Raw genomic sequence first — 56322 nt, 5'->3', positions numbered from 1 at the left:
GCGCGAGCGTCCCCCAGCCCCCACACCCCCCCCCGTCCGCCCCCCCCCACGCCCACCCGGGCCGCGCCCCCCCCCGCGACGCGCCCCCGGCGACCGGTGTCCGGGACCTGGGTGGGGTCACCCGGGGACGGTGCAGTCGAACGCGTGCAGATAGGGATTGACCGGGCTGATGTCGTCGATGACCAGGCCCGCGGCGGTCAGCCGGCTGACCATGCTGGCGGTGGTGTGCTTGGCCCCGCCGACGTTCATGAGCAGCAGCAGGTCCATGGCGGTGCTGAACCGCATCGACGGGGTGTCGTCGACGAGGTTCTCGATGACCACGACCCGTGCCTTCGGCCCGCCCGCCTCGATGACGTTACGCAGACAGCGGGCGGTGCTCTCGTCGTCCCACTCGAGGATGTTCTTGATGATGTAGACGTCCGCCCGCACCGGGATGGCCTCGCGGCAGTCGCCGGGCACGACGCTCACCCGGTCGGCGAGCGAGCCGCCCTCGCGCAGCCGGGGATCGGCGTTCTCCACCACGCGCGGCAGGTCGAGCAGGGTTCCCCGCATCGACGGGTACTTCTCCAGCAGCCGGGCCACCACATGGCCCTGGCCGCCGCCGATGTCGGCGACCGACTTCGCCCCGGACAGGTCCAGCAGTTCGGCGACCTCCCGCGCGGACTGCTTGCTGGAGGTCGTCATGGCCCGGTTGAAGACGTCCGCGGACTCGGGGGCGTCCTCGTTGAGGTAGGTGAAGAACTCCTTGCCGTACAGGTCCTCCACGACGTTCCGGCCGGTGCGCACCGCCTCGTCGAGGCGCGGCCAGGCGTCCCAGGTCCACGGCTCGGTGCACCACAGCGAGATGTAGCGCAGGCTGTTCGGGTCGTCCTCGCGCAGCAGCCGGGACATGTCGGTGTGCGCGAACGTCCCGTCCTCGCGCTCGGCGAAGACGCCGTAGCAGGACAGGGCCCGCAGCAGCCGTCCGAGCGGCTTGGGTTCGGTCTTCACCGCGGCCGCGAGGTCCGCCACGGCCATGGGGCTGTCCCCCAGCGCGTCGGCCACGCCCAGCCGGGCGGCCGCGCGGAGGGCGGCGGCACACGCCGCCCCGAAAACGAGCTCCCTCAGCCGCATGGACGGCGGTGGGGCAGTGGGTTCGGTCTTCATGTGCCGCCTCTCCTCCTTTGGTTACGGACGGGTACGGCCGGTCAGCACAGGCCCGCGGGCCTGGACTTGACGCAGTGGTTGCGGGTGAAGATGTTCTTGCGCTTGGCGGGTTCCTGGTTGACGACGTCCGCCGGCGCGTTCGCCGACAGCCTGTTGTCGGTGACCCGGTTCCGTTCGCTGGTGGTGCCCACGAAGCTCTTGTAGAGGACGACGCCGCCGGAGAGCGGGGACTTGCCGGCGTTGCCGCTGATCTCGTTCCCGGTCACCAGGGTGTCCTCGGCGCCGGTGAGGACGACGCCGGAGCCCTGGAGGAAGGGCAGCCGGGCGGTCTTCTTGCAGTACTTGTTGTTCTTGACGATACGGTTCTCGGCCAGGGTCACCTTGCCGGCCCTGGGCTTGTTCTCGTCGCCGACGACGAACACCCCGGCGCAGTTGCCGGTCACGTCGTTGTGCGCGACGGTGAGGTTGCGCAGGCGCCGGACGGTGACGCCGATGCGGTTGCCCTGGAGCACGTTGCCGTCGACGATCGTGCCCTTGGTGTCCTTGGCGCCCGCCTCGGTCAGGATCGTGTTGGCGAGGAACACGCCCGCGTCGCCGTTGTTGCGGACCGTGTTGCCCCGGACCAGACTGCGCTCCGACCGCTCCTCGGCGATGCCCCACAGCTTGTTCTTCTCGGCGGTCACGTTGCGTACGGCCAGGCGGTCGGTGCCCACGGCGAACACGCCGGCCCGGGCGAAGCCGGTCACACGCAGGTTCTCGACGGTGACGCCGTCGAGGCGACGGCTCTTCGTCCCCACGGCGCAGATGCCGTTGCCGTTCTCGGCACAGGCGTTGGTGGACTTCTTGCCGGGCTTGATCACCGTGTTCCGGCCCTGGCCACGCAGGATCAGCCCGCGCGTGGTCACCTTCACGCTCTCGTGGTAAGTGCCGGCCATCACCAGCACGGTGTCCCCGGGCTTGGCCGCGTTCACCGCTTTCTGGATCGAGTGGCCCGGACGCACGACATGGAGCTTGGGGCAGCCGACGGCGGGCGAGGCCGCGCCGAGTCCGACCACGGTGAGCACTGCGGTGCAGGCCGCGAAGACCGTATGACATTTCTTCATATTCCGCACGTTACGACCCAAAAGGTGCAGAACGCCCCGGATGAGCCGTCCGGCGGCGTGTCACGTACGACGGGCCGGGCCCGTACTGCGGCGGACGATGAGTTCGACGGGTACGACGGGGTCGACGGGGGCGGAGCGGGGCCCGGCGGCGCCTTCGAGGCGGTCGAGGAGGAGGCGCAGGGAGCGGGTGCCGATCTCGGCGAAGTCGGTGCGCACGGTGGTCAGCGGGGGCAGCAGGTGGGCGGCCTCGGGGATGTCGTCGTAGCCGACCACGCTCACCTCGTCGGGGACCGGCCGCCCGGCCTCGTGGAAGGCGCGCAGCACGCCCAGGGCCATCTGGTCGTTGGCGGCGAAGACGGCTGTGACCTCGGCGTTCCGGGCCAGCCGGCGGCCCAGTTCGTACCCGGAGTCGGCGCTCCAGTCGCCGAAGAGCGGCTCGGGGACGTGCGCCCCGGCCGCCCGCAGGGTCGTACGCCAGCTGTCGGCGCGCGCGTCGGCGGACGTCCAGCCGGCCGGGCCCGCGATGTGCCGGACGGTGCGGTGGCCGAGACCCAGGAGGTGCTCGGTGGCCAGGCGGGCCCCGGTTTTGGAGTCCGCGGTGATCAGGGGCGTACCGTCGCCGAGGTCGTTCTCCAGCACCACGAGAGGGGTGTCGAGGTGTGCCTCCGCCAGGGCGCGGCCGATCCGGCGCTGCGGGGCGATGGCGATCACGCCGTCGGCGCCCTCGGCCGAGAGGCGGTCGGCGGCACGGACCACCGTGTCCCGGTCGGCCGTGTCGAGGGCGATGGAGCTGACGAGGTAACCGGCGTCCTGCGCCGCGGAGTTGATCGCGGTCAGGATGGAGGCGGGCCCGAACCGCGCCGCGTCGAAGGAGATCACGCCGAGCATCCGGGTCCTGCCGCTGGCCAGCGAGCGGGCGCTGCGGCTGGGACGGTAGCCCAGCGAGCGCATGACGGCCAGTACGGCCTCGCGGGTCTCGGGGCGGACGGCCGGGTTGTCGTTGATCACCCGGGACACGGTCTGTTTGGAGACGCCCGCCAGCCGCGCCACGTCGTCCATCACGGGCCGCGCGCCGGCGAAGTTGCGCCGGCTGCGCCGCGGGGGGACCGGGTTGTCGGCGGTGCTGCGGGGCATGACGGGTCGCTTCCTCAGGGCCGGTGCCGGCGGTCCTTCCGCCCGGCGGATCCACAGGATAGGCCGGGGAGCCGCTCAGGCACTCGGGCCGGCCGGGGCGCCTGGGCCGGGGGCCGGGACCGCGGGCCGGTTCCGCGTGCCGTGGATCAGCCAGAGCGTGGCGGCCAGGCACAGGGCGGAGACCGCGCACAGCAGCAGCGGCACCGCGCTGATCCCGGACCACTCGATGGCCTTGCCCAGCAGCGGGCCCGCCGCGACACCGCCCACCATGGAGGCCGCGATGACCAGCGCGCCCGCCCGGCGGGCCCGGGGGGCCGCCCGGTGCAGCCACGGCAGACCGGTGGGGAAGATCGGAGCGATGAACAGGCCGACGCCCGCGTAGGCGTAGGGCGCGAGCCCGGGCACGGCGGCCAGCAGCAGGCACACGGTCATGCCCGCGCAGGAGACGGTGATGAGGGACTGGGCCGTGAAGCGCAGCGCGAGCGGTGCGACGAGGAACCGGCCGACGGTCATCATCAGCCAGTACACCGAGGTGGCGGTCGCGGCGGCCCCGGCGCCGTAGCCGACGGTCTCCAGATGGGTGGGCTCCCAGCCGCCGACGCCCGCCTCGATGCCCACGTGCAGTACGTAGAGCGCGACGAACACGGCGAGCACCGACGCCAGGCTGCGGGCCAGGACCGTCCCGCCGCCGGACTCCCCCGCCGCGCCGCCCGGCTGGGGCGCCCGGTCGCGCACGCCCTTCAGGCAGAGCAGCAGCGGCAGGTTGGCGAGCGCGAAACCGAGGAAGACGGCCGGGTAGTGCGCGGCGCCGACCGCGCCGATCAGCGCGGGGCCGAGGATCGCGCCGATGCCGAAGTGCGCGTTGAGGACGTTCAGCATCGCGGTGGAACGGTGCCCGAAGCCGACCGCGAAGAGCTGGTTGAGGCCGTAGTCGATGCCGCCGAAGCCGAGTCCGGCCAGCAGCGCTGCGGCCAGTGCGGCGGGCCAGCTCGGCGCGAGCGCGAAACCGGCTGCGCCGAGTGCCATCAGCAGGTGGGAGGCGGCGAGGATCCGCCGGCCACCGATCCGGCCGTACAGCCGGTCGAAGAGCAGCACCCCGCTCACTCCGCCGACGAAGTGGGCGCTCAGTCCGAGACCGGCGGCCGAGGGGGTGAGCCCGAACTCCCGGCGGAAGGCCGGGATGGCGGGCCCGTAGAGGGCCTGGAGCGCGCCGATGAGGACGAAGCCCACGCAGGAGGCGACGACGGCGGCCGGGCTGAAGACGGGGGCGTCCGCGACCGCGCGGGCACGGGTGCGCGGCGGTCGGGTGGTCGGCTCGGTCACGCCGCCGAGTGTTACCGGTAACAAAGAAGGCGTCAAGATGCCCGCACGGCGCCGGATCGATCACTGCCGCGCCGACGCCGCCGGTCAGTTCGGCGACGGGATGCGGGCGGCGATCTCACGGGCCACGCGATGGGCCTCCGGTGACACGGGCGGGCCGCCCCGCGCCGTGCCCGCCTGTAGCAGGTCCAGCAGGTCGTGCGCCTCCTCCTGGTGCAGCTCCGCCAGTCGCTCGGCGGTGCCGCCCCCGGGCAGGAAACCGATCTCGTCCAGGTCTGGGGGGTCGTAGCCGTCCATGACGGGGCAACGTACCCGGTACGGGCCCGGTCACGCAGCCTTGACGAGCCCAGCAGTGCTCGGAGGGGAAGTCGCCGGGAGCGACGCCCCGCGCCCGCGTCAGCGCGGCCTGGGCGGTGTCGACGTCACGGCGACCTCACGTCCTCCTCGGACGGGCGGCTTCACGGCCGCGCTCGCGTCCGCCCGGCCCGGCGGCCGGATCCTCGAACCGGGCACCGGGGTGGGCGCGGGCACCGCCTGGCTGCGGACACCTGGCCGGGGAAGTCCACGTACCTCGACCGGGCTCCGGGACTGGTGACGGTGGGCGGCGCGTATGTCGTCGACGACCTGGTCGAGCAGCCCGGACGGCAGGAGCCGGCCCGCGTCAGCCGGACTGACGGGCCCCCGCTCGCAACGGGCATCCGGTGCCGACGCGCTCTGCCAACTCCGACCGGAGGGCGGCGAGTTCGGCCATGCGGGCGTCGACGATCCGGATCTTCTCCTCGAGCAGCGCGGACAGGGCCGCCGCGGAGTCCGGGGCGCGGAGCAGTTCCTCACCGTGCCGCGCGATCTCCGCCAGGGAGAAGCCCAGGGTCCGCGCGGTGCGGACGTAGTCCAGCCAGGGCACCGTCTCGGGCGGGAAGTCGCGGTAGCCGTTGGGCAGTCGCCGACCCCTGACCAGGCCGGCCTTCTCGTAGAAGCGGATGCCGTCCTTGGTCATACCGGTCCGCTCGGCCAGCTCTCCGATCAGCATGACCCTCCGTCAGTTCCCTGTGCGGGCTTGACCTTGGACCCTACTCCACTGTTTAGCGTGACGGGCGTCGCTGTCGTGCAACCACCAGGAGCAGCACCGTGATCCGCCTTCCCGGCCCGTCCCACCCCTCCTACGCGCGTGTCGTCCGCGCCAGTGCCTGGTACGACCTCGTCGTCACCGCCGGATTCGCGACACCCTGGACGTACGTCCTGGTGCACCGCGCGCTGTCGTCGCTGGGCGACACGCTGGGGCTCGGAGCCATGCCCGCCCTGAATCCCATGCAGACGCTGTACGCGAACCTGATGGGTTCGGTCGTGGTCGTCTGGGCCCTGCTGCGCCTCTTCAGGCCCCTGCCGGCGCACGGGCTGTACGACGGCTCGGCCCGCGCGCTGTTCGCGCTGTGGCAGGCGTACGCGCTCACTCAGGGTGCCACGCGCCTGTTGTGGCTGTTCCTCGTCGTCGAGGTCTCCTTCGGCATCGCCCAGCTCCTGCCGTGGGCGCGCCGGGGAGGACTCATGAGCAGTAGTGCGTGATTGGATAGCGCACAATCTACTGGCATGACCGCGGGGTGCCCGGACCTCCGTGTGACCCGTGCCGCCCCCGGGTACTCGCCGCCCGCGTGGCAGGGAGGTCGGGGCATGGGCGGACGAGCGAGGCGTGAGCGGGTGAGGGTGGCGTGACGGCACCGCGGAAGGCGCTGCTCACGGGGTGGTTCAGCTTTGCGGACGGCGAGGCGACCGCCGGGGACGTCCTCGCGCTGGACCGGGTCCAGGGCATCCTGGAGGGTGCGGGGTACGCGTACGACACGGTCTGGAGCCCGGCGTTCAAGCCCGACGCGCTGCACCTCGACGCCGTGCGCGCCGAGGAGTACGGCAGCCTGGTGTTCGTGTGCGGGCCGCTGCACGGGCCCCAAGTGGCGGATCTGCACCGGCGGTTCCCGTGCTGTCTGCGCGTCGCCGTGGGGACTTCCGTGATCGACCCCGGCAGTCCGGCCGTCACCGGGTTCCACCGGATACTGCCCCGCGACGGTCCGGCGGTCGAGCCGGTGCGGGACCTGTCGGCGCGCGCCCCCGCCGCCCCCGCGCCGCCGGCGGTGGGGGTGATCCTGACCCGAGGGCAACGGGAGTACGGGGCCCGGCGGCGGCACGAGGAGGCCGCGGACCGCATCACGCGCTGGCTGCTGGCCAAGGACTGCGCGCGGGTGGAACTGGAGACCAGGCTCGACACGAGGGACTGGCGCCTGTGCGCGACGCCCGCCCAATTGCATTCCCTGCTCGGCCGGCTGAACCTGGTGGTCACGGACCGGTTGCACGGACTGGTGCTCTCGCTGCGGGCCGGCGTACCCGCCCTGGCGGTCGACCCGGTCGAGTCGGGCGCCAAGGTCACCGCCCAGGCCCGATCCTGCGGCTGGCCCGCCCTGGTGGCCGCCGAGCACCTCGATGACGCACGGCTCGACCACTGGTGGGACTGGTGCCTCACCGAGGGGCGGGACAACGCGCGCGAGATCGCCGCCGACTTCCGTGCCGGGCGGACGCCGGACAGCGCCGACGCCCTCCTGCGGGCGCTGGCCCGCCTGCCGCCCGGGGACGAACAGCCCGCCTCCCGATGGGCATCGGACGGCACATCCGGGGAACCCGGTGCGCCATGAACGACCGGAGCCACTCGGATGACGTCGAACTCACCACCCACGAACGGCTCGCCCTGCTCCGCATGGAGGCGGAGCTGCGCCGCGACCGTCGCCTCGCCCGCCGGATGAGCGCCCCGCGCCCTCGGGTGTGGCTGCCCCTGACGGCCGCCGTCCTGATGTGCGCGTCGATAGCCCTGGGCGTCCTCGGCTTCCGAACCTCGGATCCGGCGCTGGTGTGGGGGTTCGCCGTGGTCTGGCCGCTCACCCTCCTTACGGGCTTCCGGCTGCTGTGCCGTGCGAGCGGGTGGTTCGTGTCACGTGAGACCAGGTAGTTCGTGTCACGTACTACGTCGGCCAGGTTGCCGTCATGCCCGCCGAGCCCGGTCCTGCGCACGGCGGCGACGACCACCCCCTCGACACGGTCGACGCCCCCGTCCAGCTGTCGTTCCAGATCCACCTCATGCTGCCCGCCACCGGCGCCGAGCACGATCTGTCGGTCATCCGGATCAGGCTCCTGGGCGTATTGCGCGACCGGCAGGCCGGGACGCTGGAACTGGCCGGGCATCTGGGCCTCGACAAGTCCTCCATGACCGGCCTGGTCACCCGGGCCGAGAAGCGCGGCCTGGTCAGCCGAGCCCCCTCCCCACCGAACTCACCGGGCACCTGTCCCCCGCCGAACGCGCCGAGCTGACGCGCCTGGCCGCCGGACTGCTCGGCGAGCGGCCCTCACGCTGTCCGCCTCGGTCCGGGGCAGTAGGACCATCGGCCGAGGCGGTGCGACGCCGCGCTCGGTACCGTCACCCGGTATGAAGATCACCGAGGAGCCGCGGGACGCCGGTCGGCGTCGGCGTGACGTGCTCGCGAAGCTGCGCACACGGACGGACACCTGGGTCGCCACGTCGGGCGCCGACGGTCTGCCGTGCCTGGTCCCGCTGTGGTTCCTGTGGGACGGAGCCGCCCTGTGGCTGTCGACCAGGATCACCAGCCCGACGGGACGCAACCTGCGCGACTCCGGCCGGGCTCGTCTCGCGCTCGGCGACACGCAGGACGTCGTCCTGATCGACGCCGCGGTGCGGACCTTCACCGCCCAGGAGGTGCCGGCCGCCGCCGCGGACGCCTTCGCACAGCGGTGGGGCTGGGACCCGCGCGGGGATCACCCCTCCTACGCGTACTTCAAGGCGCTGCCGCGGGCGATCCAGGCCTGGAACGGGGAGCACGAGCTCAAGGGGCGGCACGTGATGCGCGACGGGGACTGGACCGCCCCGGCGCCGTGACGTCAGCAGCGGCGGTCGCGTACCCGTCGTACGAGGTCGGCGGCGGCCCCCGGCCAGTGCGGGTGGTCGAACGCGAAGCCCGCCTCCTGAAGGCGGCCCGGGACGACGCGCCGGCTCTTGAGCAGCAGTTCGGTGTCCGAGCGCAGCACGAAGGCGCCGATCTCCGCCATCCACGCGGTGGCGGGCAGACCGACCGGCGTGCCCCACGCCTTCCGCAGGGCACGCATGAAGGTGCGCTGCGGCAAGGGGGCGGGGGCGGCGAGGTTCACCGGTCCGGCGAGGTCGTCCCGGACGGCCAGGAACTCGACGGCGCGCACGAAGTCGCGGTCGTGGATCCAGGACACGTACTGGGCACCCCCGGCGACCGGCCCGCCGAGGCCGAGACGTGCCAGCCACAGCAGGACGTCCAGTACGCCACCCGGGTCAGGGCTCATCACCATCGCGGAGCGCAGGGCGACCTTGCGGGTGTGCGGGGTGTCGGCCCGCTCCTGTTCGCGTTCCCAGGCCTTGGCGATGTCGACGCTGTACGACCAGTAGCGGGGCACGCCCGGTTCGGTGCCGCCGATCACACCGGTCGCCTCGTCGTTGGGCGCGTCGAAGCGATGGGCGTAGACGGTGGCCGTGCTCATCTGGAGCCAGACGCGGGGCGGCCGGGCGGCGGCGGCGATCGCCTCGCCGACGACCCGGGCGGATTCCACCCGTGAGTCCATCATGGCTTTCAGGTTGACCGGGGTGTAGCGGCAACTGACGCTGCGTCCGGCCAGGTTGACCACGACATCGCAGCCGTCGACCGCCTCGGCCCAGGGGCCGAGGGTCCGCCCGTCCCAGGCGAGTTCGCCGGTGCGGGCCGGCCGTCTGCTGAGCACCACCACCTCGTGACCGGCCGCGGTCAGCGCCCGTTTCAGGACCGTACCCACCTGTCCGGTGCCTCCGGACAGCACGAACCTCATATCGGGCCCTCCCCTCCCTCACTGGACACGACCCTAACCCAGAGTTGAACATGTTCAAAACGATGTCGCGGGAACGACACGGAAAGAGAGGCACCATGAGCCCGACCCTGGCCGGCATCCTGGACGCGGCCGCACAGGGGCGCTTTCCGCCGCCCGACGGCGGTACGACCGTGGTGCCGCAGGCCGGCCACCGCGACGCCGGAGTGCTCGCCTTCACCGCGCACTCGGTCGTGTTCACCGACGAGGATCCCCGGTGGGTGTACGACACCCTGGCCGCCCTCGACTGCGACGCGCTGGCGGCCACGATGAACCCCAGGTTCCTCGCGGCGTTCCTGGACCGCACCGGACGGTCGACGGACACCATCGACCTGCTGACCGTGGCGAGCGCCCTGCCCGGCGAACCGCCGCTGGAAATGGGCGAGTTGATGGACCCCGATCACCCCCGGGTGACCAGCGCACGCAAACGCCGGGACGACGTCCGGGTCTGGGCGGCCGACGGCGGGGTGGTCGTCCTCGGCCGGGGCGTGGCCGGCCGCTGGGAGACGGCGGTCGAGGTCGACGAGGACGTACGCCACCGTGGCCTGGGCCGGGCCCTGGCCACGGCCGCGCGGCATCTGGTGCCGGACGGGCGACCGGTGTGGTCGCAGCAGGCGGCGGGCAACGCCCGCAGCGTGCGCGCCTTTCAGGCGGCCGGATACCGGCCGGTGGGTGCCGAGGCGCTGCTGATCGCGCTGTAGACGGAAGTGCTGCGGGGCCGGGGCATCACCCCGGCCCCGCCGCGGTCACGGCTTGCGGGCGACGGCTCCGTACATCGCGATGTCCTCGTCGCGGATGTCCTGCTCGCCCGTACCGTCCGGGTGCCACTTGTGCACCTGGACGATGCCGGGTTCGACCAGTTCCAGACCCCCGAAGAACTCATGGGCCTCGTCGATGGTGCGCAGCCGCATCGGCATGTTGCGGGCCGCGTACTCGCGGGCGACGCGGCCCACCTCCTCGGGCGCGAACTCTGCGGTGCCGATGGACATCGCCAGGTAGCTGCCCGAGGGCAGCGGCTCCAGCAGGCGGCGCACGACGCCGACCGCGTCGTCCTCGTCCAGCATGAAGTGCACGATGGCGATCACCGTGAGCGCGACCGGCTTGCCGAGGTCGAGGGTCTCGCGCAGCTCGGGGGCGTCCAGGATGGCCGCCGGGTCACGGAAGTCGGCCTCGATGTACGACGTCCTGCCCTCGGGCGCGCTGGACAGCAGGCCCTGGGAGAGGGTGAGGACGATGGGGTCGTTGTCGACGTAGACCACCCGGGACTCGGGAGCCACCGACTGGGTGATCTCGTGCAGGTTCGGGGAGGTGGGTATACCGGTGCCGATGTCCAGGAACTGGCGCATGCCCGCCTCCTCGGCCAGCCAGCGCACCGCGCGGTTCATCCAGTCGCGGTTGGCCCGCATGTGGATGGGGAGCGCGGGCCACTCCCGGGACATGGCGTCGCCCGCCTCCTTGTCGGCGGGGTAGTAGTCCTTGCCGCCCAGGATGTAGTCGTAGATCCGGGCGGAGTGGGCGTTCTCGGTGTCGATGCGGTCGGCCGGCCATCCGTTGTCGGGCAACGCCGTGTCTCCCATTCGGGTCGGGGGGAGGTCATAAGGATCCGAAGCAGATCCATGATCCAGGAGAATCGGGGCAACGCTCAGCAGAACAAGAGGAGTTCACAGGAGAAAGTCCGCGTCACCCGCCTTCACGCCGGTCAGGAAGTCCGTCATCTCACGCGGGGTGAAGACCAGCGCCGGCCCGTCCGGGTCGGTCGACTGGCGGACGGCGACGCGTCCGTCGGCGAGCTTCTTGACTTCCACGCAGGCGCCTCCGGCGTCGTCGCTCCACGGCTTGGTCCAGCCGCGCGCGCCCAGGTTCCGGGACGGCATGCCGTTGTGTACGGGGTGGTGCACCTCAGATCTCCTTGCGAATCGAACCGAGGACGGCCTCGGTCTTCCTGGCGGGCGCCGCCTGGGCGCCCAGCCGGTCCAGGGCCTCGCGGTACACCACGACGTCGTCCGACTTGTCGAGGTAGACGGCGCCGACCAGCCCGTTGAGGTAGACGATGTCGGGCAGTTCGGGGGCCCGGAACCGGAAGAGGTGGTACGCGCCCGCCCGCATCGCCGGGTGCGGTCCGTTGGCGAACGGCATGATCTGGAGGGTCACATGGGGCAGCCGGTTGACCTCGATCAGATGGTCGATCTGCGCGCGCATCACACCGGCGCCGCCGACCGGCCAGCGCAGCACGGTCTCGTCCATCACCACCCACAGCCTCGGCGGCGCCTCACGCGACAGCAGTTCCTGGCGGCGCATGCGCAGCGCGACCCGGCGCTCCGTGGCCTGGCCGGAGGCGTGCGGGTTGCCGGCGCCCAGCAGGGCGTGCGCGTACTCCTTGGTCTGGAGCAGCCCGTGGACGAACTGGTTCTCGTAGGCGCGGATCTGCAACGCCGCCTGTTCCAGGCTGAGATACGCGGCGAACCAGTCCGGCATCACATCGCGGTAGGTGTGCCACCAGCCGCGTTTGTTGGCCTCGCGGACCGACTGGAGGAAGGTGTCGATCTCCTGCTCGTCCGTCACGCCGTAGGTCTGGAGCAGTTTCTCGGCGTCCGCCAGCCTGAGCCGGGCGACCTTGGCGGCCTCCATCCGGCGGATCGTGGAGTGGCTGAGCCCGATCGCCGCGCCCGCCTGCTCGTAGGTGAGGCCGGCCCGGGTCCGCAGCTCCTCCAACTGCCTGCCGAGGATCATGCGCAGGACGGAAGGCGCGCCACCCCAGTCGGTCTCCGCGGTCACGCCTTACCCCCTCACACCGTCGGTTGCAGGGTCACCGTCTCACGCGATCGCTCGGCAGGCTCATTCGATCACCAATTGCCGGAAGCAGCATGCACGTGACTACTTGCAAATTTCAACTTGCAGGTTGCGAGCCATTGTTGGCAGGTGTCACAGTGGACTCACTGCTCCGCCCCAGGAAGGAGCAGGCGGAACAGCCCAGTTGGGGGAGACCGGGTTGCGATCGGGCGCCGCCGTGCCCGGGTCGCCGTCTGCGTCCCCACGGGGCCGGCGGACGCGACAACAGCACACCCCCCACGACGCGAGCCGGACGAAAGGCGACGGCGATGCCCCCGCCCTCCCTCCCCCAGCCCCTGCCCCGACTGCCCGGCGCCGGACAACTCGAGCCCCTGCCGACGGACGGGCGTCCCCGCCGGCCGCCGGAGGCGGGACGCTACACCCGACCACCCGGAGGCGAGCACATCGGTCGACTCCCTGGGCCCGAGGGCCCCGACCGGCTCGCCTCCGGGGCCGAACCGCCCCGACGCACGCGTGCGTTCGTCTTTCCCGCGGCCCCCGCCTCGGTCGCCCCGGCCCGTGCGGGCGTACGCGAGACGCTCACCGCCTGGGGCATCGACGGGGACGCGGCCGACAGCGCCGTCCTCATCACCTCCGAGCTCGTCACCAACGCGCTCACGCACTCCGCGAGCGAGCGGATCGTGTGCCGGCTGCTCGCCACCCCCGGGCGGCTGCGCATCGAGGTCGAGGACCAGAACCGCGGACCCTCACGTCCCGTGCCCCGGCAGGCGGGGCCGGACGACCAGAGCGGCCGCGGGCTGCTGCTGGTCGAGGCGCTGAGCACCGACTGGGGCGTCGCGGGCCTCCCCCACAGGTACGGGCGCGCCGTCTGGGCCGAGCTGACGACCGGCCCGCCCGCCACCTGATCAACCGGCCCAGGGCTCCTCCCCCGCTCTGAAGCCGCCCCGGCCCATCCCCCACTCGGCCGAAGGACACCTGCCTGATGATCCGACCGCACATCCCCGTCCCCCGCCACCCCCGCTCCGGTCTCCTCCCCACTCCTCCGGCTCACCCCGGCGTCCGCATGGCCGACCCGTCCTGGACCCGTACCCGCCCCAGGCCCGGCGGCCCGGACCACCCGCAGCGGCGCACCGGGGCCGCGTCCTGGCCGTCCTGCGCAACGGGCTCCGCATCCGCTCCGTGACCCTGCGTCAGGGCGCTCCGGCGTCGACGTACGGTGGAGGGCATGGCCCCTCCGCTTCCGGGTCCGCTGGCCCATCTGGAACCGCTGCTCGGCCACTACGGGTACTGGGCCGTCGGTGCCGTGGTCTTCGTGGAGGACTTCGGGGTCCCCGCGCCGGGCGAGACGATGCTGATCGCCGCGGGGGTGTACGCCGGGGCGGGGCGGCTGAACATCGTGGCCGTGGCGGTCATCGCATTCGCCGCGGCCGTGCTCGGGGACAACGTGGGCTATCTGATCGGCCGGTCCGGCGGCCGTGCCGTCGTGCACCGGTGGGGCCGGTACGTGTTCCTCACGCCGAAGCGCTTCCGCACGGCCGAGGAGTTCTTCACCCGGCACGGCGGCAAGATCGTCACCATCGCCCGGTTCGTCGAGGGGCTGCGGCAGGCCAACGGCATCGTCGCGGGCACCACCGGCATGCCCTGGCGGCGCTTCCTGGCCTTCAACGCGCTCGGCGCGGCCCTGTGGGCCGGCCTGTGGGCGACCCTGGCGTGCCTGGCGGGCAGCCACATCGACAAGATCTACGACGAGATCACCCGCTACCAGCTCTACGCACTCCTCGCCCTTGGCATCCCGACCACCGCGTTCCTCGCGCGCCACCTGCTACGCCGCCGACGCCGACTCTGAAACCGGCCGCACCGGCACCATCCGCCGGGCAGCCACCGAAGCAGGGGCTGCCGACCCAAGCCGATCCTCGCCCTCGCCGCTCCCCGCCCCCGGCAGACTGACCACCACGTTCCCCGACCACCACCTGCTACGCCGCGGGCGCCGGGGTGAGAGCCCGTTCGGCGTGGAAGGGCGTGCCGGACCCCGCGCCTTCGCGCGGGATCCGCCGGGCAGGCCCCGGTGCTCGCGGCGCTATCGTCGTCCCGTGAGACTCCGTCCCCATCAGCGCGAGGCCGTGGACGCCGTGGTCCGCGCGCTCCAGCAGCCGGGCGGCGCGGCGCTGCCGCCGCGGGGGCTGCGAACCCAGGTCGTCATGGCCACGGGTGCCGGCAAGACCCTCGTGGCGGTCCGCGGCGCCGAGGAACTGCGCGCGGGCCGGGTGCTGGTCCTGGTGCCGTCGCTGGACCTGCTCGCGCAGACCGAGGGTGCCTGGCGCGCGGGCGGCCGGACGGGGCCGATGATCGGGGTGTCCTCGCTGCGCGGGGACCAGGCCGCGTTCCCCAACACCACCGACGCGGGCGAGCTGGTCGCCTGGGTGCGGCCCTTCGACCGGGTCACCGTCTTCGCCACGTACGCCTCGCTCGGCCTCGGCACCCTGGAGCGGGCGCACGCCGCCGGGCTGCCGGGCTGGGACCTGATCGTCGTGGACGAGGCGCACCGGACCTCGGGACGGATCGGCAAGCCGTGGGCGGTGGTGCACGACAACGCCCGGATCCCGGCGCTGCGACGGCTGTACATGACCGCCACCCCCCGCCTGTGGCAGCCCGACGAGGAGACGGGACAGGGCGCGCCCGGCGAACTCGTCGCGTCCATGGACGACGCCCCGGACGGCCCGTTCGGCGCCCGCTGTCACACCCTCACCCTGTCGGAGGCGATCGACCGCGGCATCTGCGCGCCCTACCAGGTGGTGTGCGTCGACGTCACCGACACCCAGCTCCAGGCCGCGCAGCTGCTCGGCGTCGAGGGCCGTACGGACGAAATGCGGGGCGCGCGGCTCGCCGCGTTGCAGGCCGCGCTGCTGAAGGCGGCGCGGGAGGAAGGGCTGAGGCGCACGCTGGTCTTCCACCACCTGGTGCGGGAGGCGGAGGCCTTCGCGGCCGGGCTCGGGGAGGTCGCGGCCCGGCTGCACGCGGCCGAACCCCGGCGGTATCCGCGGGCGGTCTGGGCCGACTGGCTGTGCGGCGACCATCCGCCCGTGCACCGGCGCCGGGTCCTGGACGCGTTCGCCCGGCTGAAGGCCGCCGACGGGACCCGGGTGCGCAGGGCGTTCCTCAGTTCGGTGCGGGTCCTCGGGGAGGGCGTCGACACCCGGCACTGCGACTCGGTGTACTTCGCCGACGTACGCGGCTCCATGCCGGACCTCGTCCAGGCGGTGGGCCGGGCCCTGCGCATCCGACCCGGTGAGGGCAAGACGGCGTCACTGGTGGTGCCGGTGCTGCTCGGGCCGGGCGAGACACCCGACAACATGCTCAGCAGCAGGGCGTACGGGGGGCTGGCCCGGCTGCTGGAGGCGCTGCGCGCCCACGACGCGCGCATCGTGGAGCGGCTCGCCGAACCGCAGGCGCCGAGCCGGGCCGCCAAGGGCCGTACCGTCGCCGAGGAGGAGCACGCCGAGCCGGGCCTCGCGGGCGTGAGCGCCCCGGCCCGGGCTCTGCTGAAGTTCTCCACCCCGCGCGACCCGGCACAGCTGGCCGCGTTCGTCGAGCTGCGGGTGATCAACCCCGAGCACGCGCACTGGCGGCGCGGTGTCGAGGCCGCAGCGCTGTACGCCCGCGTCCACGGCGGTCTGCGGGTGCCGTTCACCTTCCGGGTGCCGGAGGGGGAGGCGGCCGAGGCCGACGACTGGCCCGCCGCGCTCGCGGGGTTCCCGCTCGGGCAGTGGATCGCCGACGCGCGCCGCTTCCACTCGCGCGGCACCCTCGACGCCGACCGCGTCCGCCAGTTGGAGCGGCTCGGCATGGTCTGGTCGCACTTCGACGTCGCCTGGGAGGAGGGGCTCGCCGCGGCCCGCGGCTGGGCCGGCGAGCACGGCCACCTCCTCGCCCCGCACGACGCCGTCCACCAGGGCTTCAAGGTCGGCATCTGGCTGAAGAACCAGCGGGCCGCGGCCCGCAGGGCGGCGGAGGACCCGGCGGCCGAAACGGCACCCGGCACGCTGTCGGAGGAGCGCCGGGAGCAACTGGAGGAGATCGACCCCGCCTGGTGCCCGGCCTGGCCGGTGGAGTGGCAACGCCGCTTCCACCTCACCCGGCTGCACCTGGCGGAGGGCGGCCGGCTGCCCGTCGCGCCCGGCGAGGCCGTACGCCAGGGCGAGGACCTCGGCCGGTGGGTCCGCGCGCAGCGGCTGGGCTGGGCCGGTCTGACGGCCGGACAGCAGTGGCTGTGCGAGCAGGTGCTGGGGGTCGAGCCCGCCGCCGAGGAGGAACGGCCCCGGCCGCGTGTCTCCCACGCCGACAAGTGGGCGGTCAGCCTTGCCGCCGCCACCCAGTTCTACCGGCGCGAGGGCCATCTGATCGTGCCCCGCAAACACGTCGAGACCGTCGTCCTGCCCGACGGCGAACAAGAGCGCCCGGTCAAGCTGGGCGCCTGGATCAGCAACCAGCGTTCCCGCGCCGCCACGCTGCCCCCCGAACGGGTCGCGCAGCTGTCCGGCATCGGGATGCGCTGGGCGTGAGGGGGCGGTGCGCCGTACGCCCGACGGCCCGGCCGCGACCGCGGACGGTGAGCCCGCCGGGCCGACGGCACCGGCATCACCGGATGGTGGGGCCGCTCCTCGACGCCGGCGAAGCCGCTCCTGGACACCGTCGGTCGACTGCCCGGGACCGGCCGCACCCCGGTCGCCGCAGCCACCGCCGCCGGAGCGACACGTCCCCCGACGGATCCGGCCCGGGCGCCTCCCCGACTGCCCTGCCGCCCGCTGGACCAGCGCTCGAAGGCCCGCCCGACGGGGCGCCGGCCGTGGTGTCGCCGCGGTCGGCGCCCCTGCCCGGATCACGGGCCGCTCGCGTGGGGCCGGCTCGCTCCTACCGCCGGACCGTAGAACCCTCCGCGTCGGCACGCGGGCCGCTGCCCGCGTGCCGTTCAGGACAGGTCCATCAGCCCCGCGGCGACCGTCGCGCCGAGTTCCCAGCAGGCCTCGATGTCGGCCTTGGCGGGCTCGCCGGTCACGGTGACCGGGTCGGCCGCCCGCCGCCAGCCGAGGCCCGTCGTGATCGTGTCGATCGCGCGGAGCGCGCCGGTGACGTCGCTGCCGCCGTGTACGTAGGTGCCGAAGGAGCGGCCGCGCGTCTCGTCCAGGCATGGGTAGTAGACCTGGTCGAAGAAGTGCTTGAGCGCCCCGGAGATGTAGCCGAGGTTCGCGGGCGTGCCGAGGAGGTATCCGTCGGCGGCGAGCACGTCGGACGCGGTGGCGGCCAGCGCCGCGCGGCGGACCACTCGGACCCCCTCGATCTCCGGGGCCGTCGCCCCGGAGACGACGGCCTCGAAGAGGGCCTGGCAGTTGGGCGAGGGCGTGTGGTGGACGATCAGCAACGTGGGCACACCCGCACCCTGCCCCGGCCCGCCGTCCGGCCGCAAGGCCGCTCGCCCGTCAGGGCTGTACCGGCCTCGGGAAACATCGGTACAGCGATTGGCGCTTAGATTGATCATGGTCCGATCGGGGCGAGCGCGCTGACCCGGTTCTCGTACTCGCGACGGGCCTTGCGCTGGGCCGGGACCGCCGGGGAGCCCTGGGCGCTGTCGAGCGGCTGGCAGCGGGCGAGGAGCTGACGGTGCACGTCGGGGACGGCGCTGACGCGCAGGGTGTAGCCCTGGCCCCGCCGTACGCTCACGCCCTGGTCGAGCGCGGCCCGCTCGGCGGGCTCCAGCTCGGCGGCGCGGAGGAAGTCGGCGACCTTGCCCGGCATGTCGAGGGTGACCGGCAGCTCCGGAGCCGGGACCTCTTCCTTGGTGGCGGTGTGGTCGGGCAGGAGGTCGGCGATGGCCGTGCGGATCGCGCCGCGGCTGACGCCGTGGTCGCGGGCGAGGGCGGCAATCGAGCGCCCCTCCAGATAGGCGGTGCGGACGTCGTTGGTCTTCGTCGCCGCCACGGCGGGGCGTCGGCCACCCTTGCTGCCCTTGGCCTCGGCGGCGCGCAGTCCGTCGTAGGTCAGCCCGCGCTGGAGGTCGCGCTGGAGTTCGCCGGCGGCGGCGAGGGTCCGCACCATGAACTTCACGGTGGACAGCAGCTCTCCGGTGCGCGCGTGGCGGGCGGTGAGGTCCATCGCGGAGAACGCGCCGTCGTGGATGCGAAGCGCCACCTGGTCGCGATGGAGGACGTCGATCACGTCGAGGATGTGCCCGGTGCCGCGTACGAGGCGGAACATCTCGGAGATGTGCACGGTGTCGCCCGGCCGCGCGTAGGTCAGCAGTTCGCCGAACTTCGCTCGTTCCAGAGGGTGGAGGCGGCTGGAGGTGCTGCCTGCTCCTCGAAGACGACCGGGTCTTCGATCCCGGCCTCATCCAGGACAAGGTTCTGACGGTCGGTCGACTGCTGGTCGGTCGACACTCGCTTGTAGACCAGGTTGGCCATGTCGCTCCCCGTTGTGGTGGTCGCATTCGACCCTGGCTGTCAGCAAACCCTGTCATCAGCCGCCATCGGATCTGATGGGATCGGCGCCGCCGTCGGGCCCCGGAAAGTCCGGGTTCATTGGACGGCCACCGCGCCTGTCGTCATTCGAATCGTTTGACGACAGGCAGCCGACGCGTCCGGGTGATGTAGTCGGGACGGACTGCTGTCTGCCATCGGTGAACACCACCCCGAGCGGGCGCAACGGTCATTACCGTCCAGTCGCATGACGACGGTCACAACCCGTACGGTCGAATACCCGGCCGACAACCTGACGATGATCGGATACCTCGCGCTCCCGGCCGGTGCCGAGCGTCGGCCCGCAGTCCTGATCGGACCCGAGGGGATGGGGCTCAGCGATGTCGAGCGCCGACGGGCCGAGGCTCTGGCCGAGCTGGGGTACGTGGCGCTGGCCTTCGACCTCCACGGCGGACGCTATCTGGAAGACCCAGAGGAAATGTTGGCCCGTTGCATGCCCCTGCTCGCCGATCCCGACCGCATGCGAGGAATCGGTCACGCCGCGCTCAACGTGTTGCGTGCCGAACCACGGGCCGACCCCGACCGGACCGCCGCCGTCGGCTACGGCACCGGGGGCGCAGTCGCACTGGAACTCGGTCGCGATGGCGTCGACCTGCGCGCGATTGGGACAGTCAACGCACTGACCACGGGCCGACCGGGCGAGGCGGCACGCATTCGCTGCCCGGTATGGGCCGGGGTCGGGTCGGAAGACCCGATCATGCCGCCCGCGCAACGGGAGGCGTTCACCGCAGAGATGCAGGCCGCGGGCGTCGACTGGCGCCTCGTGGTCTACGGAGGAGCCCTTCACGCCTTCCACCACCCACCGGTCGACCACACCGTGCCTCCCGGCGTCGGCTACCACCCACGGCACGCACAGCGAGCCTGGCGTGACATCGTCGCCCTGCTCGTCGAGTGCCTGCCCGTCACGGATTGATCCGATCGGCTACTGGTACTCACTCCTGCCCGTCGTCGTCGTATTCGTCCAGCTCTGGGGGCATCCGGCTCGCGCAGCGGGCGCAGGCGCCGGCGGCCGGGGTGGAGGCGGTGAAGCTGTAGCGGCCGAGCAGGTTCAGGTTGCGGTGCTTGAGCGGGGAGAGCCGGGCGCTGTCCTCGTCTCGGATCTCGTGGCCTTCGGCGCGAAGCTGGGCGACGGCGGCGTCGATGTACTTCGTCGTCCAGAGCACGATGGCGTTGAGGACCAGGCCGAGCGCACCGAGCTGGTCCTCCATCCCGTCCCGGTACGCCTGGTGGATGGTGCCGCGCTTGCCGTGGCACACATCCCGGGCCAGCTTGTGGCGGGACTCCCGCACGGTGAGCTGCCGGTTCATCTGCCGCCGGTAGGTGTCGTCCACCGGGTCGACCACCCGCAGCAGGTGCTCGGTTTTCGCGATCCACCAGCGTCGCCACCAGGTCCCCGGGCAGTGCCGGGTCCGCCCGCCGCGCGGCGCCCGCGACCGTGGCGTGCAGCCGCTTCTCCGCGACCTTCCGCGCCTCCGACACCTGCCGGGCCGGCACCGACACCCCGGGCAGCAGCACCCGGTGCCGGCGCGGCCAGCCCACCGCCTGGTTGAACAGCGCCACCGGCCCCTCGGCGTGCGTCCACGCCCGGCCGTGCAGGAAGGTACGGAAACGCCGCGACCACTCCGCATCCTCGTACCGACAGGTTCAGCACGTACTGCAGCACGCAGACCGTGGCGAGCTGGGCGGGGGAGAGCCCGGGGCGGCCATCGCGCGGGTACCAGGCGGTGAAGTCCTCGTCGTTCCACAGGCCGTCGAGGCGGTCGCGGATCCACATCGCGGAAGTGCCGCGGGGGTTGCTGGCGCGGGCGACCCTCTTCAGTGAAGATCCGACTGGACCTCGGTCAGTCGATGCCTTCGACGATGCGGAAGTCGCGCTCGACGCCGTCGGAGAGGGCGACCAGCGCCTCCTGGTAGGCCGCACTCTCGTGCGCCGCGACGGCCTGCTCGAAGCTGTCGAACTCGACCAGGACGGTGCGCTCGGCGATTCCGGCGTCATGCGCCACGACCCGACCGCCACGGACGAAGGTCCGACCGCCCCCGGCCTCGACGGCCGGAGCGGCCAGCTTGTTGTAAGCAGCCAGCTTCTCAGGGTCTGAAATGGTGCGGTAGACGCTGACCCAGTAGCCCTTAGGCACGGAACCTCCAGTGTTGGGATGAGTGCATCTGACTCACGGGTTGGTCTCGGACGAGCGTCGGCGGGCGAGAGCGAGGCTTGTCAGCGTCGTGATCGCCATGGCGCCGACGCCGACCAGCGCCGCGGTGGTGTAGGCGCTGTCGTCGGGGAAGAGGTGGCCGGGGCCGGTGCCCGCGGCGAGGATCAGGCCGCCGATGGCGCTGCCCAGGGAGTACCCGACGCTGCGGACGACGTAGTTGAAGCTCATGGCGCTCGACGTCTCGCTCTTGGGGGTGACGGCCAGGATGACGCCGGGCATCGCGGCCGAGAAGCCGCCGACGCCGAAGCCGAGCACGCCCATCGCCGCGAACAGTTCGGCCAGGTCCGACCGGGCCGCCGCGAACAGGGCGAACCCGCCGCCGACCACGACGGCGCTGCCGGCCAGGAGCAGGGGGTCGGCGATCCGCGTCCGGACCCGCGGCGTGAGCTTGCCGGCGACGAACCCCAGCACCGAGAACGGGATGAGGACCAGCCCGGCGACGAAGGTCGTCAGCCCGAAGCCGTAGCCGGCGCCGTGCGGCGTCTGCGCGTACCGGGTGATGAGCGTGAGCAGGAGGTACATGCCGATCCCGCCGACGAACATGGCGAGGTTCGCCCCGGCGACCGCCGGGTGCCGCACCGCCCGCACACCGACCAGGGGCGTCGTGCTGCGCAGCTCGATGACGGCCCAGACGCAGAGCAGCACCACCGCGGCGACGGCGAGGCCCGCCGCCACGGCGAGGTGCCGGCTCCACAGATTCCGTTCGCCGGCGAGGAACAGCACCAGGAGCAGCGCAGCGGCCAGCACGACCGCGCCTGCCACGTCCACGTGGGCGGAGCGGCCTTCGGGGGCTTCGGGCATGGAGCGCCACGCGGTCAGGAGGGCGGCGGCGGTGACGACCAGGCCGAGGCCGTAGGCGGCCCGTACCCCGCCGAGCTCGGCGAGCAGTGCGGCCAGCGGGTAGCCGACGCCCGCCCCGATGATCGAGACCACCGAGATCAGGGCGATCACGGCCGCGCTGCGCTCCTCGGGGAGGTGGTCCCGGGCCACGCCCATCATCAGCGCCGTCAGCCCGAGCCCGACGCCCTGGGCCGCCCTGCCGGCCAGCAGCCACGCGAACGGCAGCGGCAGCACGGTGAGCGCGCTGCCGGCGACGACGACCGCCAGCGTGGCGAGGATCGTGGCCCGCCGGTGCGGGCCGGCTCCGAGCCGGCCCAGGACCGGCGTGGCGACGGCGCCGCTGAGCAGCGCGACGGTCAGCGTCCACTGCGCGCTGCCGAGCGAGACGTGGAACGAGGTCGCCACGCTGGTGATGAGCGGCGTCCCGAGGCTGGCGACCGCCGCCACGACCAGAGCGATGAACATCAGGGCGGGGACCAGCAGCCGCGCCTCGGAACGCGCCACCGGGAACGCCTTCACCGCCTCCCCGCCGACCGGCTGCCCGGTCACTGCTTCGGCCCTTCGCGGTCCTGGCTTTCGAGCTCTGCCAGATGCTTCAGCGCCGGAAGGGCCGCCACCAGCGCCTCGACCTCGTCGCCGGTGAGCTCGCCGATCAACCGCTCGAACGCGTGGACGCCCGCCTGGCGCCGCGTCCGGACATAGGAGGCGCCGGCCTCGGTCAGGCACACCAGCGTGACCCGCTTGTCGGACGCGTCGCCCCGCCGCTCGACCAGGCCGGACTCCTCCATCACCCGGACCAGGGCGGTCATCGCGGGCTGGGTGACGCCCTCGACCGCGGCCAGATCGGTGATGCGCCGCGGGCCGGTCCGGTCCAGGGTGGCCAGGGTGGCGGCGGACGTCAGGCTCATGTCCCGGGGCAGGCGTCTCGCGGCCCTGGTGGCCAGGTTGTAGAGGGCTGCCCCGATGGCGGCGGACGCGCCAGGAGCGGTGTCTTGACGACTCATGCTCGAAGCATAGCATTTTTATATTCATAGTTTATGGAAATGGCCGACTGGCGCGGGCGGCCTCGATCCGCACCCGCGACGGCGGCCGGCCATCGCGCTCGGTGCGCGGCCGGAAACTGCCGCGCCCGTCGACCAAGGGTGTTACCGGCGGTAGCACCGAGGATATTACGGTTCAGTAAGGTGACAGACCGTCAGCGAATACCCCGGCCCGGCGGTGGCTCCCCGTGATTGCGTACGCCGCTGTCAGTGCCCTCGGTTACAGTGACCGACCTCAACAGAAGGGGGTTACGGCGGTGCGCGTCGAGGTGGGGGCCGTGCGGGGCAGAGTGGCTCAGATGATGGTGCTGGCGGCGGTGTTGGGGGGCTGCGCGGGCTCGCCGGACGGGGACGACCCTAAGTCGCCCTCGAGCGCATCGGCGGCGAGCCGGGGAAGCGGAGCGGCGGGCGCGCCCGCCAAGGCCGGCGGCAGCATAGGCGCCGCGGGCTCCGCCTGCGAGCTGCCCGTCACCTTCGACATCGCCGAGGACTGGAAGGCCGAGGCGGTCGACGCGGGGACGTCCGCGAGCGCCGCCGGCGGCTCAGGCGGCTCCAGCGGGTCCGGCGGAGACGACGACCTGGCCGGCGACCTCGCCGACGCGCTGCTCCGCCAGGGCCCGGTCGCCCTCGCCTGCGAGGTCGACGCGAAGCCGGCCGGGAACATCGGCTTCCTGCGCGTGTGGAAGGGCGAGCCGGGCGACGCGGACGCACGTGCCGTGCTGCGGGCCTTCGTGGCGGCGGAGGACAACACGAGCAAGGAGAAGTACCGCTCCTTCAAGACCGGCGGTGTCTCCGGCGTCGAGGTCGAGTACGTCTACACGAGCAAGCTCCTCGACGAGTCCAAGAAGGAGAGCGCGCTGGCCGTCACCACCGACGACGGCCCGGTCGTACTGCACCTCGGCGGGATGGACAGCGAGGAACACGAGGAGATGCTCCCGGCGTACGAACTGGCGAAGCGGAGCCTGCGCATCGCCTGAGCCCGGCGCCCGTCCGTCACAGCGGGCGGGTGGACCGGCCCAGGTAGGTCAGGGGACCGGGGTCCGGCACCAGTATCACCTCGAAGCCGAGGCGGTCGTAGAACACGCGGGCGGCGGTGTTCGCGGTCACCATGCCCAGATGGACGGACGGAACTCCACGCTCGCGCAGTGCCGAGAACAGGGCGTCCATCAGCCGGCGCCCGTGACCGCGCCGCTGCCATCGCGGCAGCAGGTCGATGTGCAGGTGCGCGGGGTGGCCGGTCAGTTCCGGCAGCAGCATCCGCTCGGGCCGGTGCAGCAGCGACACCATCTCCTCGCTCGGCGTGCGCGGCGCCGCCGAGGATCTGGGGTAGCGGCCGGCCACTCGGGGGATCCAGATGTCACGGAAGGCCTCGACGAACTTTGCCGTGTCCGCCGTACCGACGACGTACCCCACCGGCCGCCCCTGCCCGTCGTCCAGGACGAAGGCGAGCTCCGGCTCCAGGAAGCAGTAGGGCTCGACGAAGAGAGTCGGCATCAGGCGCTGGTCCGGATACAGGGCCCGCGAGTCGCCGCCGTTGTGGGCGGTGCGGACGCATACGTCGGCGACGGCGGCGCGGTCGGACGGGCGGTACGGGCGGAGGTGGGGGCTGGAGTCCATGAACGACACCCTGATGCTTACGGGAGCGCTCCCACAACCCGATTCCCATGGGCATCCGGGGGCTTCGCGCCCCCGGATGCCCGGCTCAGGGTCCGGCGTCGGCCGGACCGGCGTCACCTCGCGGAGCGCCCGCTGCGGCGCAGCACCACGAAGCCCGCGATCAGGAGCACCGCGCCGAGCGCGCCGGGCCACAGGTGTGCCCCCGTCTCGGCGAGGCCGCCCTGGACGGCCTGCGGCTCGGTCTGCGGCTCGGTCTGGGCTCCGGTCTGCGGTGCCGTCTGTCCGGCGGTAGCGGACGGTTCCGCCTCAGCGGTGGTCGACGGCTCGGTGGACGGGGTGGACCGGCCGGCACCGCTGTGGTGCGAGCCGTGCCGGTTCGGGTCCGCCGCGGGGTTCCGGGTGGACGACGTCGTCGTGAAGACTCGGGGTGCCTTGGTGGTGGGGGCCGGGGCGGAGGCCGTACCGGGGTCGTTCGCCGGCTGCGTGCTCGGCGCCCCGGAGGACGGCTGCTCGGACGACGGCTGCTCCGGGGCCGACGGCTGCTCCGGGGCCGACGGCTGCTCCGACGACGGCTGCTCGGAAGGCTGCTGCTCGGAAGGCTCCTGTGTGGGCTGCTCTCCCCCGCCGTTGCCCGGGTTCGCCTGGCCGCCGTCGCCCGGTGAGGCGTCGGCGCTCGGCGACGGTGTGCCGCCGGATTCCCCGCCTGCGCCGCAGGTACGGCCCGAGTTGATGCAGTCGACCATCTCCCGCATCAGGCCCTCGTCGAAGACGTTGATGAAGTCGCCGTGGTCCGTGACCGGCTTGTGCTGCTGCTCCGGGAAGGAGTCCACGGAGAACAGCGGATGCGTCCGGCCGCCGTCCTGGAGGCTCGGTGCCGTGACGTCGTACACGATGCGCTGCACGAGTTGCGGGATGGCCTGGAAGCCGCCCGGGCACTTGCCCTCGGCGTCGGCGAACGCCACGTGGGTGCGGTGGTTGGCGCTGTCGATGTTCCGCCCGTCCCAGCAGCTCTGGAACCGGAACGTGCGCACCACGTCGCTGCCGGACGGGCACAGCGGGTACTTGTCCTTCAGCTGCCGGTCCTCGAAGCCGGTGCAGCTCCAGGAGGCGTTGGCGTTCGCGGGGCCGTTGACGAAGGCCTTGGCGTCCCCGGTGATGATGCGCAGCAGGCGCGGCATGGCCGTGACCTTGCCGCGGGCGCTGCCCTCGAAGGTCAGCGTGACGTCCTTCGGCGTGACGATCTGACCGGCGTTGCCCTCGGTTCCGCCGCCGGGGGCGTCCGCGTCGCGTTCCCTGGTGCCGTTCTGGAGGCGCAGCACCGGCCAGTAGTACGTGGACTTGTCGCCCTGGTCCACGCAGCTCGTGTCGGCGTTCGCGAGGTCCTCGTCGCTGGCGAAGGCGTTGTTGGCCTGGTTGCCGATGTAGTCGTGGAAGTGGTGGGCGCCGTTGGTGACGCCGGGAGCGACGATCACATTGTCGGAGTTGAACAGGCCGTTCGCGTTGACGCCGCAGCTGGAGGTGAACGTGCCGCGCGATGCGTCGGCCTGCGGGGCCGGGGTCCGGACGTCGGGCTGGACGGTGGTGATGTCCGTGTAGTCGGCGGCCACGGGGCCGTTGCCGCCCTGGCCGGAGCCGCCGTTGCCGTTCTGGCCGTCGCCGCCCTGGTTCTGGGTGCCGCTGTTCTGGCCGCCCTGGTCGCCGCTGCCCGCGGCGCCGCCCTGCTCGGCGGGCGGGCGCAGGGTGCACGCGGCCATGTCCTCGAGCCCCTGCGGGCGGTCGCCGACACTGTCGATGGCGGTGGCGATGCGCTCGATGGCCGCGCTCCGCTTCTCCTCGAGCGGGTTCATGATCGTGCCGTCGGCGGACCCGGGGTCCTGCCTGACGGCCTGCGCGGACGCCTGGAGTTGCTGGTAGGCGGCGGACACCTGCTGGTCCAGGAGGGCGAGTTCGCGGTCGACGTCCGCCCTGGCGTCGTCCGGCACGGAGGTCAGGCGGCTGCCGACGTCCGGGCAGTCGATGGTGGCCGACCCCGAGCCCCAGCCGCCCGCCTGAAGCACCCGGGCGTCCGTGCCGCCCTCGGTCGCCGAGGCGTAGACGTTCGCCGCGACGAGTCCACCCCCGCCCAGCATCAGGGCTACCGCGGCGAACGTCGCGCGCCGTGCACCTGTCGGGCGTCTGCGCCTGTTGCGTCCCACAGAACCACTCCCACACCTCGTGGCCGGCCCGGCATGGCAAGCCCCCGTCCCATACGGAGCCGGACGCGGGTGTGTTCAAGCACCTCACCGATTCATCGTGAACTCACAGGAGACGCCGGTCACGCCGGGCCGGCTGCGGCCGGCCGGCTTCCGGGACACTTGACCTTGTCTGCGTCGAGGCCTTCAGACTCGTCAGGCCGGGAAAGAATGCAACGAGGCACCCCTGAAATCCCTCAGTGACACGGCCCCCCCTATCGCCGCCGCGCACCGAGGGGGCAGGCCATCACCGGCCTGGGGCCGGAAGCGGCCTTTTCCTGCGGGAATCAGAATCGCGCAGTTCCCTCAGCTCCCCGGCGGGCGCTTTCTCGGCGGATTCCAGATTTCGCCGACGCCGTCGGCGGCACCGGGACGCGGACCCGGAGGACCTCGCCGACGCCGTCCTGCGGGAGTTGCTCCCGAGGGAGGGGCGACCGACGACACCGCGCTCGTCATCATGCGGTTATGAGGCGTCATCATGCGGTTGTGAGGCGGGGTTTCGCACGCCCCTCCGGGCACCTTCACCGGACGGCCACGAGCGCCAAGATGAATATCACAATTACGTATCGGACATTCCGCGCTTCAACCTTCACACCAGCCACACAAGTTGGTTAAGTTGGCGTCCAGACCGCACGGCTCCCCCCGGCGAACCTCGCCGGGCCGCGCGGCCTCCGCCGAATCCGGTGTCCCCGCAGGGCAACGGAGCCGGGGACCCAACCGACTTGGGGTGAATCGGCCCGACCGCCCGACGGGGCAGGGCCGTAGGGCATGCCTTCCACCATCGACCGCCCGAACCCGCCAGCTAACCCGGTAGGCGGAGCACGGAAGGAGTACGTCCCCCATGGCGCGCGAAAGCCGCGACGAGGTTCGGCAGCGAATCGACAGCCTTTACGACCAGACCGAGAGCGCCACGGGGAACTTCAACGCGACCCGCGCGACATCGGGGGGAACGCCCGGTCGTGGTGTGCGCCTCCGCAGGTCGGACAGGGGGAACGATCCCGCTCTGGACAGCATCGCCCAGCAGTGGATGACCGGGGCCCGTTCCAAACTGGGTCCCACCTCCCCCGCCGTACTCCCGGCGGACCGGACGTCACAGCGCCCGACCAGCCCCGCCGGTCTGGACAACATCGCCCGGCAGTGGATGACCGGGGCCCGCTCCAAACTGGGTCCCACCTCCCCCGCCATACTCCCGGCGGACCGGACGTCACAGCGCCCAGCCGGACGGCGCTCCAACGTCCCGGTCCCGAAAGAGCTGTTGGAAGCGGCCGAGCGCATCCTGCCGGAGCTGACCGCCGGGACCTCCGGGCAGGCGGGCGGACGCGCCGTGCCGGAGCTGACGGCCCGTCCCAGGGCGGAGCTGACGGCCGGGCCCGTCGCCGCGCTGCCCGCCGTGCCGGAACCGCGGCAGGAGACCCCCCTGGCGCTGCCCGCGGCCGAGCCGCGGCGGTCCTCGCCGCTGGCCTCGAAGGAAAAGAACCAGAAGAAGCTCGCCACGGCCCGGGACCTCCTCTCCCGCCGGATCGCCCAACCGGGCGCGCCCGCTCCCCTCGCGGCGGCCGAGCCCGCGCCTCCCGCCCCACAGGCTTGGCGTGGCGACCCCGAGCAGACCCTTCAGCCCGCGGAGCAGGAGTGGCTGCGCCGGCAGTGGTCCGGGCTCAGTGGGGGCTTGTCCGCCATGGGTGAAGCGAAAGCCCGCGGAGGTGCGGCGGCCGGGAGGAGCGCGATGGCCGGTGCCGGCATGGCAGCCGCCACGGCTGGGTCCCCCGGTGCCGGCGCAGCCGTCGGTGCCGCCCCGTCCATGGGCGTCGCCGCCCAGGGCGCGACCCCCATGACCGCCACCGGAACATTCAGCGTCCCCAACCCCCTCACGGACAGCGGCGCCTTCAGCGTCCCCAACCCGGTCGCGAACACCGGCACCTTCGCCGTCCCCAACCCCCTCACCGACAGCGGCGCCTTCGCCGTCCCCAACCCCCTCACCGACAGCGGCGCCTTCAGCGTCCCCAACCCCGTCGCGAACACCGGCACCTTCGCCGTCCCCAACCCCCTCACCGACAGCGGCGCCTTCGCCGTCCCCAACCCGGTCGCGAACACCGGCACCTTCGCCGTCCCCAACCCCCTCACCGACAGCGGCGCCTTCAGCGTCCCCAACCCCGTCGCGAACACCGGCACCTTCGCCGTCCCCAACCCCGTCGCGAACACCGGCACCTTCGCCGTCCCCAACCCGCTGACGGACAGCGGCGCCTTCAGTGCCCCCAACACCGTCGCGAACACCGGAGCGGTCCCCGCCGCGGCCCCCCTCACCAACACGGCAACCGTCACCGCCCCCAGCCCCGTCACGAACACAGGGACCTTCAGCGTCCCCAACCCCCTCACGGACAGCGGAGAGTTCGCCGCGATGCCCCCCTGGGCCGCAGCCGGGGTCTTCGCCACCGCCAACCCTCTCGTCGCGCCCAGCCCCGTGCCCCCGTCACCGGCCCCCATCGCGGCCCCGGTCGCGGCGGCTCCGGCCCCGACGCCGCCCCCTGCCCCAGCCCCCGCACCCACCTTCGCCCCCACCCCCGCCCCCTACGAGGGAAGGGCCGCGCAGGCGCTGGCGTTCGCCCGGGCGCAGATCGGGCGGCCCTGTGTGTGGGGTGCGACCGGGCCGGACTCCTACGACTGCTCGAGTCTCACCCAGGCCGCCTGGCGAGCCGCAGGCGTGGCGCTGCCGCGGGCCGCGCGGGAGCAGGCGGACGCCGGGACACCTGTGGCACTGAGCGAGGCCCAGGCCGGTGATCTCGTGATCTTCTTCCAGGACGCCGGCCATGTCGGCCTGTACTCCGGCAACGGCATGATGATCCACGCCCCGGGCCAGGGCGCGTACATCCGCGAGGAGTCGGTCTACGGTGCCGGGGAGGCGGCGATTCACCGGGTGATACGGCCCGCGTGAGACCGGCCGCGCCGGCTCTCGTAGTGGTCGAGCAGGGTCTCTTCGACCGGTCGGTAGGAGAGGCCCAGCTCGTGCACGCTCCGGCTGTTGTCCACGCGGAAGCGGATGCCGAGGTGCTTGCGGATGTAGTCCTGGGTGAGCCCGAACGCGGGCCCCAGGACGCGTACCGGCCAGTGCGGGAGCGCGGTGCGCGGGAGGCGCAGGTCGCGGGGGTGGCGGGCCCGGATGACGCGGGACATCTCCAGGAAGGACGTCATCGTCTCGGCCGCGACGATGTAGCGGCCCTTGGCCGCCGGGTTCTCGGCCGCGGCGATGTGCGCGTCGGCGACGTCCCGTACGTCCGCCGTGGTGAAGCTGAAGTCCGGGGCGCCGTAGCAGAAGTACCCCTTGAACAGCTCGTCGAGCAGGAAGAGGCTGCCGGACCCTGACGCGGGGGTGAGTGAGGGGCCGAGGATCAGTCCGGGGTTGACGGACACCATCCGCCAGCGGTCCTGGGCCCGTTCGGCCTCCCAGGCGATGCGCTCCGCGACGGTCTTCGCGTAGTGGTAGGGGTTGTTCTCCACCGTGCTGGTGGTGTTGAAGTACTTCTCCGACAGCACCTGGCCGTCCATCTCGAGGACGTCGGCGTAGTCGCCGAAGACCGCGCCCACCGTGGAGGTGAGGACCAGGGTGTGCACGGACGGCGCCCGCTCCACCGCCGCCAGCACGTTGCGGGTGCCCAGCACGGCCGGGTCGACCACGTCGCGGCGGCCGTCCTCGATCTGCTCCGGCATGAGGAACGGCGACGCCACGTGGAAGACCACCGCGCAGCCACGCACCGCCTCGTCGAAGGAGCCCTCCTGGAGCAAGTCGGCCTCGAACAGGGTCAGTTGACCGGGAAAGGCCTCCTGCATCTCCCAGAGGGGCCGCACCTTCGCGCGGTGTGCGGCGCGGCGCACGGTCGTGTGCACGTGGTAGCCCCGTTCCAGCAGCCGCCGCACCAGATGGCTGCCGACGAACCCGCTGCCGCCGGTCACCACGGCGGTCCGGTCCCCGTCCCCGCGCTCCCCCACCCTGCTCACCCTTCAAGGGTCGGGCATGCCCATGACCGGTGTCCACACCCCCGCCAGGGCATAAGACCGGTTTATGAGCTCATAGACGGGACCCGCGTACAAACTTAGGCCTGCCTTAGTTTAGGCTTCCCGATCGAGTCGCCTGTCATCGCTCGAAGGGAACCTGATCATGCCGCGCCCGCTGCGGGTAGCCATAGTCGGAGCCGGCCCGGCCGGGATCTACGCCGCCGACGCCCTGCTCAAGTCCGAGGTGGCGGCCGAGCCCGGCGTGTCCATCGACCTCTACGAGCGGATGCCCGCCCCGTTCGGCCTGATCCGCTACGGCGTCGCCCCCGACCACCCGCGCATCAAGGGCATCATCACGGCCCTCCACCAGGTGCTCGACAAGCCGCAGATCCGCCTGTTCGGCAATGTGGACTACCCGACCGACATCAGCCTCGACGACCTGCGCGCCTTCTACGACGCCGTGATCTTCTCCACCGGCGCCACGGCCGACCGGGAGCTGCCGATCCCGGGCATCGACCTCGACGGCTCCTACGGCGCCGCCGACTTCGTGTCCTGGTACGACGGTCATCCGGACGTGCCGCGCACCTGGCCGCTCGAGGCCGAGAAGGTCGCCGTCCTCGGTGTCGGCAACGTCGCGCTCGACGTGGCCCGGATCCTGGCCAAGACGGCGGACGAGCTGCTGCCGACCGAGATCCCGCCGAACGTGTACGAGGGACTGAAGGCCAACAAGGCCCTGGAGGTCCACGTCTTCGGCCGCCGCGGCCCGGCCCAGGCGAAGTTCAGCCCGATGGAGCTGCGCGAGCTGGACCACTCCCCCAACATCGAGGTCATCGTCGACCCCGAGGACATCGACTACGACGAGGGCTCGATCGAGACCCGGCGCGGCAACAAGCAGGCCGACATGGTCGCCAAGACGCTGGAGAACTGGGCGATCCGCGACGCCGGCGACCGGCCGCACAAGCTGTTCCTGCACTTCTTCGAGTCGCCGTCCGAGATCCTCGGCGAGGACGGAAAGGTCGTCGGCCTGCGCACCGAGCGCACCGAGCTGGACGGCACCGGCAACGTCAAGGGCACCGGCGCCTTCAAGGACTGGGACGTCACCGCGGTCTACCGCGCCGTCGGCTACCTGTCCGAGAAGCTGCCCAAGCTGCCCTGGGACCTCGAGTCGGGCACCGTCCCGGACGCGGGTGGCCGGGTCGTGGAGGAGGGCGGCACGCACCTTCAGTCCACGTATGTCACCGGCTGGATCCGGCGCGGTCCGGTGGGCCTGATCGGCCACACCAAGGGTGACGCCAACGAGACGGTGGCCAACCTCCTGGACGACTACACGAACGGCCGGCTGCACACGCCCGCCTCCCCGGCGCCGGAGGCCGTGGACGCCTTCCTCGCCGAGCGCAACGTCCGCTTCACCACCTGGGAGGGCTGGTACCGCCTGGACGCCGCCGAGAAGGCGCTGGGCGAGCCGCAGGGCCGGGAGCGCGTGAAGATCGTCGAGCGCGAGGACATGCTGCGGGAGAGCGGGGCGTAAAGCCCCGCCGGGAGGCACCGCGAAAACCCAACCTGCCAGGCCACACGGTCTGTTAGCGTCCTGCGGTGCTCTCCCTGCGTGAACCCGCTCTCTTCACCCGCCTGCGCGGCGCGCGGCGGGTGCTCGTCGCCGGCGCGGGCGGCGGCTTCGACGTCTACGCCGGTCTCCCCCTGGCCCTCGCGCTCCGGGAGGCCGGCGCGGAGGTGCATCTGGCGAGCCTGTCCTTCGCCGACCTGTACGGCCTGGACCTGGACGTGTGGGTCGAGCAGGACGTCGCCGCCGTGCGGCCGGACACCGTGCTGCGCGGGGACTACTTCCCGGAGCGCACGCTCGCCGAGTGGCTCGACGGGCAGGGGCTGCCCTCGACCGTGTACGCCTTCCCGCGCACCGGTGTCGAGCCGCTGCGGGCCGCCTACCGCAGCCTCCTCGCCCACCTGGGCGGCGTGGACGCCGTGGTGCTGGTCGACGGCGGCACCGACATCCTGATGCGCGGCGACGAGCACGGGCTGGGCACTCCGGAGGAGGACATGGCCAGCCTGGCCGCGGTGGTCGGGCTGCACGAGGTCCCGCACCGGCTGGTGGCCTGCCTCGGCTTCGGGGTGGACGCCCATCACGGCGTCAACCACTCCCTCGTCCTGGAGAACCTGGCCGCGCTGGAGCGCGACGGCGCGTATCTCGGGGCGTTCTCGCTGCCGCGGGAGAGCCATGAGGGTGCCCTCTACCTCGACGCGGTGGAGCATGCGCAGCGGCGCACCGCGAGCCACCCCAGCATCGTCAACGGCTCCGTCGCCGCGGCCGTGCGCGGCGGCTTCGGGGACGTGCGGTTCACCGAGCGGACCAGGAACAGCGAGCTGTTCGTCAACCCGCTGATGTCGGTGTACTTCTGCGTGGACGCGCCCGGTCTCGCCCGGCGCAACCTCTACCTCGACCGGCTGGAGGGCACGGCGCTGATGCGCCAGATCAGCTCGGCCATCGAACGGTTCCGGGACGAACTGCCCCGGCAGCGCCCGCCCAGGGCCTTCCCCCACTGAACCGTCATCCGGTGGTCGCGGTGACGTCCCCGTTGACAGTGGTGAGGGTCATGCGCCGGTCGCCGGAGGCTGACGCGGTGGGGAGCGTGACGGAGGGGCGGCCGTTGGTCGTCGTGGCCGTGACCCGGTAGGCCGGCGCGTCGTGCGGCACCGAGACCCGGACCGAGCCGTTGGTGGTGGCGGCGGTGACCGTGTCCGGCGCGGTGGCGCAGTCCAGGTCCAGGTCGCCGTTGACCGTGCCGGCCCGCAGCCGCTTCGCGCCGAGTGCGGTCGCGCGTACCGAGCCGTTGCGGGTGGCGAGCCGTACCTCGGCCCCCTTCCGGCCCGAGCGGGTCACCGTCACATCGCCGTTGACGGTCGTCAGGTCCAGTGCGCCGGGCACCCCCGCCGCGTCGATGCCGGCGTTGCGGGCGGAGACGGTGACGGCCGTACCCGCCGGGACGTCCACCTCGGGCAGGCGGGGGCACCGTCCCGCCCGGTCGCCGTGCTCCGGGCAGGACAGGTCCAGCACCCAGGTGTCGCCGTGGTGGGACCAGCGGTGGTCCACACGCCGGTCGACGTCGGCTCCGTCGCCGTCGGCGGGCCGCAGCCTGAGCCCGTTGTCGGTGGTGATCACCAGGCGGGCGGTCGCGGGGCCGCCCGGCAGTGCCGCGAGCGGGGGCGCGGCCTTGTGGCCGCCGCCGCCGCAGCCCGTCGCGGCGAGCAGGACCGCGAGGAGAAGGGCCGGGCGCCGCGGGGCCGTTGTCGTGGTGTCCATGCCGGACGGTTTCCCCGGCGGCGCGGGTCCATGGCGGTGGGGCCGGTGCGGCGTCGCCCGGCCGGACCCGGTCGCGGGCATGACGGGCGGACGGGGTCCGCCCCAAGCGGATGGTGGGCGGACCCCGTCCGTTTTCCATTGTCGTGCCCCGGATAGATCACGGGCATGTGTGAATGACCATCCCTCGCAGTGCGCCGCGCACACCCCGTGCGCGCAACGCGAGCCCCCGCGAAACGCGGGGCCCCGCCCGACGTGTCGCGATCACCTACCGCGATACTGGAGGACGCCCACCGTCCCCCTCCGCAGATTGGCTCATGTCGAACTCCGCCACCGACCGCGCCGCGACCCCCCGTACCGTGTGGCTCGCCCGCGGCCGCCACACCGGCTCCCTCTCCGAGGACGTCCTCCGCCGCACCCTGCGCCGGCTGAAGGTGGACGAGGTCCTCGACGACTTCACCGAACCGCCGGATCCCGAGGACACGACCGGACGGGTCTTCGAGGCGCGCTGGCGGGCCGACGGTGACGTGACGGTCAGGGCCCGCCTGACTCTGCTGCCGCCGCAGAGCCGGGAGGAGGGCCGGGAGTGGACCCTCGTCGCGGAGGCGGAACGACCGTGGGACGACGCGTGGCCATCGCCCGCCACGATGTTCTGGCCGGACGACCCCGACGGCACGGCCACCGCCTGGGACCACCACCACGTCGTGCCGGACCTGCGCTTCCGTCAGGTCAACCCGCTCCCCGCCGACGACAAGGAGATGCGGCGCGTCCTGCGCGACACGGCGCGCGAGTCCTGGTGCGTCAACCTCGTCGTGCACGAGGCGATGACCCCGGACGAGCACGGCAGGCTGCCGCTCACGCGGCTGCTGCCCCCCGGGCTGCGGCACCGCGTCGTGGAGCACCGGGCCGCCCCGCACCAGCTGCGCGCCGTCAACTACGCCCTGAAGGACCTCGGCGTCGAGGTGCCCCGCGGCGGCGCGGTGCTCCTCCCGCCGCAGCCGCCCCCGCCCGGATACGACGGCCGGGACCACTCGGTGCGCAGCATCTTCCTGGACGGCTCGGAACCGGCCGAACTGATCGGCGTACTGCGCCACTTCACCACCCTCCCCCGGCCGCTCCCCGAAGGCGCCGAGGAGGCGCTGACCGGACTGCGGGAGAAGTGGACGCTGCGGACCGTCGAGGAGGAGCTGGCCCGTCAGCGGGAACTCGTCGCCAGGTACGCCGAGGCGCTCGAGGCCATGACGAAGTCCCGCGACCTCTACCGGGAGGCCGCCGAGCGCGCGGGCGAGGCACTGGCCGCCTACCGCGACGCCCCCGCCCCGCCGCCCGAGCCGCCCGCCACGCCTCCGGCCTCGCCCTTGCAGCAGCTGACCCGGACCTTCGAGCGCCTCAAGGTCGGCGCCAGGGCACTCCGTCCGGCGCCCGCCCTCCCCGCCGCGCGGGCCGCCGACGACACCGGAGAGGGCGACCCGGAGGACACCGACCGGATTTCGTGACCCCGTCCGGGAGGAGAGCGGAGCGGGGTGGAGACGAGGGCGGGCAGGAGATAGGGCGAGCGGGACGGGGAAAGCGAAAGGGAACCGGCCTGCCCGAGGTCCGAGGTCGCGTGGAGGAGGCCCCGTGGACGTGGACGTGCCCACAACCTGGCTCGTGGTCGCCGCCGTCGTCGCGGCGGCCCTGCTCGCCGCGGCCCTCGCCGTCCTCGTACGACTGGTACGCACCCGGCGGACCCTGCGCCGGGCCGGCCTTCCCACCGGTTCGCGCTGGGTCTTCTGGGGCGCCGTCCTCTATCTGGTCCTGCCGACCGACCTGCTGCCCGACCCCGTGTACCTCGACGACATCGGCGTCCTGCTCCTCGCCCTGCGCAGCATGCGCGCCGCCCGGCCGCTGCCGCCGGACGAGGCCGAATCCTGACCCTGCGGCCCCCGGCGCGCCGGCCCATCATGGTGCGATGCAGTCGACGTTCACATCGGTCACCGGCCTGTCCAGGACGCCCGAGGCCGCCGTCGTCATCGACGTGATGCGCGCGTTCACCGTGGCCGCCGGGGCCCTCCGGCAGGGGGCGGAGAAGATCGTCTTCACCGACACCGCCGACGAGGCACTGGAGCTGAAGGCCCGTCACCCCGGCTGGCTGGCCTTCCAGGACGGCGCCCCGACGCCCGGCTTCGACCTGGCCAACTCCCCCGCACAGCTCCGTTCGCTCGACGTGGCGGGCCGTACCGTGGTGCAGAAGACCACCGCGGGAACCGTGGGCGCCCTGGCGGTCGCCGACGCCCGGCTCCTGCTGTGCGCGAGCTTCGCGGTGGCCGGTGCCACGGCGGAACTCCTGCGCCGCGAGCGGCCTGCGGCGGTCACCTTCGTCGTCACCGGCGACGGCGGCCGGGCGGAGGAGGACCTGGCCTGCGCCCAGTACATCGCGGCTCGCGCCACCTCCGGCACCACCGACCCGGCGCCCTACGTCACCCGCGCCCGGCACTCCGAAGGCGCCGCCCGCCTCGCCGACGGGGTACGGCGCGGCTGGACGGGCGTCCACCCCGAGGACATGGAACTCTGCCTCGAGGTCGACACCTGCGGGTTCGCCATGGTGGCCGGCCGGGAGGAGGGGCGGCTCACCCTCAGGGCGGTGCCGGCCCACTGACCGCCGGCCGCGTCGCCGCTGCCTTGCAGGACTCATACCGTCCGCCCAGGTGCGTTTCTCGGCCGTCGTGACGCATTCTTGCTGTGTCACCCACCCGGCGGCGCACGGACGGGGCAGAGGCCGATGACTGGGAGCGGGGAGCAGGCGCACCGGGCCCGCGGACGGCTGGCCCGGCTGCTCGTCGACGCCTCGATCCGGGCGCTCGGCACGGCTGGCGGGCACGTGAGCGGCGTCTACCTGCCCTCCAGCACGCCCGGGCTGCTGCGTCTGGCGGTGCTGGTGGGACTGCCCGGTTCACTGTTCCGGCCCTGGTGGCAGCTGCACATCAGGCAGCCCTTTCCGGTCGCCGACGCCTACCGGTTGGGCATCCAGGTGGTGCTGCCGAACGCCACGGAGACGGTACGCCGCTATCCCCAGCTCGCGGCGGGTCTGCCGTTCCAGTTCGGGTCGCTCTACATGCCCGTGCCGGGGGCGAAGTCGGCCATCGGCGTACTGACCGTGCTGCGGCCGTCCGCCACGGACGCGGCGGACGAACTGCCCGAGCCCGACCGGCTGGCCGCCCTCGCCGAGAAGCTGGGCGCCGAGCTGCGCGCTCTGGCGCAGGACGAGGAGGACGCGGTCGTCTGGGACGGGGAACCCCTGTGCGTACGCCCGCCCGCGGCCCGCCCGGCGCCCTGGCCCGTCGGACGGTTCACCTGGGACCCGGCGACCTCCGCGGTGACCGCGGACAGCCGGCTGCACGACCTGCTGGGCACGCCTCCCGAGGAGTTCGCCGCGACGGGGGAAGCGCTCGCGGAGGCGCTGGCCCCGGCCGACGCCCACCAGATCATGGTGGCGCTCGGCGACACGGCCACCGGAACACCTCCGCCACTGCCGCTGCACGTCCGGGCGGGCGACGGGACCGCGCGGCTGCTGGAGCTGTGGCCTCCGGCGGACCGGGCCTGCCCGTCCCTGGTCCGGGGCCTCGTCCTCGATCCCGGCCCCGCCGTGTCCGCCGGCGCGGCGGCCGACCCGCTGTCCCAGGGGGTGTTCTGCCTGGACCGGACAGGTGTGATCGTGTACGCCAATCCGGCCGCGGCACGCCTGCTGGGCCAGGAGCGGGAGCGGCTGCTCGGGCGTGCCTTCGGGGAGGCCGTGCCGTGGCTGAGCCGGCCGCCGTACGAGGACCATATCCGCGGTGCCCTGCTCTCCCCCGAGCCGGTGCACTTCCACGTCCGACGGCCCCCAGACGAAGGCGGCGGCGAAGGCGAGGGCGACTGGCTGGCACTGTCCCTGCAGGCCGGCCCGGACACGCTCACCTGCACCGTCGTCCCGGCGGACCGGATCGACGCATCGCTGGACACCCACGCCGAGCTGCCGCAGGTCGAGCCCGCGCCGGGCGACCCGCCGGCCGGTCCCTCCATGGCCTCCTTGTACCGGCCCATCGCCCTGGCCATCGCACTGACCGACGCGGTCACCGCGCGCCAGGTGTCGGAGGTCGTCATGCGGGAGCTGCTGCCCGCGTTCGGCGGACGGCGACTGGCGATCTACCTGCTCCAGGAGCGGCACCTGTACCTGGCGTGGGAGACCGGCTTCCCGCAGGGCTTCCTCGCCCCGTTCGAGGGCGTCGGCCTCGACGCCCTCCTGCCCGGCGTCGAGACGCTCACCACGGGCCGGCCCATCTTCTTCGAGTCCATGGAGTTGCTGAACGCGGCCTACCCGGGCATCCCCCTGGATGCCAGGGAGGGCGCCCGGGCCTTCCTGCCGCTGATCGCCTCGGGGCGCCCGGTCGGCTCCTGCATCCTGGGCTTCGAGCGTCCCCGCGGGTTCAGCACGGAGGAACGTACGGTCCTCACCGCGCTCGCCGGGCTGATCGCGCACGCCATGGAGAAGGCGCAGCGCTACGACACCGAGGCGGCCCTCGCCCGGGGCCTCCAGCAGGCGCTGCTGCCCCGGCGGCTGTCGACGCATCCGCAGGTGGAGACCGCCGGGCGCTATCTGCCCGGCACGCAGGGCATGGACGTCGGCGGGGACTGGTACGACGTGGTCGAGGCCGGGAACGGCCTGGCGCTGGTCATCGGGGACGTCCAGGGGCACGGTGTGCAGGCGGCGGCGACGATGGGGCAGCTGCGCAGCGCGGTCCGGGCCTTCGCGCTCGGGGACCGTCCGCCCGACGAGGTCATGAGCGGTACGAACCGGCTGCTCATCGATCTGGACCCCGGGCAGTTCGCCAGCTGCTGCTACCTGCGCCTCGACCCCGCCACCGGGGCGGCCCGGGTCGCCCGCGCCGGGCATCTGCCGCCGCTGCTGCGCTCCCCGGACGGGCGCGCCCAGGTCCTGGACCTTCCCGGCGGTGTCGTCCTCGGCGTGGACCCGCACGCGCAGTACCCGGTGGCGGAACTGACCCTGGAGCCCGACGCGATCCTCGCTCTGTACACGGACGGGCTCGTCGAGCGGCCCGGCACGGACATCGACGTCGGCATCGGCGCGCTGCGCGTGGCCCTGGCCCGGGCCGGGGCCGCCGCCGGGCGCCGGGGCGGCCGCTCCCTGTCCGGCGTCGCCGACCGCCTCACCGCCACGGCCCGCCACGCCGCCGACCGTCCCGACGACGTCGCCCTGCTCCTGGCCACCCGCCGCACCGCCCCCGGGCGACCGAGATGATCCGTACACACCCGCTGCTCATGCCCCCGGCACATGACACCCCGTCGCACCTGCTCCCGGCGCACCGTCCGCGCCGATCACGGGCAGTTATCTCATGAGATGCCTCTCGCCTCGGGAGGCCGGGCAGTGTAGACATGGGCTCATGGTCCGACTGTTGGGCCGGATCGCGCTACGGCCGGTCCGTGGGTCCGGAGAACCGCAGGCAGCGCTCCCACCGCGGCAGGACGGCACCGGACCGCGCCGCGAAAAGGCCGGCGGGCTGCGGTCGATGGGCGGACGCAGCGTCGCCGGACAGGTGTTCGTGCTGCAAGTGGTGATCGTGCTGCTGCTGGTCGTGTCGGCCGTGGTGGCGCAGGTCCTCCAGGTCCGGCACGACAGCGACCTGGAGGCGCAGAACCGATCCCTCGCCGTCGCCGAGACGTTCGCCAACGCCCCGGGCACGGTCGCGGCATTGCGCAGCAAGCATCCGACAGCCCTGCTCCAGCCGAAGGCCGAGGCGACTCGCAAGGCCACCGGGGTGGACTTCCTCGTCGTGATGAACACCGACGGGATCCGCTACACCCACCCCAAACCGGACCGTATCGGCAAGAAGTTCGTCGGCACCATCGCGCCCGCGCAGGCCGGGCACACCGTGACCGAACACGTCAACGGCACCATCGGGCCGCTGGTGCAGGTCGTGGTCCCGGTCAAGGCACCGGACGGCTCCGTCGTGGGCCTGGTGTCCTCCGGCATCACCACCGCGCACGTCGGCGGTGCCGCCGACCAGCAGCTGCCGCTGCTGCTGGCCTCCGCGGCGGCGGCGCTGGCCCTGGCCACCGCGGGCACGGCCCTGGTGAGCCGGCGCCTGCTGCGGCAGACACACGGCCTCGGGCCGTCCGAGATGACGCGGATGTACGAGCACCACGACGCGGTGCTGCACGCCGTCCGGGAGGGTGTGCTCATCGTCAGCGGCGAGGGCCGGCTGCTGCTCGCCAACGACGAGGCGCATCGCCTGCTCGATCTGCCCGAGGACGCCGAGGCCCGCCATGTGCTCGACCTCGGCCTCGACGCCGACACCGCCGGGCTGCTCGCCTCGGGCCGGGTCGCCACCGACGAGGTGCGCCTGGTCAAGGACCGGCTGCTGGCGATCAACCAGCGGCCGACGGACCTCAGGGGCGGCCCGCCCGGCAGCGTGACCACGTTGCGCGACTCCACGGAGCTGCGCGCCCTGTCGGGCCGGGCGGAAGTGGCCCGCGAACGCCTCGACATGCTGTACGACGCGGGGGTCGGCGTCGGCACCAGCCTCGATGTGAGCCGCACCGCCGAAGAACTGGCGGAACTGGCCGTGCCCCGGTTCGCGGACTTCGCCACCGTGGACCTGTTCGACGCCGTGATCGAGGGGGCGGAGCCACGGCCGGGGACCGCCCTGTGCCGCACCGCGTGCAGCGGCATCCGCAATGACGCCCCGCTCTATCAGGTGGGCCGGCGCATCCGGTACGTGGCGAGTTCGCCGCAGGCCCGCAGCCTGGCCACCGGCCGGGCGGTCGTGGAGCCCCGGCTGCGCGATGCCCCCGGGTGGCTGGCGCAGGACCCGAAACGCACCGGGCAGGTCGTGGAGTACGGCATTCACTCGCTGATCACCGTGCCGCTGCGGGCCGGCAGCCTGGTGCTGGGCGTGGCGAACTTCTGGCGCTCCCAGAAGCCCGAGCCGTTCGACGCCGAGGAGCAGGCCCTCGCCGAGGAACTGGTCGCCCGCGCAGCGGTGTCCATCGACAACGCGCGCCGCTACACCCGCGAGCACAGCATGGCGGTCACCCTCCAGCGCAGCCTGCTGCCCCGCTCCCTGCCCGACCAGAGCGCCCTGGAGATCGCCTACCGCTACCTGCCCGCACAGGCCGGCGTCGGCGGGGACTGGTTCGACGTGCTGCCGCTGTCCGGGGCCCGGGTGGCGCTGGTGGTCGGGGACGTGGTGGGGCACGGGCTGCACGCCGCGGCCACCATGGGCCGGCTGCGCACGGCGGTGCACAACTTCTCCGCGCTGGACCTGCCGCCGGACGAGCTCCTGTCCCTGCTGGACGAGTTGGTCGCCCGTATCGACCAGGACGAGACCCCCGCGGACGGCAGCGCGGTGGTCACCGGGGCGACCTGTCTGTACGCGGTGTACGACCCGGTCGCCCGCCGCTGCACCGTCGCCCGGGCCGGCCATCCCCCGCCCGCCGTGGTCCGGCCCGACGGGAGCGTCGACTTCCCGGACGTGCCCGCCGGGCCCCCGCTGGGTCTGGGCGGGCTGCCCTTCGAGGCCGCCGAGCTGGAGCTGGCGGAGGGCAGCCGGCTGGTGCTGTACACGGACGGGCTGGTCGAGGACCGGGACCGGGACATCGACGAGGGTCTGGAGCTGCTGGGCACCGCTCTGAAGCGGGCCGGGGACTCGCCCGAGGACACCTGCCGGGCGGTGCTGGACCGGCTGCCTGCCCGGCCGAGCGACGACGTCGCCCTGATCGTGGCCCGTACCCGCACGCTGGGCGCCGACCGGGTCGCCGAGTGGCAGGTGCCGTCCGAACCGGCGGCCGTCTCGGAGGTACGGGCCGCGGTGACCCGGCGGCTGGAGGAGTGGGGTCTGGACGACCTGGCGTTCACCACCGAGCTGATCCTGAGCGAGCTGGTCACCAACGCCATTCGCTACGGCCGCGCACCCATCGGCGTACGGCTGCTGCACGACCGGGCCCTGATCTGCGAGGTGTCCGACAGCAGCACGACCTCACCCCATCTGCGGTACGCGGCGACCACCGACGAGGGCGGCCGCGGCCTATTCCTCGTCGCCCAGCTCGCCGAGCGCTGGGGCACCCGCTACACCCCCAGTGGCAAGATCATCTGGGCGGAGCAGGCGCTGCCCTGAGACGGCCGGACAGACGGACGGACCCGGCCGCCGACGAGGGCGACGGCTCGGGTCCGCTGGACGATTCCGCGGGACGAAGACGAAACGTTCGCCGTCGCCCGGGGCGCCCGGGGTGTGCGTCAGCCGCCGTTCAGCCGCGAGCGCAGCAGCTGCTTGCCCAGTTCGGCGCCCTTGCGGCTGTCCGACTGCGCCTTGCGGAACAGCTCGGCGATCTCCTGGTCCTTGTCGCGTTCCGCGTCCTGGATGTACTGCTCCAGGCGGAGGGCGTTGCTCAGGCACGCCTCGACATACCAGATCAGGTTGTAGTCCTTGTCCCGGGTGCCGGTGACGTCGCCGGTCTCGGTGCTGCTGGCCATAGGATTTTCCTCCGTCTCCCGACCCAGCGTCGTGGTGCTTTCCGGAAACCACCGAGTACCCGGGCGACCGGCGGGCACACCACCACGGTCTGGGACTATTCGTCGATCACCGCTCCGAAACGGGCGGCGTGGCCGTTCCCGCCCAGGGCGGCGGCGCCGTAGGCCCACGAACCGTCGGCGAGCAGGCCGCCGCCGCTCGCGGGCAGCAGCCACACCGCGCCGTCGCCGGCGTTCTCGCCGGACGCCGACGCGAGCAGCTCGGCGCGGCCGTCGCCGTCGGTGTCCACCAGCCGCACCTGGGCGCCCCAGCCGTCGTCCGCCTCGGCGGTGCCGGGAATCCCGCGGCTGTTCTGGTCGAAGGACTGGGCGCCGGACCCGGTCAGGCCCTTCGCGGTGCCGCGCAGCAGCCACACCGCGCCCGCGTCGGCGACCGTGCCCACGTCCTCGCCGGGCGCGCCGACGGCCACGTCGGCGAAGCCGTCACCGTTCACGTCGGCCACGGACAGGTCGGCGCCCCAGGCGTCGCCCCGCTCGGCGGTGCCGGGCACGCCCGGGGAGTTCTGCGACCACCACTGTGCGGAGGTGCCGGGGCCCTGGGTGCCGGCCGGACCGTCCTCGCCGCCGTAGTAGACGCCGACCAGGCCGCCGGGCGCGTTAGCGTCCCCGGTGGACTCGTCGGCGGCGCTGAGCTGGCCGACGACGAGGTCGTCGTAGCCGTCGCGGTTGATGTCGCCGGAGGCCGTGCCCAGGCCGCCGTGCAGGTCCCGCCGGTAGCTCAGGCCCTCGGTGCCGCCCGCGTAGTACGCCGACCAGCCCTGGGTGTAGTCGTCGTCGGGGCTGTAGCCGGAGACGACGAGGTCGGCGAAGCCGTCGCGGTCGTAGTCGCCGGTGGTCACATAGGCGGGCTGGAGCTTGTGGCCGGTGGAGTGCGGGACGCCGACGCGCCGCAGGACGCCCGCGTGGTACGTGAAGGCGGTCAGTCCCACCTTCTGGTCGACGACGACGAGCTGGTCGGCGTCGGTGTCCCCGGTGAACCGCGCGGCGGCCACCGCGAGGCCGAACCGGGCCCCGGCGGCGGGCTTGGCCGCGGTGACGGAGGCGGTGCGTTCGGCGCCCAGGCCCGCCTTGGAGCCGTACAGGACGGTCACCCGGCCCGCGTCCGCGACGCTGCCCTCGTCCTCACCGGGTGCGCCGATGACCGCGTCGTCGTAGCCGTCGCCGTCCAGGTCGCCGGTGGCGACCGCCTGCCCGAAGTCGTCCCAGGCCTCCGAGGTGCCGGGCACGCCCCTGCTGGACTGGCTGATGACCGCCGTACGGCCCTTCGGCACCGTGCTGTTGGTGCCGATGCCGTTGGGAGCGCCGTACTGGACGGTGACGTACCCGGCGCCCTCCTTGCCGTCGACGGTGCCCTCCGGGACGCCGATGAGGACGTCGTTGTGGCCGTCGCCGTTGAAGTCGCTGTTGCGGTCGGCGGCGCTGGTGCCGCCGGGGACGCCGGCGAACGCGGACGGCGCGGCCAGGATGCCGGCGCCGGCGAGCAGCAGGAAGGAGGCTGCCGTGGCGACGGCCGAGGCCGTGGTGCGGCGGGTCGTGCGTGCGATACGGGTCATGTCCCGTTCCCCCATGGTCTTTTGACGGTCCGTCGGGTCCCATTCGGTGACCGACGCCCTGTTCGACACAGGAGGTCCGGGTGGAGTTGTGGTGCCGCGCGCGGCTGTGACAGACCGGTTACAGTCAGTGCGGGACGGGGACGTGCGGGCGGGGTCAGCCGAGAGCGCGGTCCAGGTTGAAGGCGGCGCTGATCAGGGACAGGTGGGTGAACGCCTGCGGGAAGTTGCCCTGTTGCTCGCCGGTGCGGCCGATCTCCTCGGCGTACAGGCCGAGATGGTTGGCGTAGGTGAGCATCTTCTCGAACGCCAGCCGTGCCTCCTCCAGCCGTCCGGCGCGCACCAGCGCCTCGACGTACCAGAACGAGCAGATCGAGAACGTGCCCTCGTCGCCCCGCACTCCGTCCGGGCTGGCCTGCGGGTCGTAGCGGTAGACGAGGGAGTCGGAGACCAGCTCCTCGGTCAGCGCGTCCAGGGTGGACAGCCACTTGGGGTCGGTGGGGGCGATGAACTTGGCCAGCGGCATCATCAGCACGGAGGCGTCCAGGACGTCGCTGTCCTCGTGCTGGACGAAGGCGCGGCGCCGCGGCGACCAGCCGCGGTCCATGATCCGCCGGTAGATGGTGTCCCGGCTCTGCCGCCAGCGGACGATGTCGGCGGGCAGGCCCCGCCGGTTGGCGAGGCGGATGGCGCGCTCGATGGCCACCCAGCACATCAGACGGGAGTAGAGGAAGTTCTGACGGCCGCCGCGGGTCTCCCACACGCCCTCGTCGGGCTGGTCCCAGTGGTCGCAGACCCAGTCGACCAGGTGACACACGTCGTCCCACTGGCCGCTGGAGATGGGCTCGGCCCACTTGTCGTAGAGGTAGATCGAGTCGATCAGGGCGCCGTAGATGTCGAGCTGGAGCTGGTCGGCGGCGGCGTTGCCGACCCGGACCGGGGCGGAGCCCTGGTGGCCGGACAGGTGCCGGAGTTCGCGTTCGGGCAGGTCGGTGCGGCCGTCGATGCCGTACATGATCTGGAGGGGGCCCGACCCGCGGCCGTCTCCGGGGCTGACGTGGGTGGTCACGAACCGCATGAACGCCGCGGCCTCGCCGGAGAAGCCCAGCCGCAGCAGGGCGTACACGCAGAAGGCGGCGTCGCGGACCCATACGTAGCGGTAGTCCCAGTTGCGTTCGCCGCCGAACTGTTCGGGGAGGCTGGTGGTGGGCGCGGCGACGATGGCGCCGGTCGGAGCGTAGGTGAGCAGCTTCAGGGTGAGGGCGGAGCGGTGGACCATCTCGCGCCAGCGGCCCCGGTAGCGGGAGTGGGACAGCCAGCGCCGCCAGTAGGCGACCGTGGCGGCGAACTCGTGCTCGGCCTCCATGTGGGGGCAGCCGCGCGGCGGTACGTCCTCGCCGACCTGGTCGAGGGCGAACACGGCGGTCTCGCCCTCGGTGAGCTTGAAGTCGGCGAGCGCGTCCACGCCGTCGCCCTCCAGCGGCACGGTGGCGGTCAGCGCGAGGGCCATGTCCCGGGACTCGAAGAGGGCGGTCTCACCGAGCATGGTCAGGGCGTGCGGGGCGGCGCCGTAGTCGAAGCGCGGTGCGATGCGGGCCCGGAAGGGGACGGTGCCGCGGACGCACAGGACGCGGCGGATCACGCGGTGCCGGCCGGTCTCGGCGTCCTCGCCGGTCACGGGCATGAAGTCCTGGATCTCCCCGACACCGTCCTCCGTGTAGAACCGGGTGATCAGTACGTTGGTGTCGGGGAAGTAGAACTGCTTGGTCCGGGCCGGTACGGCCGCGGTGAGCTCGAAGGCCCCGCCGCGCTCGGGGTCCAGGATCGCCGCGAAGACGCTGGGCTGGTCGAAGGCCCGGCAGCAGTACCAGTCGATCGTGCCATCGCTGCCCACCAGGGCCACGCTGCGCAGATCGCCGATCAGCCCGTGCTCGGCGATCGGCAGGGGGCGGGGGCGCCCCGGCGTGTCCTGCGGCAGCTGCGTCTCGGCCATGTCGGCCTCCCGGTCCGGGCGTGCGGGCTTCTTCCAGCGTAGGGCCGGGGGTTTTCTTCCGCCGCCTTCAGGTACCTCGTCATCGGGCCTGAGGCCGCTCCGGATGCAGGGCGCTCTCAGGCGGTGAATGGTGAGAGTGGGTCCCGGTCTCGCGGTACGTGCCGGCCGGGCCCGAGGAGGAGGCATCATGTCGACGTCAGAACCCGAAGCGTCCCGGTTGTCGGACGACGTGCGCACCCCGGACTCCCTGCTCCACACCTCCCCCGGCCGCGGCATCACGGCGGAGGACCTGGTGATGGCGGCGGGCCGGGACGTCACCCCGGCGAACCTCGAGTGGGCGAGGCGCAAGCTGGAGACCGACCCGTCCGCCATCGAGAAGCTGCTTCCCTAGGGCCCGACGGCATCATCGCCACTGGCTCCGGAACGCCTTGCCGGGGCCGGTGGTCGTGGTGTGTCCGCGCATGCGGGGTGCGGCACGCGGGGGCCGCGGCGCGGGATGGTTTTCCGATCAGTCTTCCGCAGTGAGTGCGCGTGCTGGCAGACTCCGGGGGTGCCCGACTTCGACATGCTCGTCATCGGATCCGGACCCGGCGGCCAGAAGGCCGCCATCGCCGCGGCCAAGCTCGGCCGGCGGGTCGCGGTCGTCGACCGCCCCGACATGGTCGGCGGGGTCTCCCTACACACCGGCACCATCCCCTCCAAGACCCTGCGCGAGGCGGTGCTGTACCTCACCGGACTCACCCAGCGCGATCTGTACGGGCAGAGCTACCGCCTGAAGGAGGACATCACCGTCGCGGACCTGATCGCGCGCACCCAGCACGTGGTCGGCCGGGAGACCGACGTCATCCGCAGCCAGCTCTCGCGCAACCACGTCGCCCTGCACGCCGGCACGGCCCGCTTCGTCGACCCGCACACCGTCGCCCTGCGGGAGGTGACCGGTCACGAGCGGCTGCTGAGCGCGGAGCACATCGTGATCGCCACCGGAACCCGGCCCGCCCGCCCGGACAGCGTGGAGTTCGACGGGCGCACGATCCTGGACTCGGACAACGTGCTCACGCTGGAGCGGGTGCCGCGCTCCATGGTCATCGTGGGTGCCGGTGTGATCGGCATGGAGTACGCCTCGATGTTCGCCGCGCTGGGCAGCCGGGTCACGGTGGTGGAGAAGCGCCCCGGGATGCTGGACCTGTGCGACGTGGAGGTCGTCGAGTCGCTCAAGTACCACCTGCGCGACCTGGCCGTCACCTTCCGGTTCGGGGAGACCGTCGCCGCCGTGGAACGCCATGAGCGCGGGACCCTGACCGTCCTGGAGAGCGGCAAGAAGATCCCCGCCGACGCGGTGATGTACTCCGCGGGCCGCCAGGGCGTCACCGAGGGGCTCGACCTGGACAAGGCCGGTCTCTCGGCGGACGCCCGCGGCCGGATCAGGGTGGACGAGCGCTACCGCACCGAGGTGCCGCACATCTACGCCGTCGGCGACGTCATAGGCTTCCCGGCGCTGGCCGCGACCTCGATGGAGCAGGGGCGGGCGGCCGCCTACCACGCGTTCGGCGAGCCGGTGGGCCGCATGCACAACCTCCAGCCGATCGGCATCTACACCATCCCGGAGATCAGCTTCGTCGGCCGCACGGAGGACCAACTGACCGCGGACAGCGTGCCGTTCGAGGTGGGCATCGCCCGCTACCGGGAACTGGCCCGCGGCCAGATCATCGGCGACTCGCACGGCATGCTCAAACTGCTGGTCTCCCCCGAGGACCGCACGCTGCTCGGTGTGCACTGCTTCGGCACGGGCGCCACCGAGCTGATCCACATCGGCCAGTCCGTGATGGGCTGCGGCGGCACGGTCGACTATCTCGTCGACGCCGTGTTCAACTACCCGACGCTCGCGGAGTCCTACAAGGTGGCCGCGCTGGACGCCACCAACAAGCTGCGCCAGATAGACCACTTGGGGGACTGACCGGTCCTACTCGGGCAGTGCCGTCTCGTCCTCGACGATGTGCACCGCCGCCTCCTCCGCACCGGCCGCGCCCCCGTCGATGCCCACGTCGTCCGCGACGGTCTCCTTCGTGGTGTCCGGGTGGGCACCCTCGTCGGGGGCCACGAGCCGGCCGGCGCGGTCGCCGCCCGCCTCGGGATCGACGGGTTCGCCCTCGCCGCCCGGCAGGTCGCCCACGGCGTCCCCGAGTGGCGGGGACACGTCGGGCCGTTCCTGGTCCAGCCGCTGGTCGAGGCTCTCGCCCTCGTGCTGCTCGGCCGCGGTGGTCCCGTACCGGGTGGCGCCCAGCGGCTTCTCCGGGGGCGAATAACCCTCGTCGAGGCTGTCGTCGTAGGTCCGTTCGTCCAGCGCGTCCTGAAGGTCCAGGGGCGCGGCGTCCTGCTGTTCCTCGTTGGTCCCGGTGGGCTGGTACGCGTCGTCTCCCATCGGGGTGTGCTCCGGCTGCTGACCGGTCATGGCCGCCTCCCTCTCGGCGCCCGGCGCCTGTCGCTGTCACGGTTCCCGGTCCGCGTTTCCCGCAGCGGGAACCCTAATCACATGCACAGCAAAGGCCCTGACCAGCGGAGGGAGTTGGCGCGGGCGAACGGCCGGCGCAGATTACCGGCTGGTCAATCTTGAAACGTAAATAAGTGCCGCTATCATCACACGCACCACGCACGCGGTGTGACCGGCTGCCGACGCAGGGCTGATCGGTACGCGCGTCCCCCTCCTCATCTCCTGGCCGACCCCTGACCCCAGGCCATCCCTCTCCGGGTCGCGGGCGGAGCCACACCCCCCACCCGTACGACGCCGGGCCAGGACCCCCGGGCGCGTGCACTACCGAAAGCGGCACGACAATGAGCAACAACAGGGGCAGAGGGCTTCAGGCCAATGCCCTCGGCACGTTCGACACGGTGGTCATGGCGGTCGCGGGCAGCGCCCCGGCCTACTCGCTCGCGGCGACCACCGCGGTCCTCGTCGGTGCCGTGGGACTGGCCAGTCCGGCCGCGTTGCTGTACTGCGCGATACCCATGCTGGGCATCGCGCTGGCGTTCAGCTACCTCGGCCGGATCGACGTCAACGCGGGGGCGAGCTACTCCTGGGTGGGACGCACCCTCCACCCCTTCCTCGGCTTCGTCAGCGGCTGGGCGCTCGTGGTGTCCGCGACCATCTTCATGGTGGCCGGTTCGCTGCCCGCCGGGTCGATGACCCTGGCCCTGTTCGACGACAAGATGGGCGACAACACCGCGCTGTCGACGGTGGTCGGCTCGGTCTGGTTCCTGATCATGCTCGGGGTGGTGCTGGGCGGTGCCCGGCTCACCGTGCGCGCGCAGCTGCTGATGTCGGGCGTCGAGCTGGCGATCCTGCTGCTGTTCGCGGTGCTGGCCCTGTTCCACACCGGCAACGCCCGCGCCTTCGACTGGTCCTGGCTGGGCTTCGGCCACTTCGACGGGATGGCCGGCTTCGCCTCGGGCGCGCTCATCGCCGCGTTCTACTACTGGGGCTGGGACGTCACCAGCAACCTCAGCGAGGAGACCCGCAACAGCCGCCGTACGACCGGTCTCGCGGGCCTGATCGGCGTGGGCATCGTCTTCCTGCTCTTCGAGGTGTTCACCATCGCCGTCAACGTCATCCTGTCCTCCAAGCAGATCGAGGAGAACGACGCCAACGTGCTGGCGGTCCTCGGCGAGGAGGTCTGGCCCGGCTGGGGCGGCAAGCTGCTGATCATCGCCGTGATGCTGTCGACCATCGCCACCCTGGAGACGACGCTCATCCAGGTCACGCGCTCGCTGTTCGCGATGGGCCGCGACCGTACGATGCCCTCCGCGTTCGGGCGGGTGCACCGCACCTGGAACACCCCCTGGGTGGCGATCGCCGTGGTGGGCGGCGTGGCGTTGGTGATGTTCATCGCCTCCAACGCCCTCGGCTCGGTGGGCGACATCCTCGCCGACGCCATCTCGGCGATCGGCCTTCAGATCGCCGTCTACTACGGTCTCGCGGGCCTCGCGGTCGTGGTGGCCTACCGCAAGATGCTGCTGAGGTCCGCGGCCGACTTCGTACTCGGCGGGCTGTGGCCGCTGTTCGGCGCCCTGTTCATGTTCTGGATCTTCATCGAGTCCCTGGGTGAGCTGAGCGGCGCGGCCATCGGAATCGGCCTCGGCGGGCTGGCCGTCGGCCTGGTGCCGATGCTCTGGTACTGGAAGCAGGGCAGCGACTACTACCGGCCCGCCAAGCTCGACGCCACCCGCACCGTCGAGGCGGAGTACGTCTCCGACGACCGCGCCGCGGAAGCGTCACGGGCCCACGAGGGCCTCCCCACCGACTTCTGACGGGAAGGGACCCGATGGCGAGAGACCGCTTCGTCTCCAAGTACGCCCCCGACTTCGACCCCGACTGCGGGGACGACGCCCTCAGCTCCGCCCGGCACGACATCGTGATCGGCCGCTGGCAGGGCCTGCGCGAGCTGCTACGGGCCTCCGGGGTCGACTGGCTGTCCCGGGGGCACCGGATCCGGCTGCTCGCGCAGGCGTGCGCGGGCAGTACGACGGTGGAGTCCTGGCTGGCCGCCGTACCGCGCGGCGCCGACGCGCTGGTGCTGCGCGCGGCGACCGAGACCGCCCGGGCCTTCAGCCTGGCCATCGCGGCGGGCCGGGGTGTGCCGATCGACCGGGACCGGATCGACTCGGCCGTACTGGCCTGTCTGCGGGCCTCCGAGGCCTACCCGGAGGACCCCACGCCGTGGGTGTCCCTGATCTCGGTCGCGCGGCTGTACCCGGCCGGGGTGCGACGGCAGGAAATCGCCCGCTGGTGGGACGAGTTGCACCGGCGCGACCCCTACAGCGTGGAGGGGCACCTCCAGGTGCTGCACTACTACTCGGCGCGCTGGCACGGCACCCACGGCCTGATGTACGACTTCGCGCGCGACGCGGCCGGAGTGGCACCGCCCGGCTGCGCCCTGCCGGTCCTCGTGCAGTACGCCCGGGTCGAGGAGTTCCGTTACGCCCTCGACGGAGCGCGGGGGCAGCACACCGCGGTGGGCCTCGGTCAGCACTGGGATCACGACGGCGCGGTCAGCGACGTACGCCGCACCTGGCAGCGCTGGATCGCCGGCCGCGGCGACGCCCCCGTGGCCCCGGGTGAGCTCCGTGACCTCAACTACCTCACCCACGCGGCCTGCCTCGCGGGCACGACGGACGTCGCGGGCTCCATGCTGCGCATGCTCGGCCGCCGGGCGACCCGGACGCCGTGGTCGTACACCGGGGATCCGGAGAAGCAGATCGCCAAGTGGCGGAAGGACCTGCGGTTACGGGAGTGACGCCCCGGGGCCGGCCCCGTTCGCCGACCCCGGTTCCCCGCGGGGAGGTGCTGTGCGGAACCGGGGTCGGCCGTCATCGGGAGGCACGTCGAAGAACACTGTGGAACACTCGGAGCACTGCGGGACATCTCGAGACATGGCCCAGCCTTGTGCCAACTCACAGCAGGTACAAGGGATGCGCAGTAAAGCCGGGGGCAGGCCTTGGCCATGCCGGGGGAAAGTCAGGCCGACAGCAGCCCCCGGCCCAGCCAGTCCCCGGTGTCCCGCACACCCGGAAGGGCGAAGAAGTAGCCGCCGCCGGTCGGGGAGATGTAGTCGACGAGGGGTTCGTCGACCAGCCGCGTCTGGGTGGCCTCGAACTGCCGCTTGACGTCCTGCTGGTAGCAGCAGAAGACCAGTCCCATGTCCAGGTTGCCGACGTTGTCCACGCCCCGGTCGTAGTTGTAGCCCCGACGCAGGATGCGGGAGTCGTCGGAGGCGGCGGTGCGCGGGTTGGCGAGGCGGATGTGCGCGTCCAGCGGGATGGCCGTGCCGTGCGGGTCCTTGGCGTACTGGGGCATGTCGGTCTCCTTGGCGCCGTCCAGCGGGGCGCCGGTGTCCTTGCGGCGGCCGAACATCTTCTCCTGCTCGGTCAGGGACACCCGGTCCCAGAACTCCACGAGCATCCGGATGATCCGGATCACCTGGTAGCTGCCGCCCTTCGTCCAGGCCGGCTCGCCCTGTCCGCCGCCCGCCCAGATCAGCCGGTCGGTCTCCCGGGCCGAGGTGACGTCCGGGTTGGCGATGCCGTCCTTGAAGCCCAGCAGATTGCGCTGGGCGCCGGTGGGGCGCGGGGTGTTCTGGAAGCCGTCGATGCGCCACTTGATCTGCATGGCGCCCCTCGTGTGCCGGGCGATGTCGCGCAGTGCGTGCAGCACGGTGTCCTGGCGGTCGGCGCAGATCTGGAGGGACAGGTCGCCGTGGCACTCGGCGGCGTCGAGGTGGTCGTTCGGGAACGTCCGCATCGGCGTCAGCCGGGCCGGCTTCGCCTTGGCGAGGCCGTAGCGGTCGTCGAACAGGGAAGCGCCGACGCCGACGGTGACGGTGAGCGCGTCGGCGGGCACCTCGGGACCGAGGATGCCGTTGTCGGAGGGCGGAGCGCCGACCCCGAGGTCGGTGGGGGTGCCGCCGGAGGTGAGCAGACGGGCCCGCTCGGTGACGGTCCTGAACAGGTCTTCGAGGCCCTTGCGGTCGTCGGCTGTGACCTCGAAGGAGACGAAGGTCGCGGCGGCCGGCGCCGGGGTGATGATTCCGGCCTGGTGGGCGCCGTGGAAGGGGACCTTCGCGCCGCTGTCCGCACCCGTGTCCTGAGCCTGGGCGGTGCCGCCGCTCTCGCCGAGCACGAAGCCGCCGCCGGCCAGGACCGCGCCCGCCGCGCCGGCGCCCAGCGCGGTCCGCACGAAGGAGCGGCGGGCGGGGCCGACGGGGCAGGCCGGCGTTTCGGCAGTGGACATCGAAGGGGTTCCTTCCAGGTGCGGGTGTTCGGTGCTCATCAGGCGGACTTCCGGATCTCGAGGAGGTCCGGGATCGGGGCGAGGTCTTCCAGCAGCTGTCCGGTGGCGCCGTTCAGCCGCTGCCGGTCGGCGGGGGCGAGCCGGTCGACCGGGGTCCAGCCGTTGTCGTGGTGGGCGGCGTCCAGAAGCTTCTGGAGTTGGGCGATGTCCGCGTCGACGGTGGGCAGCAGCTTCGGCGCGCGGCTGGTCAGCAGCGGCTTGAGTACGGTGAGCAGCTCGCGGGTGCCCGCGAGGTTGGCGTCGGCGGTGGCGAGCCCGGTGCCGCTGCCCTGGTCGGTGTCGCCGGTCAGCTCGAACTGGAGGGTGTTCTCCAGGATCTCGTGGGCGCGCAGCGGCAGGTCGCCCGCCTCGAACTTCTGGCCGGGGAAGGCCTTGGCCAGTCCGGCGACCGCCTCGGCCAGCTGCCGGGCCGGGGTGCGGAGGTCCTTGGCCGACCGGCCGTGCCACAGGCCGTACTCGATCCGGAGGAAGCCGGTGAAGTCCTTGTCGCGCACGCCGTTCGGGAGTCCGTCGGGCCGGCCGTCGATCTTCTGGTCGAAGTCCTCGAAGGTGCCGTACGCGGCGCCGAGGGAGGCATAGGTGCGGTGGGCGGTCAGCCAGTCGGCGCGGGCCCGGCCGAGGTGGCCGGCGTCGATGTCGTCGTCGAGTTTCCGGGTCTGGGTGACGAGCGTGGCCAGGCCCTGGTTCACGTACGCCTTGTACGCCTTCAGCGGAGCCGCGAGGTCGCTCTCCGAGACGGGCACGACCGCCTTGGCCGCTCCCCCGCCGGTGACACTGACGGCTTTGGAGGTGACGGCCCTGCCGCCGGTCGGCACGCACCGCCACGCGTAGCTGCCGCCCGCCACCGTGGCGACCAGGTCGCGGGTGGTGCCGGGGGCGAGTCCCTCGATCTCGCCGTAGACCGCGCCGGTCGCCGGGTCGATGAGGTACACCTCGGACGTCTTGCCGCCCGTGTTGTGCATCTGGAAGGTCTGCCGGCCCGGCTTCGGCGCGGTGAAGCCCTTCCCGCACTCGCTCCCGGACACGGCCACCGTCTGCGCCCCGGCCGGCTTGGGCCGGGCCAGCGCGACGACCAGCCCCGCCAGGACCGCCGGAACGGCGACGACAGCCACCGGGACGACCCAGCCGGGCCGACGGCGGCCCGCGGCCACGGGTTCGTGCTCGGGGGTGGGGTCGGGCCCGGCCCCGTCCCCGAGCACGGAGGCGGGTTCCTCCGAAGCGGTCCCGGCCTCGGAAGCGGAATCCCGCCCGGCTACGGACACGGATTCCGACCCGAACGCGCCCGTAGCCCCGGACACCGGATCCAGCCCGAGCACGGACGCGGTTTCCGACCGGGAAGCACCCGTGCAGGACGCCGACCCGGCAGCCGGCCCCGCCCCGGACGCGGCCCCGGGCACGGACGCGGAATCCGGCCCAGGCACCGACGCGGGCGCCGGACCGGGTGTGGTGCCGGCTGCCGTCGGGATCGGACGGGGGGTGGCTGCCGCGGTGGCGCCGGAGGGGTTCGCGCGTACCCCCCGTACGAACAGGGTCATCACCACCGCGAGGTAGCCGGCGTACCCGGTCACCTGGAGCCAGGTCATCGTCGGCGTCAGGTTGAGCACGCCCTGGACGAGCGTGCTGTACCAGGAGCCGGCGTCGATACTGCCGCCGAGGTCGACGGCGTACGCGGTCCTGCCGGGCAGTACGCCGCCCTCCTGGAGGTCGCGCAGGCCGTAGCCGAGGACGCCGGCCGCGATGACGATGAGGACCGCGCCGGTGGCGGTGAAGAACCTCGTCAGATTGATCTTCAGGACACGGCGGTACAGGCCCCAGCACAGGCCCGCCGCGAGCACGAGCCCGATACCCGCACCGGTCATCGGGCCCGCGGACTCGCCCGCCGCGCGGGCGGTGGTCCACAGGAACAGGGCGGTCTCCAGGCCCTCACGGCCCACGGCGAGGAACGAGGTGAGCACCAGCACCCCCGCGCCCGTGCCGAGCGCGCCGGTGACCTTCTCCTTGATCTCGCCGGAGAGGCTGCGGGCCGAGCGCCGCATCCAGAACACCATGCCGGTGACGAACGCGACGGCGATGACACTGAGGGTGCCGCCGAACGCCTCCTGGGCGGTGGCGGACAGCGACGCGGCGGTGAAGGTGAGGACCGCGCCGAAGCTCATCGCCACGGCGATCGCGGCCAGGACGCCCGTCCACACCTGCGGCAGCCGGGACCGCGCACCGGCCCTCACGAGGGTGGCGACCAGGATGGAGACGATGAGACCGCCCTCGAGTCCCTCCCTCAGCCCGATCAGGAAACTCGGAAACGCGTCGTCCCACATGCGTCGCGGCCCTCCCGGCAGGCACGTCCCCGCCACCTCGCCCCCGACTTAGCGAAGGCATGCCTTACTTTCGATGACCATCATGACTACACCCATGTAGTCGGCTGGTCATGAAGCGGCAATGTCGGGGCAAAAGCCGGGGCGACCCGGCCGGGTGATGCCTCGCCGGTCACAGCGGCTCACCGCTCACAGCGCCTTGCGGCGGACCAGCATCCCGAGCACCAGCAGTCCGGGCACCAGCGGCAGCCACACGGTCAGGAGCCGGTAGCCGAGTACGGCGGAGGCGGCCGCCGCGGCCGGCGCCCCGGACGCGGTCAGCGCGAGGCCGAGCGCCGCGTCGAGCGAGCCCAGGCCGCCCGGGGTGGGCAGCAGGGCGGCGGCGCAGCTCGCGGCGAGGTACAGCAGTGCCACGCGGGCCGGCGGCAGGGGCAGGGCGACGGCCCGGGTGACGGCGATCAGCACCAGGGAGTGCAGCGCGGCGAAGCCCAGCGAGCCGCCCCACAGGGCCGCCGCACGGTGCGGTCTGGCGTGCACGGCGCGGATGTCCGCCAGTACGGTCGCCAGGGCGGCCCGGCAGCGGGGCCACAGCGGACTGGCGAGCAGGCCGGCCACCAGCACGACGGCCGCGAGCACGGCGGCCAGGACGGCCGGGGAGACATGCGGGATCCGCAGCAGGCCTGGGCAGAAGGGGGCGAGCGCCGCGATCAGCGCGCCGCGGACCAGGGCGCCCGCGGTGGCCTTGACCGCGAGCGCGCTGGCCGAGCGGCCCGGCGGGAGCCCGCAGCGCATCAGGAACCGCAGGTTCACCGCCCCGGCCCCGAGCCCGGCGGGCAGCACGTGGTTGGCCGCGCAGGCGGCGAACTGGGCGGCCACCAG

Annotated in this window: 50 protein-coding genes, 1 pseudogene and 1 riboswitch (1 of these 52 running past the window's edge); of the genes and pseudogenes, 23 read left to right on the top strand and 28 right to left on the bottom strand. The window is 72.8% G+C overall.

Translation table 11 applies throughout. The annotated features are described in order from the left end of the window. Positions 1-117: 117 nt before the first annotated feature. The 6 genes from ACWGJM_RS25440 to ACWGJM_RS25415 form a co-directional block, all read right to left on the bottom strand. Complete coding sequence (locus ACWGJM_RS25440; RefSeq protein ID WP_453413999.1) at positions 118-1146, bottom strand: methyltransferase; 1029 nt, start codon at positions 1144-1146, stop codon at positions 118-120. 41 nt (positions 1147-1187) lie between these two features. Beyond that, a complete protein-coding gene (locus ACWGJM_RS25435; RefSeq protein ID WP_453413998.1) occupies positions 1188-2249 on the bottom strand; it encodes a right-handed parallel beta-helix repeat-containing protein in 1062 nt (353 codons plus the stop codon). A gap of 60 nt (positions 2250-2309) precedes the next feature. Beyond that, positions 2310-3383 carry a LacI family DNA-binding transcriptional regulator gene (locus ACWGJM_RS25430; protein WP_453413997.1) on the bottom strand — a complete coding sequence of 358 codons (1074 nt, stop codon included), beginning with the start codon at positions 3381-3383 and terminating at the stop codon, positions 2310-2312. Positions 3384-3458: 75 nt separating this feature from the next. Further along, complete coding sequence (locus ACWGJM_RS25425; protein ID WP_453413996.1) at positions 3459-4706, bottom strand: MFS transporter; 1248 nt, start codon at positions 4704-4706, stop codon at positions 3459-3461. Positions 4707-4790: 84 nt separating this feature from the next. Further along, positions 4791-5000, bottom strand: coding sequence for a DUF6417 family protein (locus tag ACWGJM_RS25420; protein WP_453413995.1), 210 nt, complete (start codon positions 4998-5000; stop codon positions 4791-4793). A 364-nt stretch (positions 5001-5364) separates the two neighbouring features. Continuing rightward, a complete protein-coding gene (locus tag ACWGJM_RS25415) occupies positions 5365-5733 on the bottom strand; it encodes a MerR family transcriptional regulator (protein ID WP_453413994.1) in 369 nt (122 codons plus the stop codon). Between the two features lie 98 nt (positions 5734-5831). Between ACWGJM_RS25415 and ACWGJM_RS25410 the strand changes: the two genes are divergently transcribed. The 5 genes from ACWGJM_RS25410 to ACWGJM_RS25390 all read left to right on the top strand — a co-directional run bounded on the left by ACWGJM_RS25410 (position 5832) and on the right by ACWGJM_RS25390 (position 8634). Beyond that, on the top strand, positions 5832-6266 hold the full coding sequence (locus tag ACWGJM_RS25410) for a hypothetical protein (protein WP_453413993.1): 435 nt from the start codon (positions 5832-5834) through the stop codon (positions 6264-6266). Positions 6267-6409: 143 nt separating this feature from the next. Beyond that, a complete protein-coding gene (locus tag ACWGJM_RS25405) occupies positions 6410-7381 on the top strand; it encodes a polysaccharide pyruvyl transferase family protein (RefSeq protein ID WP_453413992.1) in 972 nt (323 codons plus the stop codon). Beyond that, positions 7378-7692, top strand: coding sequence for a DUF3040 domain-containing protein (locus ACWGJM_RS25400; RefSeq protein ID WP_453413991.1), 315 nt, complete (start codon positions 7378-7380; stop codon positions 7690-7692). The genes ACWGJM_RS25405 and ACWGJM_RS25400 overlap by 4 nt, the downstream gene beginning before the upstream one ends. A gap of 35 nt (positions 7693-7727) precedes the next feature. Continuing rightward, entirely contained in the window at positions 7728-8051 is a 324-nt protein-coding gene (locus ACWGJM_RS25395; protein ID WP_453413990.1) for a MarR family winged helix-turn-helix transcriptional regulator, read from the top strand. A gap of 115 nt (positions 8052-8166) precedes the next feature. Continuing rightward, entirely contained in the window at positions 8167-8634 is a 468-nt protein-coding gene (locus tag ACWGJM_RS25390; RefSeq protein WP_453413989.1) for a pyridoxamine 5'-phosphate oxidase family protein, read from the top strand. Positions 8635-8636: 2 nt separating this feature from the next. On the opposite strand, the gene ACWGJM_RS25385 is transcribed toward ACWGJM_RS25390, so the two are convergent. Then, positions 8637-9584 (bottom strand): TIGR01777 family oxidoreductase, encoded by a 948-nt coding sequence (locus ACWGJM_RS25385; RefSeq protein ID WP_453413988.1) that lies wholly within the window; start codon positions 9582-9584, stop codon positions 8637-8639. Positions 9585-9679: 95 nt separating this feature from the next. Here ACWGJM_RS25385 and ACWGJM_RS25380 point away from each other — a divergent pair, with 95 nt between their 5' ends. Next, a complete protein-coding gene (locus ACWGJM_RS25380; RefSeq protein WP_453413987.1) occupies positions 9680-10321 on the top strand; it encodes a GNAT family N-acetyltransferase in 642 nt (213 codons plus the stop codon). Positions 10322-10366: 45 nt separating this feature from the next. On the opposite strand, the gene ACWGJM_RS25375 is transcribed toward ACWGJM_RS25380, so the two are convergent. The 3 genes from ACWGJM_RS25375 to ACWGJM_RS25365 all read right to left on the bottom strand — a co-directional run bounded on the left by ACWGJM_RS25375 (position 10367) and on the right by ACWGJM_RS25365 (position 12395). After that, positions 10367-11182, bottom strand: coding sequence for an SAM-dependent methyltransferase (locus tag ACWGJM_RS25375; protein ID WP_453413986.1), 816 nt, complete (start codon positions 11180-11182; stop codon positions 10367-10369). A gap of 99 nt (positions 11183-11281) precedes the next feature. Then, positions 11282-11494, bottom strand: coding sequence for a DUF397 domain-containing protein (locus tag ACWGJM_RS25370; RefSeq protein WP_453414006.1), 213 nt, complete (start codon positions 11492-11494; stop codon positions 11282-11284). A gap of 25 nt (positions 11495-11519) precedes the next feature. Beyond that, entirely contained in the window at positions 11520-12395 is an 876-nt protein-coding gene (locus ACWGJM_RS25365) for a helix-turn-helix domain-containing protein (protein WP_453413985.1), read from the bottom strand. A gap of 323 nt (positions 12396-12718) precedes the next feature. Here ACWGJM_RS25365 and ACWGJM_RS25360 point away from each other — a divergent pair, with 323 nt between their 5' ends. The 3 genes from ACWGJM_RS25360 to ACWGJM_RS25350 all read left to right on the top strand — a co-directional run bounded on the left by ACWGJM_RS25360 (position 12719) and on the right by ACWGJM_RS25350 (position 16969). After that, entirely contained in the window at positions 12719-13315 is a 597-nt protein-coding gene (locus tag ACWGJM_RS25360; protein ID WP_453413984.1) for an ATP-binding protein, read from the top strand. 320 nt (positions 13316-13635) lie between these two features. Beyond that, a complete protein-coding gene (locus ACWGJM_RS25355; RefSeq protein WP_453413983.1) occupies positions 13636-14256 on the top strand; it encodes a DedA family protein in 621 nt (206 codons plus the stop codon). 244 nt (positions 14257-14500) lie between these two features. Then, complete coding sequence (locus tag ACWGJM_RS25350; protein ID WP_453413982.1) at positions 14501-16969, top strand: Helicase associated domain protein; 2469 nt, start codon at positions 14501-14503, stop codon at positions 16967-16969. Positions 16970-17376: 407 nt separating this feature from the next. Here ACWGJM_RS25350 and ACWGJM_RS25345 read toward each other — a convergent pair whose 3' ends face one another. The 3 genes from ACWGJM_RS25345 to ACWGJM_RS25335 form a co-directional block, all read right to left on the bottom strand. Continuing rightward, entirely contained in the window at positions 17377-17835 is a 459-nt protein-coding gene (locus ACWGJM_RS25345) for a flavodoxin family protein (RefSeq protein ID WP_453413981.1), read from the bottom strand. A gap of 104 nt (positions 17836-17939) precedes the next feature. Next, a complete protein-coding gene (locus ACWGJM_RS25340; protein ID WP_453413980.1) occupies positions 17940-18674 on the bottom strand; it encodes a hypothetical protein in 735 nt (244 codons plus the stop codon). Positions 18675-18697: 23 nt separating this feature from the next. Next, the gene (locus ACWGJM_RS25335) at positions 18698-18865 is read right to left on the bottom strand and encodes a hypothetical protein (protein WP_453413979.1); all 168 of its coding nucleotides are present in this window, start codon (positions 18863-18865) and stop codon (positions 18698-18700) included. A 262-nt stretch (positions 18866-19127) separates the two neighbouring features. On the opposite strand from ACWGJM_RS25335, the gene ACWGJM_RS25330 reads away from it, so the two are divergent. Then, a complete protein-coding gene (locus tag ACWGJM_RS25330; protein WP_453413978.1) occupies positions 19128-19853 on the top strand; it encodes a dienelactone hydrolase family protein in 726 nt (241 codons plus the stop codon). Positions 19854-19888: 35 nt separating this feature from the next. Here ACWGJM_RS25330 and ACWGJM_RS25325 read toward each other — a convergent pair. From ACWGJM_RS25325 to ACWGJM_RS25310, 4 genes and pseudogenes are all read right to left on the bottom strand, one after another. Next, positions 19889-20310, bottom strand: a pseudogene (locus ACWGJM_RS25325) (Tn3 family transposase); the annotation flags it as partial. A gap of 471 nt (positions 20311-20781) precedes the next feature. Further along, complete coding sequence (locus ACWGJM_RS25320; RefSeq protein ID WP_453413977.1) at positions 20782-21075, bottom strand: DUF1330 domain-containing protein; 294 nt, start codon at positions 21073-21075, stop codon at positions 20782-20784. Positions 21076-21108: 33 nt separating this feature from the next. Continuing rightward, entirely contained in the window at positions 21109-22542 is a 1434-nt protein-coding gene (locus ACWGJM_RS25315) for an MFS transporter (RefSeq protein WP_453413976.1), read from the bottom strand. Further along, positions 22539-22901: a MarR family winged helix-turn-helix transcriptional regulator gene (locus ACWGJM_RS25310; protein WP_014173936.1), complete on the bottom strand. Its 363-nt coding sequence runs from the start codon at positions 22899-22901 to the stop codon at positions 22539-22541. Before ACWGJM_RS25310 ends, ACWGJM_RS25315 begins: the two co-directional genes overlap by 4 nt. A 389-nt stretch (positions 22902-23290) precedes the next feature. Here ACWGJM_RS25310 and ACWGJM_RS25305 point away from each other — a divergent pair, with 389 nt between their 5' ends. Continuing rightward, entirely contained in the window at positions 23291-24010 is a 720-nt protein-coding gene (locus ACWGJM_RS25305) for a lipoprotein (RefSeq protein ID WP_453413975.1), read from the top strand. Positions 24011-24026: 16 nt separating this feature from the next. Here ACWGJM_RS25305 and ACWGJM_RS25300 read toward each other — a convergent pair whose 3' ends face one another. Both ACWGJM_RS25300 and ACWGJM_RS25295 read right to left on the bottom strand, forming a co-directional pair. Continuing rightward, positions 24027-24650 (bottom strand): GNAT family N-acetyltransferase, encoded by a 624-nt coding sequence (locus ACWGJM_RS25300; protein ID WP_453413974.1) that lies wholly within the window; start codon positions 24648-24650, stop codon positions 24027-24029. Positions 24651-24763: 113 nt separating this feature from the next. Further along, complete coding sequence (locus ACWGJM_RS25295) at positions 24764-26779, bottom strand: DUF1996 domain-containing protein (RefSeq protein ID WP_453414005.1); 2016 nt, start codon at positions 26777-26779, stop codon at positions 24764-24766. A 764-nt stretch (positions 26780-27543) separates the two neighbouring features. After that, a riboswitch (cyclic di-AMP (ydaO/yuaA leader) is annotated at positions 27544-27714 on the top strand. 8 nt (positions 27715-27722) lie between these two features. On the opposite strand from ACWGJM_RS25295, the gene ACWGJM_RS25290 reads away from it, so the two are divergent. Then, positions 27723-29810 (top strand): NlpC/P60 family protein, encoded by a 2088-nt coding sequence (locus ACWGJM_RS25290; protein WP_453413973.1) that lies wholly within the window; start codon positions 27723-27725, stop codon positions 29808-29810. On the opposite strand, the gene ACWGJM_RS25285 is transcribed toward ACWGJM_RS25290, so the two are convergent. After that, positions 29786-30871 (bottom strand): NAD-dependent epimerase/dehydratase family protein, encoded by a 1086-nt coding sequence (locus ACWGJM_RS25285; RefSeq protein ID WP_453413972.1) that lies wholly within the window; start codon positions 30869-30871, stop codon positions 29786-29788. The two genes, ACWGJM_RS25290 and ACWGJM_RS25285, sit on opposite strands and share 25 nt — an antisense overlap. A gap of 160 nt (positions 30872-31031) precedes the next feature. On the opposite strand from ACWGJM_RS25285, the gene ACWGJM_RS25280 reads away from it, so the two are divergent. Both ACWGJM_RS25280 and ACWGJM_RS25275 read left to right on the top strand, forming a co-directional pair. Beyond that, entirely contained in the window at positions 31032-32396 is a 1365-nt protein-coding gene (locus tag ACWGJM_RS25280) for an FAD-dependent oxidoreductase (RefSeq protein WP_453413971.1), read from the top strand. Positions 32397-32461: 65 nt separating this feature from the next. After that, positions 32462-33427 carry a DUF1152 domain-containing protein gene (locus ACWGJM_RS25275; protein WP_453413970.1) on the top strand — a complete coding sequence of 322 codons (966 nt, stop codon included), beginning with the start codon at positions 32462-32464 and terminating at the stop codon, positions 33425-33427. A gap of 4 nt (positions 33428-33431) precedes the next feature. On the opposite strand, the gene ACWGJM_RS25270 is transcribed toward ACWGJM_RS25275, so the two are convergent. Beyond that, on the bottom strand, positions 33432-34184 hold the full coding sequence (locus tag ACWGJM_RS25270; RefSeq protein WP_453413969.1) for a DUF4097 family beta strand repeat-containing protein: 753 nt from the start codon (positions 34182-34184) through the stop codon (positions 33432-33434). A 314-nt stretch (positions 34185-34498) separates the two neighbouring features. On the opposite strand from ACWGJM_RS25270, the gene ACWGJM_RS25265 reads away from it, so the two are divergent. The 5 genes from ACWGJM_RS25265 (at position 34499) to ACWGJM_RS25245 (ending at position 42334) form a co-directional block, all read left to right on the top strand. Continuing rightward, on the top strand, positions 34499-35677 hold the full coding sequence (locus ACWGJM_RS25265) for a hypothetical protein (RefSeq protein WP_453413968.1): 1179 nt from the start codon (positions 34499-34501) through the stop codon (positions 35675-35677). A gap of 130 nt (positions 35678-35807) precedes the next feature. Further along, positions 35808-36095: a DUF1232 domain-containing protein gene (locus ACWGJM_RS25260; protein ID WP_390734010.1), complete on the top strand. Its 288-nt coding sequence runs from the start codon at positions 35808-35810 to the stop codon at positions 36093-36095. A 37-nt stretch (positions 36096-36132) separates the two neighbouring features. Next, positions 36133-36819 carry a 2-phosphosulfolactate phosphatase gene (locus tag ACWGJM_RS25255; RefSeq protein ID WP_453413967.1) on the top strand — a complete coding sequence of 229 codons (687 nt, stop codon included), beginning with the start codon at positions 36133-36135 and terminating at the stop codon, positions 36817-36819. A gap of 123 nt (positions 36820-36942) precedes the next feature. After that, the gene (locus ACWGJM_RS25250) at positions 36943-39459 is read left to right on the top strand and encodes a SpoIIE family protein phosphatase (RefSeq protein ID WP_453413966.1); all 2517 of its coding nucleotides are present in this window, start codon (positions 36943-36945) and stop codon (positions 39457-39459) included. A 268-nt stretch (positions 39460-39727) separates the two neighbouring features. Then, on the top strand, positions 39728-42334 hold the full coding sequence (locus tag ACWGJM_RS25245) for a SpoIIE family protein phosphatase (protein WP_453413965.1): 2607 nt from the start codon (positions 39728-39730) through the stop codon (positions 42332-42334). Between the two features lie 119 nt (positions 42335-42453). On the opposite strand, the gene ACWGJM_RS25240 is transcribed toward ACWGJM_RS25245, so the two are convergent. The 3 genes from ACWGJM_RS25240 to ACWGJM_RS25230 form a co-directional block, all read right to left on the bottom strand. Then, the gene (locus ACWGJM_RS25240; RefSeq protein ID WP_453413964.1) at positions 42454-42690 is read right to left on the bottom strand and encodes a hypothetical protein; all 237 of its coding nucleotides are present in this window, start codon (positions 42688-42690) and stop codon (positions 42454-42456) included. A 95-nt stretch (positions 42691-42785) separates the two neighbouring features. Then, positions 42786-44300, bottom strand: a complete 1515-nt coding sequence (locus tag ACWGJM_RS25235) for an FG-GAP repeat protein (protein ID WP_453413963.1) — start codon at positions 44298-44300, stop codon at positions 42786-42788. A gap of 154 nt (positions 44301-44454) precedes the next feature. Continuing rightward, the gene (locus ACWGJM_RS25230) at positions 44455-46290 is read right to left on the bottom strand and encodes a glycoside hydrolase family 15 protein (protein ID WP_453413962.1); all 1836 of its coding nucleotides are present in this window, start codon (positions 46288-46290) and stop codon (positions 44455-44457) included. A 187-nt stretch (positions 46291-46477) separates the two neighbouring features. Between ACWGJM_RS25230 and ACWGJM_RS25225 the strand changes: the two genes are divergently transcribed. Both ACWGJM_RS25225 and sthA read left to right on the top strand, forming a co-directional pair. After that, a complete protein-coding gene (locus ACWGJM_RS25225; RefSeq protein ID WP_453413961.1) occupies positions 46478-46681 on the top strand; it encodes a hypothetical protein in 204 nt (67 codons plus the stop codon). 159 nt (positions 46682-46840) lie between these two features. After that, positions 46841-48244: a Si-specific NAD(P)(+) transhydrogenase gene (sthA, locus tag ACWGJM_RS25220; RefSeq protein WP_453413960.1), complete on the top strand. Its 1404-nt coding sequence runs from the start codon at positions 46841-46843 to the stop codon at positions 48242-48244. A gap of 6 nt (positions 48245-48250) precedes the next feature. On the opposite strand, the gene ACWGJM_RS25215 is transcribed toward sthA, so the two are convergent. Further along, positions 48251-48739: a DUF5709 domain-containing protein gene (locus ACWGJM_RS25215; protein ID WP_453413959.1), complete on the bottom strand. Its 489-nt coding sequence runs from the start codon at positions 48737-48739 to the stop codon at positions 48251-48253. A gap of 380 nt (positions 48740-49119) precedes the next feature. Here ACWGJM_RS25215 and ACWGJM_RS25210 point away from each other — a divergent pair, with 380 nt between their 5' ends. Together ACWGJM_RS25210 and ACWGJM_RS25205 are read left to right on the top strand one after the other, a co-directional pair. Next, positions 49120-50592 carry an APC family permease gene (locus ACWGJM_RS25210; RefSeq protein ID WP_453413958.1) on the top strand — a complete coding sequence of 491 codons (1473 nt, stop codon included), beginning with the start codon at positions 49120-49122 and terminating at the stop codon, positions 50590-50592. A 14-nt stretch (positions 50593-50606) separates the two neighbouring features. Further along, positions 50607-51578, top strand: a complete 972-nt coding sequence (locus ACWGJM_RS25205) for a hypothetical protein (protein WP_453413957.1) — start codon at positions 50607-50609, stop codon at positions 51576-51578. A 221-nt stretch (positions 51579-51799) separates the two neighbouring features. Here the strand turns inward: ACWGJM_RS25205 and efeB are convergent, their stop codons facing one another. The 3 genes from efeB to ACWGJM_RS25190 all read right to left on the bottom strand — a co-directional run. Then, positions 51800-53071 carry an iron uptake transporter deferrochelatase/peroxidase subunit gene (gene efeB, locus ACWGJM_RS25200; RefSeq protein WP_453413956.1) on the bottom strand — a complete coding sequence of 424 codons (1272 nt, stop codon included), beginning with the start codon at positions 53069-53071 and terminating at the stop codon, positions 51800-51802. 38 nt (positions 53072-53109) lie between these two features. Then, positions 53110-55446, bottom strand: coding sequence for an iron uptake transporter permease EfeU (efeU, locus tag ACWGJM_RS25195; protein WP_453413955.1), 2337 nt, complete (start codon positions 55444-55446; stop codon positions 53110-53112). A 186-nt stretch (positions 55447-55632) separates the two neighbouring features. Beyond that, positions 55633-56322, bottom strand: the 3' portion of a protein-coding gene (locus ACWGJM_RS25190; RefSeq protein ID WP_453413954.1) for a lysylphosphatidylglycerol synthase domain-containing protein. It continues 258 nt past the right edge of the window; the window shows 690 of its 948 coding nt (coding positions 259-948); its start codon lies beyond the right edge, outside the window; it ends in the stop codon at positions 55633-55635.

The organism is Streptomyces sp. NPDC054834 (assembly GCF_053611185.1).
Note: the sequence above shows the minus strand (reverse complement) of the source record. Positions and strands in the feature narration are given on the sequence as shown.

Excerpts from the sequence above, each read along its gene's own strand:
- ACWGJM_RS25440 (WP_453413999.1), bottom strand. The coding sequence starts at position 1,146 with ATGAAGACCGAACCCACTGCCCCACCGCCGTCCATGCGGCTGAGGGAG.
- ACWGJM_RS25435 (WP_453413998.1), bottom strand. The coding sequence starts at position 2,249 with ATGAAGAAATGTCATACGGTCTTCGCGGCCTGCACCGCAGTGCTCACC.
- ACWGJM_RS25430 (WP_453413997.1), bottom strand. The coding sequence starts at position 3,383 with ATGCCCCGCAGCACCGCCGACAACCCGGTCCCCCCGCGGCGCAGCCGG.
- ACWGJM_RS25420 (WP_453413995.1), bottom strand. The coding sequence starts at position 5,000 with ATGGACGGCTACGACCCCCCAGACCTGGACGAGATCGGTTTCCTGCCC.
- ACWGJM_RS25415 (WP_453413994.1), bottom strand. The coding sequence starts at position 5,733 with ATGCTGATCGGAGAGCTGGCCGAGCGGACCGGTATGACCAAGGACGGC.
- ACWGJM_RS25400 (WP_453413991.1), top strand. The coding sequence starts at position 7,378 with ATGAACGACCGGAGCCACTCGGATGACGTCGAACTCACCACCCACGAA.
- ACWGJM_RS25395 (WP_453413990.1), top strand. The coding sequence starts at position 7,728 with ATGCCCGCCGAGCCCGGTCCTGCGCACGGCGGCGACGACCACCCCCTC.
- ACWGJM_RS25390 (WP_453413989.1), top strand. The coding sequence starts at position 8,167 with ATGAAGATCACCGAGGAGCCGCGGGACGCCGGTCGGCGTCGGCGTGAC.
- ACWGJM_RS25385 (WP_453413988.1), bottom strand. The coding sequence starts at position 9,584 with ATGAGGTTCGTGCTGTCCGGAGGCACCGGACAGGTGGGTACGGTCCTG.
- ACWGJM_RS25380 (WP_453413987.1), top strand. The coding sequence starts at position 9,680 with ATGAGCCCGACCCTGGCCGGCATCCTGGACGCGGCCGCACAGGGGCGC.
- ACWGJM_RS25370 (WP_453414006.1), bottom strand. The coding sequence starts at position 11,494 with ATGCCGTCCCGGAACCTGGGCGCGCGCGGCTGGACCAAGCCGTGGAGC.
- ACWGJM_RS25360 (WP_453413984.1), top strand. The coding sequence starts at position 12,719 with ATGCCCCCGCCCTCCCTCCCCCAGCCCCTGCCCCGACTGCCCGGCGCC.
- ACWGJM_RS25355 (WP_453413983.1), top strand. The coding sequence starts at position 13,636 with ATGGCCCCTCCGCTTCCGGGTCCGCTGGCCCATCTGGAACCGCTGCTC.
- ACWGJM_RS25335 (WP_453413979.1), bottom strand. The coding sequence starts at position 18,865 with ATGGCCAACCTGGTCTACAAGCGAGTGTCGACCGACCAGCAGTCGACC.
- ACWGJM_RS25330 (WP_453413978.1), top strand. The coding sequence starts at position 19,128 with ATGACGACGGTCACAACCCGTACGGTCGAATACCCGGCCGACAACCTG.
- ACWGJM_RS25310 (WP_014173936.1), bottom strand. The coding sequence starts at position 22,901 with ATGAGCCTGACGTCCGCCGCCACCCTGGCCACCCTGGACCGGACCGGC.
- ACWGJM_RS25300 (WP_453413974.1), bottom strand. The coding sequence starts at position 24,650 with ATGGACTCCAGCCCCCACCTCCGCCCGTACCGCCCGTCCGACCGCGCC.
- ACWGJM_RS25295 (WP_453414005.1), bottom strand. The coding sequence starts at position 26,779 with ATGCTGGGCGGGGGTGGACTCGTCGCGGCGAACGTCTACGCCTCGGCG.
- ACWGJM_RS25290 (WP_453413973.1), top strand. The coding sequence starts at position 27,723 with ATGGCGCGCGAAAGCCGCGACGAGGTTCGGCAGCGAATCGACAGCCTT.
- ACWGJM_RS25280 (WP_453413971.1), top strand. The coding sequence starts at position 31,032 with ATGCCGCGCCCGCTGCGGGTAGCCATAGTCGGAGCCGGCCCGGCCGGG.
- ACWGJM_RS25270 (WP_453413969.1), bottom strand. The coding sequence starts at position 34,184 with ATGGACACCACGACAACGGCCCCGCGGCGCCCGGCCCTTCTCCTCGCG.
- ACWGJM_RS25265 (WP_453413968.1), top strand. The coding sequence starts at position 34,499 with ATGTCGAACTCCGCCACCGACCGCGCCGCGACCCCCCGTACCGTGTGG.
- ACWGJM_RS25255 (WP_453413967.1), top strand. The coding sequence starts at position 36,133 with ATGCAGTCGACGTTCACATCGGTCACCGGCCTGTCCAGGACGCCCGAG.
- ACWGJM_RS25250 (WP_453413966.1), top strand. The coding sequence starts at position 36,943 with ATGACTGGGAGCGGGGAGCAGGCGCACCGGGCCCGCGGACGGCTGGCC.
- ACWGJM_RS25245 (WP_453413965.1), top strand. The coding sequence starts at position 39,728 with ATGGGCGGACGCAGCGTCGCCGGACAGGTGTTCGTGCTGCAAGTGGTG.
- ACWGJM_RS25240 (WP_453413964.1), bottom strand. The coding sequence starts at position 42,690 with ATGGCCAGCAGCACCGAGACCGGCGACGTCACCGGCACCCGGGACAAG.
- ACWGJM_RS25235 (WP_453413963.1), bottom strand. The coding sequence starts at position 44,300 with ATGACCCGTATCGCACGCACGACCCGCCGCACCACGGCCTCGGCCGTC.
- ACWGJM_RS25230 (WP_453413962.1), bottom strand. The coding sequence starts at position 46,290 with ATGGCCGAGACGCAGCTGCCGCAGGACACGCCGGGGCGCCCCCGCCCC.
- ACWGJM_RS25225 (WP_453413961.1), top strand. The coding sequence starts at position 46,478 with ATGTCGACGTCAGAACCCGAAGCGTCCCGGTTGTCGGACGACGTGCGC.
- ACWGJM_RS25215 (WP_453413959.1), bottom strand. The coding sequence starts at position 48,739 with ATGACCGGTCAGCAGCCGGAGCACACCCCGATGGGAGACGACGCGTAC.
- ACWGJM_RS25210 (WP_453413958.1), top strand. The coding sequence starts at position 49,120 with ATGAGCAACAACAGGGGCAGAGGGCTTCAGGCCAATGCCCTCGGCACG.
- ACWGJM_RS25205 (WP_453413957.1), top strand. The coding sequence starts at position 50,607 with ATGGCGAGAGACCGCTTCGTCTCCAAGTACGCCCCCGACTTCGACCCC.
- efeB (WP_453413956.1), bottom strand. The coding sequence starts at position 53,071 with ATGTCCACTGCCGAAACGCCGGCCTGCCCCGTCGGCCCCGCCCGCCGC.
- efeU (WP_453413955.1), bottom strand. The coding sequence starts at position 55,446 with ATGTGGGACGACGCGTTTCCGAGTTTCCTGATCGGGCTGAGGGAGGGA.